We start from the raw sequence: 55209 nt of genomic DNA on the forward strand, positions 1-55209 counted from the left end.
GCCCACCAGCCGGTCCACAGCACGCAGCGGCTTGATCCGCACGGCGCCGCGGATTTTGCGCCCGATCATGGTCCCGAGGCCATGGCCCAGGGCCATCAGAACGACGGCGGCGGCCACGATGGCGGTCAGCCTCCAGCCGGAGTCTTCCACGAAGTTGCTGACCAGTGGAACGGCAAAGAAGGCAGCCATGGCGCCCGCGGCAAAGCCGGCGATACCCCCGAGGGTTACCAGGAAGCCGTTGCGCAGGCCATAGATCAGGTAAGACAGCAGGGCCAGGATCAGCGCCAGGTCCAGAACAGTCAAGCCAAACACTGAGCGCTCCTCTAATACGGTTGAGACCCAATTCTAGTGGCGCAGGCTGACATTATTCTGTGGGCGCCAGTCTCCCGCCTATGGGGGCCAGGTTCGCCTCACGTTCAGTCGTCAAACTCACACCCCGGGCGCGGCCGGGCACCGGATCGGGCCCGCATTACACAGTGTTTGCGGCGTTTCCGCTGCCAAGTACGTCACAGAACCTTGAAAATTCTGAAACAATGGCAAAAGCGCCACAGCCGACACTTTTTATTCAGGAGATTTCATGGACATCGAGGTACTTCGCCGAGCACCCCTATTTGCCACGCTCGACGACGAAGCATTCCGCCTGCTGACGGACGAGCTGACCGAGGTGGACCTCTCCCGCGGTGCATCGGTATTCCGCGAGGGCGACCAGGGCGACCAGCTCTACTTCATTGTCTCCGGCAAGGTGAAACTGGGCCGCACGTCCCCCGATGGCAGGGAGTCCCTGCTCGCCATCCTGGGCCCGGGTGAACTGTTCGGCGAAATGGCACTCTTTGACCCCAGCCCCCGCACGGCAACGGCCACGGCTGTCTCCGAAACCCGCCTTGCTGGCCTGAAGAACGAAAGCCTCAACGCCCTGCTGCGGACACGCCCCGAGGTTTCGGCGCAGCTGCTGCAGGCCCTGGCCCGTCGCCTGCGCCGCACCAACGATTCACTCTCGGACCTGGTGTTCTCCGACGTCCCCGGCCGCGTGGCCAAGGCCCTGCTCGACCTCGCCGACCGATTCGGCCGCCCGGCAACCGACGGTGTCCTGGTAGCCCACGAGCTCACGCAGGAAGAGCTGGCCCAGCTGGTAGGCGCCTCCCGCGAGACGGTCAACAAGGCCCTGGCAGAGTTCGTCCAGCGCGGCTGGCTCCGCCTCGAAGCCCGTGCCGTAGTGATCCTCGACATGCAGCGCCTCCGCCAGCGCTCCCGCTAACGTTCAACAGCTCCGTATGCAGAAGGCCGGCCCCGAGGAATCGGAGTCGGCCTTTCTGCTTGCGTGCCGAAAGCGGATCGAAAATGGGGATCCGCAGACAGGCTAGCGTTCGCGCTGGGGGTCTCCGGCTACGGTTTTGGCGGCCTCGACTTCGAGCATGAGCGTGCCCTCTTCATCGACCAGCCGTGCCTGGTACACGTGGGGTTTGCGCTTGTAGCTGAGGTAGGCGATGCAGCCGTTCGCTGCGGCCATCTTCTCCAGCATGATCTCCGACCCCGGCACCAGGAGCTGGCCGAGGGTAAGGCCAACGGTGTTCTCGTGGCCCACTTCATCGCCCAGGGCGGTGGTGCTGCGCGCGGCGATGGCCTTGGTGGCGCACACCCAGCGGCCCCAGACGCCCTTGCTCTCCAGCAGGCTCGGCTGCTGGTTCATGGGGACGGTGGCGGCGAAATAGCGGGTGTCGAAGCGGCGGTGCGCGAAGTCGGGGCTGCGCCAGTTGACGAGCGGCTTCAGCAGGTCGGTCCGCAGCGAGAGTCCCCGCTTGGCGAGGAGCTCCGTGAAGGTCTTCTCCTGGTCGGCAACGGCCACGCGGGCCCGCATCCAGTCCTGCGTTGACGTGTTTTCCACGGTGGTGGACATGTCCGGCCCGGCAAGGAGCACGCCGGCTTCCTCAAAGAGTTCGCGGATGGCGCCCACCACGTGGCGCCGCGCCAGCCCGACGTCGTCCGTCCCCATCTGCTCGGCCCAATGCTGGGGTGAGGGGCCCAGCCAACCGACGGCGTCGTCGTCGGACGCCTCCAGGGAACCTCCGGGGAACGCGAGGACGCCCAGCGGCGAGGAGCCGGGCCGGTACCCCAGCCACGTCTCCAGGCCGGTGGGCGAATCCCGCAGAAGCACCACGGACGATGCGTAGCGGGCGGCACGCGGGGTCCGCTCGCCGTGTTCGAGCCAGCTTTGGGCAGCCCCTTCAAGATCCGGAGGAAGGGCAAACAAGCGTCGGGCGAGCTGAGGCAATTGAGTGAACCGGGTCCTTAGCTGAATTCAGCGATCAGTTCGACCTCTACGGGAGAGTCGAGCGGAAGAACGGACACGCCGACGGCGGAGCGGGCGTGCTGGCCTGCGTCACCAAAGACCTGGCCGAGGAGCTCGGACGCACCGTTGATGACGCCCGGCTGTCCGGTGAAGGCCGGATCGGAGGACACGAAGCCCACCACCTTGACGATGCGGGTGATGCGGTCCAGGTCGCCGATGACGCTCTTAATGGCCGCCAGCGCGTTGATGGCGCAGACAGCGGCGTAGGCCTTGGCGTCCTCCGGGGACACGGTGGGCTCGTCGGAGGCGCCCTCTGTGCCGGTGGAGACCTTGCCGGTTGCTTCGAGTTTGCCGTTAATAAACGGCAGCTGGCCGGAGGTGTAAACATGGCTGCCGGTGATGACGGCCGGCACGTAGGCGGCGACGGGGGCGGCCACCTCGGGCAGGGTCAGTCCCAGCTCGGCGAGGCGCTGCTCGACGGCGGAAATCGGCGCGGTTTCCGCGCCGGACGTGGTCTCTGCGGGGGTGCTCATCGCTACTGCTTCTCCCTCTTGAGGTAGGCAACCAGGCCGTTGCCGTCCGGTCCTGTGATTACCTGGACGAGCTCCCAGCCGTCCTCTCCCCACTGGTCCAGAATCTGCTTCGTAGCGTGAATAATGAGCGGAATCGTCGCGTACTCCCATTTGGTCATGAGCTAAAGACTAGTCCTTGCCGGTAAAGTGGAAAACATGGTGACTCGTAAGAACCCCATTTTCGACACAGCCACTACCCTCGGAAAGATATTTGGTTTCCTCGGTGTGAGCGCGATTTGTGGTGTCCTGGTGGCGGGCCTGCTGGTCCCGGCTGCGGCCGTTTCCGGCAGCGCTGCAAGCGGTTCCATCGAGTTCTTCGATACCCTCCCGGCAGAGCTGCAGGTGGACCCGCCCAGCCAGTCCACCCGGATCCTCGCCGCGGACGGCAGCCTGATCGCGAACCTCTACGAGGAAAACCGGACCAAGGTTGCACTCGACCAGATTTCGCCGTTCATGAAGGAAGCGATCATCGCTGTCGAGGACAGCCGGTTCTACGACCATGGCGGTGTGGACACCACCGGCATCCTCCGCGCCATGGTCAGCACGGCCCGCGGCAACAAACAGGGTGCCTCCACCATCACCCAGCAGTACGTGAACAACGTACTCAACGCCAACCTCGCCGCCGAGGGAAACACTGATGACATCAAGCTCAACGGTGTTAACAAGGGCGTAGGAGACAAGCTTCGCGAAATGAAGCTCGCGATCGCCCTGGAGAAGAAATTCTCCAAGGAGCAGATCCTCGAGGGCTACCTCAACATCGTCTTCTTCAACCGCGACGCTTACGGCATCGAGGCCGCGTCCAAATTCTTCTTCAGCAACACCGCGAAGGATCTGACCCTCCCGCAGGCAGCACTCCTTGCGGGGCTCGTCAACAGCCCGTCAGCGTTTGATCCCATCACCAACCCGGAGAACGCCAAGGAGCGTCGCGACCTGGTCCTGGGCCTGATGCTGAACCAGGGAAAGATCACGCAGGTTGATCACGACGCCGCCGTGGCCACCCCGGTGGAGCCGAAAATCACTCAGTCGCGCCAGGGCTGCGCCTACGCCAGCACGGCACCATACTTCTGCGACTACGTGTTGCACCTGCTGCTGAACAACCCGGCCTATGGCGCCACTCCCAAAGAGCGTGAGCAGATGGTGTTCCGCGGCGGCCTGACCATCACCACCACGCTGGACGTCAACGCCCAGAACGTGGCACAGGCCGAGTCGGATGCGGCCGCCGGCGTCAACCCTGACAACTGGGGTGCGTCCATCGTTTCCGTGCAGCCCACCACCGGCAAGATCCTGAACATGGCGCAGAACACGTCGTTCCTGCCCACCGAAGGCAAGTTCAACCAGACCCAGAACTTCAACGTGGACAAGCTGGACAAGGACGGCAACGACCTCAACGGCCTGGGCGGATTCCAGCCCGGTTCCACCATGAAGCCCTTCACATTCGCCCAGTGGGTGAACGAAGGCAAGTCGATGAATACCAACCTCAACGCCGCCACACGCAAGTACCCTCAGGCCTTCCCCTGGAGGAACACCTGTCCGGAACCCACAGTGGGCTGGTATGACGCCAGGATTCCCGGCAGCTTCGACCTGCAGAACTCCGACGACGGCTACTACCGGAACATGACCGTCCTGTACGGCCTGCAGAACTCGATCAATACGGCCACCTTCGCATCGGCGGCGCAGGTTGACCTCTGCGGCATCCAGAAGATCGTGGACGCCGTCGGTATCCACGGTGGCCTGCCGGTGGGTGACGATCCCAACCCGCCGGTCAAGATGACCACTTTGGCCAACCTGATCGGCTCCACGCAGACCGCCCCGCTGACCATGGCCTCCGCGTTTGCCACGTTCGCCAACGACGGCAAGTACTGCGAGCCCATCGCCATCACGTCTGTCACGGACCAGACCGGCGCACAGCTCCCGGCCCAGGCTACGAGCTGCCGTGATGCCGTCAAACCGGAGGTCGCCCGGGGCGTTGCGTATGCCTTGCAGAAGGTTCTGGATGAGGGGTCCGGATCCCTCATCAAACCCCGGATCTCCACCAAAACCAACTTCCCGGTGGCTGCCAAGACCGGTACCAACGACACCAACGGCTCCACCTGGGTGGTCGGTTTCACCACCGGTGTGGCCACTGCAGCATGGTTCGGCGACCCGCTGGGTGACCAGCTCCGGCCCGGCCGGAACCTGACCATCAACGGGAAACGCTATGAGGCGATCGACGGTTACATGATCGCCGGTCCCATGTTCTCCAAGTACATGGCCCAGGTCGCTCCGGCGTATGGCACCAACGCTTTCACGGCCCCGCCCACCAACATGGTGAGCGGAACGCCTGCCCGGACCACGCCGTCAACGCAGGCCACCGCGCCTGCCACGGCTCCAGCCACGCAGCCGTCCACGGACCCTGCACCGGGCAACAGCGACAAGAAGAACTAGCCTCCCATGGCAGTCAGCCCTGCATTGGCCAGCCGCGTCCGGAACATCGGGCGCGGCTTTGCCGTCACCGCCGGCGCGGGCACCGCAGCGGGTCTCGCCGCCTTCGGATACGGGCTGTGGGAGAAGAACCAGTTTGTCCTCCGCGAGGAGACATTGCCCATCCTGCCGGCAGGCCACGCGCCCTTCCGCGTCCTGCACCTGAGCGACATCCACTTCGTCCCGGGCCAGGACACCAAGGCCCGCTGGCTCGAGTCGCTGGCGTCGCTGGAGCCGGACCTGGTGGTCAACACCGGGGACAACCTCAGCCACGTCAAGGCCGTGGAGCCCCTGCTCAAGGCGCTGCGCCCGCTCCTGGAATTTCCCGGCGTTTTCGTCCCGGGGTCCAACGACTACTTCGGCCCGAGCTTCAAAAACCCCGCGTCCTACCTGCTGGGCCCGTCCAAGATCAAGCCCAAAGCCACTGAGCTGGACTGGCCGCGGCTGCGGTCGGGCTTCGGCATGGGCGGCTGGGTGGACCTCACCAACCGGCACCAATCGGTGGTACTGAAGGGCATCCGTTTCGACTTTTCCGGCGTGGACGATCCGCACTTGGGCCGGGAGCGCTATGCGGGCTGGCCCCGCGGCACCCGTGACCAGGACGAGAACGCGCACCTCCGGGTTGCGGTCATCCATGCCCCGTACCAGCGGGTCCTGGACCACTTCACGCAGGACGGCGCGGACCTGCTGCTGGCGGGCCACACCCATGGCGGCCAGCTGTGCATCCCCGGCTACGGCGCCCTGGTGTCCAACTGCGACCTCCCCACGTGGCGGGCCAAGGGACTCAATGACTGGGAAAGCAACGGACGTACGACGCCGGTCAACGTCTCGGGCGGCATCGGCAGCTCCCGGTTCGCTCCCATCCGCATCGCCTGCAAACCCGAGGCCGTCCTGCTGACGCTCACCTCCCCCGAATAACGAAGGTGTGAACCTGCTCACGCCATGGCATAGGGTAGTTGCTAAGGGAAACTACATTCGATTTAGAGCTTGAGAAGCGGGCATGGCCAAGCAGACCTCATTTTTCAGATCCATCAGCCGTCTTTACCCTCACGTGAGGCCGATCATCCCCCGGCTGGTGATGGGGCTACTCTGCGCACTCCTGGCCAGTGTCGTGGCGCTGACCATCCCGCAGGTGCTGCGGGTCCTCGTCAATGAGTCCCTCAAACCAGGTGGCGCGTCGGACGCCGTCTGGACTGCCGCCGTCGTCATCCTGGTCCTGGGCATCGCCGAGGCGGGACTCGTGGCCCTCCGCCGGCAGTTTGTGATCAACCCGGCCACCACCGTGGAAACCCGGATGCGGGTCTCGCTCTACGGGCACCTGCAGGACCTGCCTGTGTCCTTCCACGACCGCTGGGGCTCCGGCCAGCTGCTGTCGCGTGCCATGACGGACCTGAACTTCCTGCGCCGCTGGATGGCTTTCGGTGCCATCATGCTGGTGGTCACCACGCTCACGGTGGTCATCGGCATTGTGGTTATGTTTTCCATGAGCTGGCAGCTGGCCCTGATCTTCCTGGCCGCCGCGGTGCCCATCATGGCCTACGGGTTCCGGTTCCGGACGCGCTTCAGCAAGGTGGCGCGGCGGAGCCAGGACCAGGCCGGCGACCTCGCCACCACGGTGGAGGAGTCCGTCCACGGCATCCGCGTCCTGAAGGCCTTCGGCCGCAGCCGCGAGGCCCTGGAAAACTTCAACGGGCAGGCCGAGGAACTCCGCCAGACCGAGATCGTGAAGGCGAAGCACCAGGCGACGTTCACCATGGTGGTTACCCTGCTGCCGGAACTCGCGCTCGGCGCCGGGCTGGTGGTGGGGGTGATGCTCTGCGCCAGCGGCCAGCTGAGCATCGGCGCCCTGGTGGCTTTCTTCGCCACCGCCGCCGTCATTGCGACGCCGGTGGAGTTCTCCGGCATGCTGCTGGCCATGGCACTCACTGCCAAGTCCGCCGTTGACCGCCACTTCGAGGTCATGGATTCGGTCAACACCATCACCAGTCCCCCGGCGCCGCGCACCCCCTCGCAGCTGAAGGGCGCGCTCAGCTTCAAGAACGCCACATTCGCGTTCGAGGACGCACCGGACAAGCCCATCCTCAAAGAGATCAACCTGGACGTCCGGCCGGGCGAGACCATGGCTCTGGTGGGCATCACGGGAAGCGGCAAGAGCGCGCTGATCCAGCTGGTCCCGCGCCTGTTCGACGTCACCGACGGCTCCATCACCATCGACGGGGTGGACCTGCGCGAGTTCGACGTCGACGGGCTCCGGCGCGTGGTGGGCGTCGCGTTCGAGGACACCACGCTGTTCTCCAATTCCGTCCGCGACAACGTCCTCCTCGGAGCGCCGGACCGGACCGAGGCAGCCCTGGACGAAGCCCTGGATGTGGCGCAGGCGCACTTCGCGTACTCACTCCCGGAGGGCGTGGAAACGCTCATCGGTGAGGAGGGACTGAGCCTCTCCGGCGGGCAGCGGCAGCGGATCGCCCTGGCCCGGGCCATCGCGGCGCGGCCCAGGGTCCTCGTGCTGGACGATCCGCTCTCGGCCCTGGACGTGCACACCGAGGAGCTCGTGGAAACCCGGCTCCGCGCGGTCCTGAAGGACACCACCACACTGATCGTTGCGCACCGCCCGTCTACCGTGGCGCTGGCTGACCGGGTGGCGCTGCTCGAAGAAGGCCGGATCGCCGCCGTCGGAACCCACACGGAACTTCTGGCGCACAACCCCCATTACCGCTACGTCATCGCCAGCCTGGACCAGGAACCACGGGACCTGGATTCGGAACTGTCGGAGCTTGAGGACGAGTCAGAGGACAGCATCCGATGAGTAACGCAACCTTCGGCACCGCCAACGAGGACAACACCCACCTCAGCAAGTCGGACAGTAAAACCGTACGACGGCGGTCGCTCGCCCTTTTGGCAACCCTGATCCGTCCGGTGCGGCTCAGGTTCTGGCTGACCATCGCCACCGTGGTCCTGTCCCAGGCCGCGCGCGTGGCCGGGCCTGCACTGATCGCGTTCGGCATCGACCACGCGCTCCCGTCGTTGCAGGCGGGCGACAACCTCCCGCTGGTGCTTACCGGCGTCGCGTACCTGCTCGCAGCGATCGCGACGGCGGGACTCACGGCCCTCTACGTCACTTCCACCGCACGGCTCAGCCAGGCGATGCTGCTGGACCTGCGCGTCCGGGTCTTCCGGCACACGCAGCGACTGAGCCTGGAGTTCCACGAAAAGTACACGTCGGGACGGATCATCGCCCGGCAGACCTCGGACCTGGAGGCACTGCGGGAACTCCTCGACTCCGGTGTCAGCTCCCTGGCCTCGGGCCTGCTGTTCATGGTCTTCACGGCAGTGACGGTGTTTGCTCTGGACTGGCGCAGCGGGCTGATTGTGCTGGCCGCCGGCGTCCCGATGTACTTCCTGTCGCGCTGGTACCAGAAGCACTCCCAGATCGTGTTCCGCGAATCCCGGGTGGTGTCCGCCCGGCTGATTGTGCATTTTGTGGAGACCATGACCGGGATCCGCGCCGTGAAGGCCTTCCGCAAGGAGGCTGAAAACGCCGAGACGTACGGCCAACTGTCCGAGGACTACCGGCTGGTCACCGTGCGCTCCATCAACCTCAACGGCGTTTTCCAGCCCGGCCTGGTGCTGATCGGTAACGTCTGCGTGGCCGTGGTGCTCCTGTTCGGCGGGTTCCGTGTGCTGGGCGGGGACCTTGCCGTGGGCGTGCTGCTGGCACTGATCCTTTCCACCAAACGCTTCTTCCAGCCGGTGGACCAGATGGCCATGTTCTACAACTCCTTCCAGAGCGCCCAGGCTGCCCTGGAGAAGGTGTCCGGCCTGCTGGAGGAGGTTCCCACGGTCCGTCCGCCCAAGAACCCTGTTGCGCTCCGCGATGCCAGGGGCGCCGTCGATTTCAAGGGTGTGGAGTTCCGCTACGGCGACGGCCCGGTGGTCATCCCCACCATGGACCTGCACATCCCCGCCGGCCAGACCGTGGCCCTGGTGGGGCAGACCGGCGCCGGGAAATCCACGCTTGCCAAGCTGATCGCCCGCTTCTACGACGTCTCCTCCGGCTCCCTGACCCTGGACGGGGTGGACCTGCGCAGCCTCACCACCACGGACCTACGCCGGAACATCGTGATGGTCACGCAGGAGGCGTTCCTGTTCAGCGGTTCCGTGGCGGACAACATCGCGCTGGGCCGGCCGGAGGCTTCGCGGGCGGACATCGAGGATGCTGCCCGGGCCGTGGGCGCCCACGAGTTCATAACCGAACTCCCCGAAGGCTATGACACGGATGTCAACAAGCGCGGCGGCCGGGTGTCCTCCGGGCAACGGCAGCTGATCAGCTTCGCCCGGGCGTTCCTGGCCCGGCCGGCGGTGCTGATCCTGGACGAGGCCACCTCGTCGCTGGACATCCCCTCTGAGCGGCTCGTCCAGAGCGGCCTGGCGCGCCTCCTGCGGGCAACGTCCGACGCCGGCAGTCCGGCAGGTGCCCCGGGCTCGTCTGATGCGGGGTCTGCGGCCGAGGGCTCAGCTGCTGCGGGCGGCGGCCGGACGGCGCTGATCATCGCGCACCGCCTCTCCACCGTTGAAACTGCCGATCGCGTCCTGGTGGTCCACGACGGCCGCGTGGTTGAGGACGGCACCCCCGCGGAACTCATCGGCGGCGGCGGACGCTTCGCAGACCTCCACGGCGCCTGGAAGGACTCCCTGGTCTAGGGATCTGGCCTGGCCCGCGCCGCCGATTTCGCATCCGGGCCCGGCGTCGGCTATTCTTGTAAAGTTGCTTTTGCAGCGGATCGGGATGTGGCGCAGCTTGGTAGCGCGCGTCGTTCGGGACGACGAGGTCGCAGGTTCAAATCCTGTCATCCCGACCAATTGAAAGAGGGTCTCCCCCAGGGGAGGCCCTCTTTTGTGTTTCCCGGCTGTCAAGCGCCCCGGCCAGGAAGGGTCAACTGCCCGGGCCAAGAAACAGCCCCGGGGCATGATTACCATGCCCCGGGGCCGCGCCTCCTGAGAGGATTTCTTACATCGGGTCGGTCCAGTTGCCAACGTTGGTGGTTTAGGTGCCGCTCTTGTCCTTGACGGGCTTGGACATGGGATCGGGCCAGTTGCCAACAGCCACGGACACGCCGGTGGTGTCGGCGATGGAACCTGCCGACAGGACAGCCGGGGCCGCCGCAGAAAATGCCAGGGCAGCAGCGAGTACGCCAGCGGCCGCAATCTTCTTCAACATATAAGTTCCTCAATACGAGTCGGATTCGTTACAAAGTCAGCACTGTCCTTGTTGACATACATTGTAAAATGTTTTCCACAGGGGCTGTCAAGCATTGAGTACAAAGACTGTCCAGAATTAGGAGGAAATCCCGTGGGCAACGGATTCGGGGAGAAGCTCCGTGCGGAGCGTCTCGAACGTGGGCTGACACAGGCTGAACTGGGCAAGGACCTGTATTCCCCCAGTTATATCTCCCTCCTCGAAACCGGCCGCCGTGAGCCGACGGCCGAAGTGATCGGGGAGCTCGCCCGCAGGCTGGAGCTGGCGCCCAAGGCGCTGGAAGCCTGGAGCCAGCCCATCACGGTCAGCGACGCCGAGTACGTCCTGGCCGGCCTCTACGCGCGCCAGGCCTGGGACCTCAGGGACTATCCGCTGGCCGCCACCCACGCTGCCAACGCGGCCCAGATAGCCTTGGAAGGCAAGAACACCAGCGCGTGGTGGAACATGACCTACATGCAGGCCGAATGCCTGATCAAGCAGGGCAACTGGCAGGAATGCCAAAAGATCATGCAGCACCTCCTGGAGCACCCCATGGCCACGGAGTCTGCCGGCCTCGCCGTCCGTGCCCGCCAGATGCTCGCGGCGATCTGCCAGGGGCAGGGACAGCTGAGCACTGCCGTGGAACACGCATTGGCGGCCGTCCAACTCTCCGGCCAGCTGCCCAACGGTTCCACGCTGATCATCGGCGCCTACCGCGCGCTGATTGGGGCACTGGCGGAGAGCGGCCGCCTGGACGAGGCCTGGAAATACTGCCAGGCTATGAATGACCAAATGGACGAGCACTCCATGTCCCAGCTCGCCGGTGAGGTTGCCTGGGTGATCGGCAACGTCGCCTTTATGCGGCACGACTACCCCGAGGGCATCAAGTACCACGAGCGCGCCGCCCGCATGCTGTCCCCTGCCAACGACATTGATCTGTGGGCCCGCTTCAACAAGGCCTCGGCCGCCGTGCGGCTGTCCTCCGGAATCGTAGAACCGGAAACACTTTCCAGCATCGAGCGCGCCGAACTGGCGCTGTCCATTGTGGGCGGCAACAAGAGCGACGAGCTCGAAGTTGCGTTTATCCGCGCGCGCTGGCTGTATCTCACGGGCGACATCGTGGCTGCCATCAACAAGCTCCGGGAAATCCACGCCGAATCCGGCGCGCTGGCCAAGCACACGGCCGGGGAAGTCTCACTCTTGCTGGGCAAGTCGCTGAAGGCCGCCGGCGAGTCCGACGAAGCCCTGGTCTACCTCGAAGAAGCGCAGAAGGCCTTCAGCGCCGCGGGAGCCTCGGACCGCGTCCAGCAGGCACTTGACGCGGTCCTTGAGATAAGGCTCGCCCAGCAGCGGGCCGCCGCAGCAGCGAAAAACTCCAAGGCAAGCTAGGACCGGGCCCGGCCGGAAGCCGGGCCCGTCAAAGGTGTTCTAGGCGAACGTCCTGCCGGTGATCTTCTCGTAGGCCTCGACGTAGCGGCTGCGCGTCCGGGCCACGACGTCCGCCGGCAGGGCGGGCGGTGCCTCGTCGGAGTTCTTGTCCCAGCCGGATTCGGCCGACGTGAGCCAGTCGCGCACATACTGCTTGTCATAGGAAGGATGCGCCTTGCCCGGCTCATACGTGGCCGCATCCCAGAAACGGGAGGAATCCGGCGTCAGGACCTCATCGCCCAGGGTGATGGCCCCGGACACGGCGTCGTAGCCGAACTCCACCTTGGTGTCGGCCAGGATGATGCCGCGTTCGCGGGCGATCTTCTCGGCGCCGGTGTAGATCTTCAGGGTCAGCTCGCTCAGGCGTGCGGCGATGTCGTCCCCCACCATGGCCACAACATCGTTGTAGGAGATGTTCTCGTCGTGCTCGCCCACCTCGGCCTTGGCAGACGGTGTGAAGATGGCCTGTTCCAGCCGGGACCCGTCCACCAGGCCCGGCGGCAGCGGAATCTCGCAGACGGTCCCCCTGGCCTTGTACTCCAGCAGCCCGGTGCCGGTGAGGTAGCCGCGGGCGATGCATTCCACGGGGAACATGTCCAGCTTCCGGCAGATCATCGCGCGGCCTTCCACGGCCGCGGGAACGCCGTCCTCCACGGTGGATGCCAGCACGTGGTGGACCACGTCAAGCTGGTCGAACCACCACAGGCTCAACTGTGTGAGGATGCGGCCCTTGTCCGGGATTTCGCTGGCCAGCACGTGGTCGAAGGCGCTGATGCGGTCGCTTGCCACCACCAGGACGCAGTCCTGGCCCACCTGCTGGCGGATGGCTTCGTCCGCCGGCTCGTAGAGGTCGCGGACCTTGCCGGAGTAAACGTGCGTCCAGCCCGGCAGGTCCAGGGTTTCGGTGCTGAAGCCGCGGGGCTGCTGTGGTTCCTGGGCGGAGTTCTCAGTCATGTTATGCCTTCGCCTTCGTGACAGGAGCCGATCCGGTGGCCTTGGATGCAACCTTGATTTCACCGCGGGCGGCCTTGCGGCCGATGTCCGTCCGGAACTGGGAGCCTTCCAGGTGAACCAGCTCCACGCCGTCGTACGCCCGTTCCCGGGCCTCCACCAGGTCGCTGCCGAGGGCAACGACGGCGAGCACCCGGCCGCCGGCGGAGATCACCTTGCCGTCGTCGTCGAGCGCGGTGCCTGCGTGGATCACGTGCACGCCGTCGAGCTCATCAACCTTCTTGAGTCCGCGGATGCGGTCACCGGTGCGCGGGGTGTCCGGGTAGTTTTCGGACGCGACGACGACGGCGACTGCCGTCTCCTTGGACCAGCGCAGCTCGTCTGCCTTGTCCAGTTCGCCCTTGGCGGCTGCCAGCAGCAGCGCACCGAGGGGGGTTTTGAGCCGCGCCAGTACGGCCTGCGTCTCGGGGTCGCCGAAGCGGACGTTGAATTCGATGACGCGGGTGCCGCGCGTGGTCAGCGCCAGGCCCACAAACAGCACACCCACAAACGGAGTGCCGCGGTTGGCCATCTCGTTGACCGTGGGCTGCGCGACGCGGTCGATGACTTCCTGGACCAGCCCGGCGGGGGCCCATTCCAGCGGCGTGTAGGCACCCATGCCGCCGGTGTTGGGGCCTTCGTCGTTGTCGAAGATGCGTTTGAAGTCCTGCGCGGGGGACAGTGCCACGGTGTTGCGGCCGTCGCAGAGGACAAAAACGGAAACCTCGGGGCCGTCGAGGAATTCCTCGATCACCACGGTGCCGGCGGCGTCGAAGCACGTCTGCGCGTGGGCCAGGGCTTCGTCGCGGTTGTTGGTGACCACCACGCCCTTGCCGGCTGCGAGGCCGTCGTCCTTCACCACGTAGGGTGCGCCGAAGGTGTCCAGGGCCGCGGCGGCTTCCTCGGCGTTTGTGGCCACCATCGCCATGGCCGTGGGGACTCCCGCTTCGGCCATAACTTCCTTGGCGAACGCTTTGGAGGCTTCCAGCTGGGCTGCGGCCTTGCTGGGGCCAAAGACCGGGATGCCGGCGTCGCGGACGGCGTCGGACACCCCGGCAGCCAGCGGCGCCTCGGGGCCCACCACGACGAGGTCCACGCCGAGCTTGGTGGCCAGCGCCGCGACGGCGTCGGGATCATTCCCGTCAATCTTGTGGGTGGGGACCAGCTTGCTGATGCCGGCGTTGCCGGGAGCCGCATGGACCTCGGAAACGTTGGGGTCGGCGAGCAGGGAGCGGACAATGGCGTGTTCGCGGCCTCCAGGGCCAATGACGAGTACCTTCACAGTCTCCAAGGGTACTTTGTGCACCCTGCCCTTTCCTAAGGGGGATGTTCCTAAGCTGTGTCCTCGCCCGGCCATCCCTGCGGCCCGCCGCAACGAATCCAAGGCATGAAGAAGCTTCTGAAGTGGCTCAAGGACCCCGCCGCAATGGCCGCGCTGGCAGGCGTGGCGGCTGCCGCCGTCGTACTTTCCGTTGCGGAGCTGACCGGAGCGTTCTTTACCGCCCGGGCAACTCCGGTGATCGCGTTGGGGTCCACGTTCATCGACTTCACACCGCCGTGGATGAAGGACTTTGCCATCGCCACGTTCGGCACGAATGACAAAGCCGCGCTGTTTGTGGGGATGGGCCTGACCATTTTCCTGCTGGCCTGCGTGCTGGGTGTGGTGGCCTTCCGCAAGTGGGCGCTGGGCGTTGCCGGCGTGCTGCTGATGGGCACGGTGATCGTGGCCAGCGTGGTGACTCGGGCCAGCGTAAAGCCGCTGGATGCCATCCCCACCGTGCTGGGCACAATTGCCGGGCTGGTGGTGCTGCGGCTGCTGATCGCCCCGCTCTGGCGGCTGAAATCCTGGCCTGAGGCCCCTGCCGACACGGGCGCCGAGGAACCTGACCGTCCCGCCACCAGCCGCCGCCGTTTCTTCGCCGCCGCCGGGATCACCGTGGTCGGCGCCGGGATCGCGGCCACGGGCGGCCGCCTGCTCAGTGCCGCGCGCAGCAACATCTCCAAGGCCCGCGAGGCCCTGCAGCTGCCCGCCCCGGCAAAGGCCGCCGCCGCTGTGCCCGCCGGCGTCCAGTCCTCGGCAGCCGGCGTCGGCCCCTGGCTGACCCCCAACGGGGACTTCTACCGGATCGATACCGCCCTGAGCGTGCCCGAAATCAACGCCGACGACTGGGAGCTCCGCGTCCATGGGCTCGTGGAGGAAGAGGTCCGACTCACGTTCCAGGACCTGCTCGACGCCGACCTCATCGAATCGCACGTGACCCTCACCTGTGTCTCCAATCCCGTGGGCGGCAACCTCGCCGGGAACGCCCGCTGGCTCGGCCTGCCCATCCGCGAGGTCCTCAAGCGGGCACGTCCCAAGGACGGCGCGGACATGGTGCTGTCGACGTCGATCGATGGCTTCAGCGCCTCCACGCCGCTGGAGGTCCTGCAGGATGACCGCGACGCCATGCTGGCGATCGGCATGAACGGCGAGCCCCTGCCGCTGGAGCACGGCTATCCGGTGCGCATGGTGGTGCCCGGGCTGTACGGTTTTGTCTCCGCCACCAAGTGGGTGGTGGACCTGGAGGTCACACGGTTCGCGGACAGCAAGGCCTACTGGACCCAGCGCGGCTGGTCCGAGCGCGGCCCCATCAAGACCATGGCCCGGGTGGAAGTCCCGAAGTCCTTCGCCAAGGTCCCCGCCGGCCGCGTGGCGATCGGCGGCACCGCATGGGCGCAGACCCGCGGCATCACCAAAGTGGAAGTCCAGATCGACAACGACCCCTGGGCCGAGGCCGTCCTGTCCACCGAGGCGTCCCTCATCACGTGGCGCCAGTGGTCCTTCGACTGGGAAGCCACGCCCGGACCGCACTACATCAAGGTCCGCGCCACCGACGGAACAGGCGAGGTCCAGACCGATCAGCGGGCCGATCCGGTGCCCGACGGCGCCTCCGGCTGGCAGTCCGTCATGGTCACCGTGGAGTAGCCCGGCATTCGACGAGTCCGCCCCTAGACTGGCATTATGCCGCACAACCCGCATGCCACGTTCACTGTGGACTCCGCCGTCGAACTCGCCGTTATTGAACGAAGCGGTTTTGTGGAGTCCCGGCACATCGGCTCCGCCGTCGTCCTGTCCGGCGACGGGTCCGTCGTCACCGAACTCGGCGACATCCGGACTCCCCTGTACCCACGGTCCGCGCTCAAACCGCTGCAAGCCTTGGCGGCGATGCAGTCCGGGGTCCCCCTGCGCGGCGCGCAGGTGGCGCTGGCCTGCGGCAGCCACGTCGGTTCACTGGACCACATGGATGTGGTGGAGGGGATGCTCAAGGCCGCCGGCGTCCGGGAGGACCAGCTCCAGTGCCCCGCCGCCTGGCCCCAGGACGAGACGGCCCGCAACTGGCTGATCCGTTCCGAAAAGGGCAAGTCAAAGCTTGCCTTCAATTGCTCCGGAAAGCACGCCGCCTTCCTCTGGGCCTGCACGGAAAACGGCTGGGACACCCACAGCTACCTCGAGCCCAACCATCCCCTGCAGCAGCGCATCCGCAGCGTGATCGAGGAATACAGCGGCGAGCACATCGCCCATCTGGGCATTGACGGCTGCGGTGCCCCAGTTGCTGCTATTTCGCTGACCGGGCTGGCCCGCGCCTATTCGATGCTGGCCAAGGCCCCTGGCGACAAGAACTCCAACGCCCGCGCTGCCACCATCACCACCTCCATGCTCGACTACCCGTGGGCCGTCCAGGGCCGCGGCGAGGCCAACACCATCGTGATGGACGAGCTGGGCATCATCGCCAAGATCGGCGCCGAGGGAGTCCTGGCCATGGCCACACCCCAGGGTGTCTCAGTGGCCATCAAGATGCTGGACGGGAATCTGCGGGCCACGTCCCTGGTGGGCCTGACCCTCCTCGCCGCGGTCGGCGCCGTGGATATCCCCGGCGTCTCCAGCGTCCTCGAAAAAGTGGTGGCCCCGGTGATGGGCGGCAGCCACGAGGTGGGCAAGATCCGCCTGGGCCCGGCCGTGTCAGCTCTCCTGGACTGACGTGGCTGTAGCGCGCCGCCGGATCGGCATTGAAGAAGGCACAGCGGCACTGGCCGCATGGCAGGAAGCCGCCGCGTCGCCGTCGGACGTTCCGCTCCCCCGCAACGTCACGGCCACGGCCGTGCGGTACACGCTGGAGGAGGTGACCGCGCGGGCGCCGGGGAATTCGGTGGAGGTGCGGGTGCCGCCGTTCGGCGTCACCCAGTGCGTGGAGGGGCCGCGGCACACCCGCGGGACCCCGCCCAACGTGATCGAGTGCGACGCCGCCACCTGGCTGGGCATGGTGACCGGCCAGTTGAGCTGGGCGGACGCTGTCGCGGCGCACAAGGTGTCCGCCTCCGGTCTGCGCGCTGACCTCTCAGCCCTGCTCCCCCTCTAACCTGCCCCACCCTCCCAAGCGTCCCGGCACCAGCGCGAACGGACAGTTAAGCCCCCGCGGGCAGGGCCGCAAGTGTCCCCTCGCGCTATTAGGCGCTGGCGGGGTTCGATTCCAGCGTCAGCAGCATGCCGATGGCGCTTGCCTGCAGGTTGTCCAGAAGGTCCCGGGGGCCGTTGTAGACCTCGGCCGCGCCTGCCTCGCGGAGTTCGGCGGCGCTGGTCCCGCCGCAGGTGACGCCGATGGCAGGAATTCCCAGCGCGGCAGCAGCTTGCATGTCCCACACCGCATCCCCCACATAGACTGCTCCGGCTGCGGCCACACCAACAGCTTCAAGCGCGGCCACGAGGATGTCCGGGGCCGGCTTGCTTGCCTTCGCATCGTCCGCGCTGGTGGCGGCATGGATGAACGCGTCCGCACCGAGGGCTTTGCGGGTGGCCGTCAGATCCTGCGTTCGCGCCGATGATGCCAGGGCGACGGCGAGTCCCCCGGCGTGGCACTGCGCAAGCAACTCCTTGGCGCCGTCGAACGGACGCAGCGACGGCCAGCTCTGCGCGAAGACTGCCGCATGGCTGGCCAGGATTTCGGCGTCGGCCTCTCGGTCCCGGCCAGCAGGAAGAAGCGTGTCCACCAAACGGTCGCCACCCATCCCGACGCACCGGTGAATGGCGGCCATGGGGACGTCATACTGGTGCTGGCGGAACGCCTGCCACCACGCGAGCGTGTGGATGTAGGCGGAATCCACCAAGGTTCCATCAACGTCAAAAAGGACGCCGAACCGCCGCCCGCGGACCAAGGCGTGGCTTTGGGTGATCACCCGGCTACAACGCGAGCGGCCCCGGACATTTTCTTGGCGCGGGCAGCCGCATTGTCTTTCGGGGAGGACACAGGACCAACCCGGTCCCGGATGACGGCTCCGGCACCGTTGCTGCTGAAGTCCCTGATCAGGCCTGTGCCGGCAATCTCGCGGGCCATCGCAATGCCGGCCACCGCTGCGCGCTTCGTTGGGAAAGTCACGGAGATAGCCATCAGGCTTCCTGAACCATCCAACATCCGCACGCGATAGCCGCCGTCAGGCGCATCCACCAGCTCAAAATGTCCGGCCATTACAACCACCCCTCGTTCAGTCGCGGCGCTGTGCCTTGTAGGAGCGCTTCGCGAGTCTAGTAAGTATACTTACCTATCCCGCGGAGGTGAAGAGCGGGCGGACCCTCAGGCCCTCATTGCCCTACCCGTTCTGTCTCCGGGGGAATAGGTGTGTCACTTCGGCGAACTGTATCCTGATGAAGCTCAAGAGCGCTTGTCACAAGCGCGAAGTGGCTGAAAGCCTGGGGTGTATTGCCCAGCTGCCGCCGCGCCCTGACGCCCCATTCCTCACTGAGCAGACCCACATCGTTGCGGAGTTCCAGCAACCGTTCGAAGAGTTCGGTGGACTCTTCGGTGCGTCCCGCGCCCAGCAGGGCCTCCACCAACCAGAAGGAGCAGGCCAGGAACACCCCTTCGTCTCCCGGGAGGCCGTCGTCGCTGTCGGCGGGACGGTAGCGCAGCACAAAACCGTCTTCGGTCAGCTCCCGCTGGATCGCGTCGATGGTCCCCAGCACGCGGGGATCATCCGGCGGCAGGAAGCCCACCCGCGGGATCAACAGCAGGCTGGCATCCAGTTCGGGCCGGCCATACGCCTGCACAAAGGTGTTGCGGACGGGGTCGAAGCCGTTGGCCATGACGTCCTGGTGGATGGTGTCGCGAAGGGCCTCCCAGCGTTCCACGGGGCCGGGCAGGCCGAAATCGCGGACGCCCTTAACCATCCGGTCTGCGGCCACCCAGGCCATCACCTTGGAATGCGTGAAATGGCGCCGCGGCCCGCGCATCTCCCAGAGTCCGTTGTCCGGCTGGTCCCAGATGGTCTCCAGGTGCTGCATCAGGGCCACCTGCACGTCCCAAGACTCGTCCGTGTGTTTCAGCAGGGAGTTCCTGGTCAGCGCCAGGCAGTCCAGGACCTCGCCCCAGACGTCCAGCTGAAGCTGATCGGCGGCACCGTTGCCGGTCCGTACCGGTTTTGAATTCTCGTACCCGGCAAGCCACGGCAGTTCCATTTCCGGAAGCCGGCGTTCGCCGTGGATTCCGTACATGATCTGCAGGTCGGCCGGATCGCCCGCCACAGCGCGGAGCAGCCAGTCACGCCAGGCGGCAGCCTCGGTGGTGTAGCCGGCGGCCAGGAGCGCCTGCAGCGTCATGGTGGCGTCCCGCAACCAGCAGAAGCGGTAATCCCAGTTGCGGGGACCGCCCAGCTGTTCCGGCAGGGACGTGGTGACCGCAGCGACGATGCCGCCCGTGGGAGCGTAGGTCAACGCCTTCAGGGTCACGAGCGAACGGACCACGGCATCCTGGTACTTGCCCTGCACGGTGCACTGCGATGCCCAGCCGCGCCAGAAGGCCAGGGTGGTGCCCAGCACTACCTCTGCGTCCACTGTGTGCGGGCGGGGAACGTGGCTGGGGGCCCACGTCAGGACAAAGGGGATGCGCTCCCCTGCCTGGACTGTGAAGTCACTGACGGACTGCATGTCCTCGCCGTGAAGCGGCGCCTTGGTAACGAAGTAGACGGAGTCTGGGCCGGCGATGGCATGCAGGCCGTGCTTGTCGCGCCGCACCCAGGGAACGATATGCCCGTAGTCGAACCTCAGCGCCAGTTCACCGTGCATCCTGACGCTTCCGCTCACGCCCTCGACGATCCGCACGATGTCCGCCACCGCGTCGCGTGGCGGCATGAAGTCAATAACCCTGACGGTACCCTCCGGGGATTCCCATTCTGTTTCAAGGATCAGGGTCCCCTCCCGGTAGCCGCGCCTGGTGCAGGTGCCGCCGCTCTCGGGTGCCAGTAGCCAGCGTCCGGCCTCCGGCGTATCCAGGAGCGCGTTGAAACATGCCGGCGAGTCGAAGCGCGGCAGGCAAAGCCAGTCGATGGAACCCTCGGTGCTGACCAGGGCGCCGGTGTGGAGGTCGCCAACAACTGCATAATCTTCAATGCGCGCCATGCCCATACCCTGCCACAAGGATGGGCCCCTCAGGGGAACAACGGTGAACGATAGCGGCAAAGCCCGGCGGTGTAGCCTGAGTTGACGGCCGGTCCACGAACACCGGAGGCATCATGGTTCACCCTTCATCCCTGCGGGTCAGCTGACCGTGGCTGTACATATCGGCACCTCCGGCTGGAGCTATGACCACTGGGAGAACGTGCTCTACCCGCCAGGCCTCCCGGCCCGGGACAGGCTCCAGCACTACGTTTCCCGGTTTGGCACCGTTGAGTTGAACGCCAGCTTTTACCGGTGGCCCCGGGACACGTCCTTCGCCAGCTGGCGGCGCAGGCTCCCGGACGGGTTCGTGATGTCCGTCAAAGCTCCGCGCGGCCTGACGCACGGCAAGAAACTCTACGGACCCGAAGTCTGGCTGGAACGCATCGCCCGCTGCTGGCACGAACTGGGCGACAAACGCGCTGTCCTGCTGGTCCAACTGCCACCGCAGCTGCAGCGCGATGATGCCCGGCTGGATCACTTCCTCGCCGCGGTCCCGTGGTGGATCCGGGTGACCGTGGAGTTCCGGCACCCCAGCTGGGACCATCCGGACGTGTACGCCTTGCTGGAACGGCACCAGGCCGCCTACTGCATCATGAGCGGCGCCCAACTGCCGTGCATCCTCCGCGCCACAGCGCCCTTCGTCTACATCCGGCTCCACGGGCCTGACCATCAGCACCTGTATGGCGGTTCCTACTCCGATACGGACCTGCAGTGGTGGGCGGACCGGATCCGCGAATGGTCCGCGGCAGGCAAGGATGTCTATGCCTATTTCAACAACGACGGCGGCGGGAACGCCGTGCGGAACGCCGACACCCTCCGCTGGCTCCTTGGTGGAGGCTGACGTCCCGCACGACGGCGGGACCGCCGAACGTGCCGGCGAGCGGCTGCGCTGTGGCAGAGTGGAGACATGGACAGTGCTCCTCAGAATTCACCGCAGAACACTGCGCACCCCGCACCGCTGTCCGGGACCCAGCTTTTACGCCTGGCGCACCGGATCTCCGCCGTCGTCAACGCCGTCCGCATCCAGCTTGCCAAGGGCTGGAATTTCGCACCTCAGACCATCGCGTACCAGGGCTACGGTTCGACCGGCTGGGTACGCGTGCTCGGCCGCGTCCTGTTGACCAAGAATCCGGCCCCGGGCAGCCGGGCCGAGCACGCAGCACGCAACGGCACACAAAACGTCCGCGGCTGGCGGGCCTTCACCAGCGTCCCGCTGCAGTTCGTCGAGGTGGAAATTACTATCGGCGGCGTCACCACCCGTGTCCGGGCGGACCGCGGTGGGCTCATCGATACAGTGGTGGACGTGCAGCTCCCGCCGGGCTGGCACACCGCCGTCCTGAGGGCTGACGGGACCGAACCCGTGGAGACGCGGATCCAGGTGATAGGTGCCGACGCGAAGTTCGGCATCGTGTCCGACATCGACGACACCGTGATGGTCACCGCCCTGCCGAGGCCATTCCTGGCCCTGTGGAACACGTTTGTCCTCAGCGAACGGGCACGGATGGCAACGCCGGGGATGGCGGTCCTGCTGGAACGGCTCACCATTGAACACCCGGACGCGCCCGTCATCTACCTGTCCACGGGCCCGTGGAATGCTGCCCCCACCCTGGCGCGGTTCCTGGGCCGAAACATGTATCCCTCCGGCGCCCTCCTGCTCACCGACTGGGGCCTGACACAGGACCGTTGGTTCCGCAGCGGGCAGGAGCACAAGCACCGAAATCTGGAGCGCCTCGCCAAGGAATTCCCGGACATGCGGTGGCTCCTGATCGGCGACAACGGCCAGCACGACGAACAGATTTACTCAGGCTTCGCCCAGGAAAACGCCGACAGGGTGGCCGCCATCGCCATCCGGCAGCTCTCCGTCAGCGAGTCCGTCTTCGCCGGCGGGCACTCCGAGGACGGTGACCACACCACCTCCGCGGTGCCCTGGATCTATTCGCCCGACGGCGCGGGGATGGCCAAACAGCTCAAGGTCCTGGACCTGCTTTAGATGAATCACCACACACTTTCAGGCGGATAGGCGACACGCATGAGCGACACCGACGGCGATGCACGGCGGCGGGAACTTGGCGACAATTCAGGCCCGGTTGAGGAGGAGGTGGAGGAATCCTTCGACCGCACGGTTGAGGAAGGCGCGCAGCGGCTGAACCGCTCCTTTCGGGACGTGCTCATCACCGGGTTGTTCGGCGGGTTTGAAATAGGCGTTGGCATCATGGCCTACCTCGGCGTTCTCTATGAGACCGGGAACCACCTTCTCGCGGGACTGGCCTTCAGTGCAGGCCTCATCGCCCTCCTGCTGGCCAAGAGCGAACTGTTCACGGAAGGCTTCCTGGTACCCATTGCCGCCGTCGTCGCACGGGAGGCAAGCTACGCGCAGCTCGGGAAGCTCTGGGGCGGCACACTCATTGCCAACCTGATGGGCGGTTGGCTGTTTATGGCATTGATCATGACAGCGTTCCCGCAGTGGAGCGAGACCATCACGAAGGAAGCCAACCACTATCTGGACGCCGGGTTTAACTGGAAAACCGTGTGTCTTGCCGTGTTGGCCGGGAGCACCATCACGTTGATGACCCGCATGCAGCACGGGACTGACAGCGTCACCGGCAAGATCGCGGCAGCCGTCGTTGGCGCTTTCCTGCTCTACGGGCTGCAGCTCTTCCACTCGATCCTGGACTCGCTGCTGATCTTCGGCGCCATCCACACGGGTGCTGACATCAACTACCTTGAATGGCTCGGCTGGTTTTCCTATGTAGTGGTCTTCAATGTGCTTGGCGGGATCCTGCTGGTGACCGCGCTACGGCTGGTGAGTGCCAGCAAGCTGGTGAAGGAACGGCGCGATGACTCACCCGAGGACCCGGAGGACGCACACCACGCCGGCTAGGTTCCGGTGAACGTGCCCAAGTCCGAGCAACATATCCCCACGAGGCTAGGCGGTGGCACCCGAGGTGGTCACGCCGTCGTCGGGAGATACCGCCGTTTCGGGATCAACGGCAGTGTCCGGTTCCTCACTGGCAGCCTGCGCGACGGCGGCACTCGCCGCCGCGGCAAGGTTCCGCTCCTCGATGAGCTCCTGAAGCCAGAAGTAGGATGCCTTCGGCGTGCGCTCCAGGGTCTCGAAATCAACATGCAGCAGGCCAAACGGCTGGTTGTAGCCTGCCGACCATTCGAAATTGTCCATGAGCGACCACACGTAGTAGCCCCGCAGGTCAATGCCCTCGGCGTCACCGCCGGGAGCCGTGGCCTTCAGCGCTGACTCGATGTGGTCCGACAGGTATTTCAGCCGCCGCTCGTCCGGAATGAAAGTGGTGTTGGTGGACTTGTCGCGGACGATGATGTCCTCAAAACTGGCCCCGCCCTCGGTGATGATCACCGGCGGCAGATGCGGGTACCGTTCCGCCATCTCCTTCAGCGCCACCGCCATGTACTCGGGCTTCACCGGCCAGCCGTAGGAGGTGATGTCCGCTTCGGGCCAGGCCTCCACGTGGAACGGCGTGGAACCATTGCCGGCCGCACTCAGGTCACTGCCCATGGCCTCCGCCATGCTCGCCGGCACAGCCCCTTCACCGGGGCCGAAAGCCACCTTCGTGGGCATGTAGTAGTTCAGGCCATAGAAATCCAGCGGCTGGGAGATGATCTCCATGTCCTCGTCCGGGTGGTCGAACGAGCCGAAGAACTTCGCGGCGCGGATGAGATCCGGATATTGGCCCGTCAGGACGGGGTCCGCGTACAGCCGGTTCTGTGCAATGTCCATCAGGCCCGCACTCATCCAGTCCAGGGGGTTGATGGAGTTCGGGACCATGGGCGAGTACACGTTGGTCATCCCGATCTCGCCGGGGACCCCCGCCGCCCGCAATGCCTGCATCGCGAGCCCATGGCCCAGTAACTGGTGGTGCACGGTGGGCAACGCGTTGAGCATCAGTGCCTCGCCCGGCGAATGCAGGCCCATGGTGTAGCCGTTGGTGCTGACCGTGGCGGGCTCATTGACGGTGACCCAGCGGGCAACCCGGTCGCCGTACGCAGCAGCGGCGATCGCGGCGAACTCCCCCAGGCGGTAGGCGGTATCGCGATTCATCCAGCCGCCGGCGTCGTCCAGTCCCAGCGGAGTGTCCCAGTGATAAAGGCTGACCATGGGCGAAATCCCGTTGGCCAGGAGCTCGTCCAGGAGCCGGTCGTAGAAGTCCAGACCGGCAGGATTCACCGGGCCACTGCCGTTGGGCTGGATCCGCGGCCAGGACAGCGAGAACCGGTACGAGTCGACGCCCAACTGCTTCATGAGGGCCACGTCGCCGGGCATGCGGTGGTAGTGGTCGCAGGCTACGGCCGGGCTGTGGCCGTCCACGATGGCTCCCTCCTTGGCCGAAAACACGTCCCAGCCCGCCGGGCCCCTGCCGTCCTCGGTGAGCGCGCCCTCTATCTGGAAGGCTGCGGTGGCCACCCCCAGCGTGAAGTCCGCAGGGATGAGGGCGGCCAGGTCCTTGGCGGAAATGTGCATAGAGTCAGCCCTTCATGACGGAGAAAGCGTGGAACGGATAATTCCCAGAATGGCACACCGGAGCGTGGCTGACGAGCGTCACTGCTAGGGTCTGTGGATGGATGAAAAACTGGGGAAGTTCATCGACGATTTTTCCGCGCTGGTTCAGCTGGCGCAGGCCGGAAACCACCGGCAGCAGGCGGGCAAACAGCTGCTTGAGGCGTTAACAGAGCACGTGGGAGAGCCTGCTGAAGGCCTCTCCGTGGTGGTGGAAAACATCCCGCCGCACCGGTTTGTGGACGCGGACATCCTGATGGCGGAGTTCGCCGGTTAGGATCCGGACAGCCGGCTGGTGGGCATCGGCGGCGCCCAGCGGCACCACCAGTCACTCAGCGACATGGTGCAGCAGTCGCAGCTGTTCCCCAGTTTCCGCTGTCCCAGCCCGACTACACCAACCTTGCCAGCAAAAATAGCTGAGGCACCGAAACGATTTTCGCGAGCATCTTGACTTGAGGCACTACTCGGACCCAAAGTGGTGGCCATCAGACCCACGCGTCATCTTCAGAATTGGATGTCCCTGGTGTTCAGAAGTCGCAGTCGGCGGAAGCCCCGTGACTCCCCGGCAAGGGCATAGTCGTACGAATCGCCTTTCGACCCTACGGAGGCAACGGCGTCTGCTTCTTCCAGTCGCTGGGTGTAGCGGAGCGCCCGGTGCTGCACTCCGCGATGGGCGTGATGGACCATAGACCCAACCGGCGAACGTGCGGACATAGCTTATGTCAGCGACCCACAGCCAGCTCGGCGCCGGCGCGGTGAACCGGCGCTCGATCAGGTCCTCAGGCTTGCCGGCCGGCGAGACTCAACCTCGTTGCTCGTCAGCTCTGCCTGCTGCATTGGCATCGCACCGCACTGGTCGAGCCTGGATCCGAACAGGGTGGATCGACGGTTCCCGCCCGAGAGTCTGACCTGCCAGCTTTCATATCACCGCTTGGCGTAGTCAGCGAATCCCTGCCAGTCGATCACGACACACGGCTCGTCGCCAAGAATCCAGGCGTCGTGCCCAGGAGGCATGATGCCGAAGTCCCCAGGCCCGTACTCCATTTCTTCGCCGTCGTCCATGACAACCTTCATCCGTCCGGAGATGAAGTAGCCCATGTGGGAGGCTTGGCAACTGTCCGTCTTAGCGATCGGCTTTACGTGCTCGGACCACCTCCACCCCGGCAGGAATGTGGCGCGGCCGACGCCGCCCGCTTCCATGTTTACCAGTTGGAGCTGACCCGTCCCACCCTCGAACGGCCTGGTCTCCTCAGGCGAATCGAGGCTCTTGCGAATTAAACCTGCCATCTTGACCTCCTGTTGTCGGTATGCATTTTCTTGTGGATACGGCCAACGGTTCAGCCCCGCTGTCACGCCAAGCCCGCAGTCGCCTCGGACGACCTTGGCCGTCGCCGGTAGTTCCACACTGTACGCCGCTGTTCGCCATTCTGATACGGACGCACCGTCGTCTTGATTCCCGGATGGATCCTGACCTCGGTCGGCATCGTCTGCATCGTCGCCGGCTGCCTGCTGCCTGCTGCCTGCTGCCTGCTGCCTGCTGCCTGCTGCCTGCTGCCTGCTGATGATGCTCTGACGTGAAGGCTATCGAGGGCCGTCGGACTGTTTCAGCGGCGGGACGCTTGCACGTGCCGATCCGGCACCGTGCGTTTGGGACAGCGGAAGAGGGTCTCCGCGGCCCCCCGGCCCGTGACGTCCGGCAGCACAGAGAGCGTGGCGAAGAAAACAGACATGGCAACGGGAACTGTGAAATGGTTCAACTCCGAAAATCCTGCCCGACGGCCTGCTGCAGAAGGTCGCGGACCACACCGTGGGCATCGCCACGCACAGGGTGTCCCTCAAGCAGCACGGCCAGCACCTCAAACGCGGCATCCTGCTGTACGGCCGGCCTGGGACCGGCAAGACGCACACCGTGCGCCACCTGCTGAGCCAGAGTGAAGGCTCGACGGCGATCCTCCTCTCGGGCGGGTCACTCGCCAGGATCTCGGAGGCGGCCCGCATGGCGCGGGCGCTGCAGCCCTCGATTGTGGTGCTGGAGGACTGCGACCTCATTGCCGAGGACCGGAGTTTCGGGCACGGGCCACAGCCGCTGCTCTTTGAGGTGCTGGACGCCATGGACGGCCTGGATAACGACGCCGACGTCGCGTTCGTCCTCACCACCAACCGGCCGGACATGTTGGAACGCGCCCTGGCGCAGCGCCCGGGCCGCGTGGACCTGGCGGTGGAGATCCCGCTTCCGGCCCATGCCGAGCGGGTCCGGCTGCTGGAACTGTACGGCCGACTGGTGGCGTTCAGCCCGGCGGCGCTCGATGCCGCCGCGGAACGGACGGCGGGAACCACCGCCTCCTTCGCCCGGGAACTGGTCCGGCGGGCGGTTGTGGCGGCGGCGCTGGATAACACGCCGGTGTCCGATTCGCACCTGGCGGCCGCAGTGGAGGACCTGATGGCCGACGCCGAAACCCTCACCCGCAGCCTGCTGGGCAGCGGCACGGACGCGGCCGGTTCATTGTGAGCCGAAGAGGAACTCCTTGGCGTGCGCCACGGCCTTCCGGAAGGCATCGTTCCGGAGCGTGACGAGTTGCTCCGCGTCGCCGTCTGCGGGCTCCAGATAGCCGGTGTAACCGGGCCGCAGCACCCAGACGTCGCCGGCGGGCGGAAGATAGAACACCCCAAAGGACCGCTGCTGCTCGTCCTCGGCGGTCCATACGGGAACCACTGCCAAGGCCGCGCCGGTGGCAGGGTGGATCCACTGCGCGCGGGGAAGGGGCTCTTCGTGGGCTTCGGGGTCCAGGAACGGTGCAGTACCCTCGCCCCAGCGCTGTTCGAAGCGTTCGTGGAAGGCAGGAATCAGGTGGGAGTCGTAGCGGCGCCAGTCGCTCATTGTTTTGTCCGCCTCCTAGCGGTGGTGGCTGTCGTTTTTCGGGTTTACGTCCACGGTCCGCTTTCCCAGTGCACCGGCGTGATCCTGATGGTGTTGCCGGCCGGGGCGTACCGGTTGCTGACCTTCCGGACGGGGATGACTGTCGGGGCGCCCCCCGGCGCCCTTGTTCCGTTGCGGCTCCGGTCGTAGGCTGCGCGCCGCGCCGGGTCACGGAGGACAGCGAACGCCTGCATGATCCGCAGCAACTCTCCATCCTGCACGGCGCGGTCACCCGTTGCGCCGCCGTCGACATCGGGGTGGTGGGTGCGCATCAGCGCCCGGTAGGCACGGGAGATCTCCTGCTGGCTGGCAGCGGCTTTCACCCTCAGGGCGGCGTAGTAGTCCGGCTGGCTGGTCATGGAGGGTACGTCTCGGGGATCTTACGGGGACGGCGTGGGGGCACCGACTGCAGCCGGTGCCCCCGCGGTCCGGACCTATTTACCGATCTCGTGCAAGGAACCCTGCTTGGTTTCGATCTCGATCCTGCGCGGCTTGGCCTGCTCCGCCACTGGGATCCGCAGGGTCAGGACGCCCTGGTCGTAGCTGGCCTTGATGTTGTCCGCATTGAGCGTGTCGCCCAGGATGAGCTGGCGACTGAAGACACCGCGCGGACGCTCTGAGGCCACCAGCTCCACATTGGGCTGTGTGGGGTCCTGGCGCTCCGCCCGAACGGTCAGTACGTTGCGTTCAACGTTGAGGTCCACCGAATCGATTTTGACGCCCGGGAGGTCGAACGCCACCACGAACTCGCCGTCTTCCTGCCAGGCGTCCATGGGCATGGCCGCCGGCCGGGCCGCGGTTCCGAAGACCTGCTGGGTGAGCCGGTCCAGCTCACGGAACGGGTCCGTACGCATCAACATCATTTCCCACTCCTTCAGTTTCTAGAAGTTACTTCCAGTTGCTATATCCACCATCGTTTATCTGTGGTGGTGGATATAGATTTTTTATAGCACTCGTGCGAGACTGATGCAACATCACGGGGAGGGAATTTTGGAGTGGACGCGGTCAGTGGAACACCAGGACAAAAACCGGGACCTCGGGCCGGGCAGGCACTGTATGCCATCTCCGTGGCGGCAAAGCTGGCAGGGACCGGGCAGCAGAACATCAGGCTCTACGAGACAAAAGGGCTGATCCTCCCGGAGCGAACGGCCGGGGGCACGCGTCAGTACAGTGATGCCGATGTCGCTCTGCTCCTGCACATCGGCGAACTCCTGGACCAGGGGCTCAATCTTGCCGGCATCGCCAAAGTTTTGGAGCTCGAGGTAGCCAATGCCGAACTGCGTCGCGCCCTCGGACGGGCCAGGTCACGCCCGGACAGGTAACGGCCAGAGTCCCCGGCCAGTCAGGATCCGCGGCCGCCCGCCAGCCGGTAGGACTCCTCCAGCAGTTCTCCGAGTTCCTCAGTGCCGATGCGGGCCAGCCGGACCAGCACCAGCTGCGGCGAACGCTCATGGTGCGGGGTCCAGAAATACGTGTCGGGCTCCGTGCCCGCCAAGGCCTCCCGCTCGGTGGTCTTCACCGTCAGCACGCCGTCCTCCCATATGCGTGCCATCAGCGTCTTCGCGAACCAGGCGGGCTGGTCCCAGCTGCTGCGTTCGGTGACACCGGGCAGCGCCAGGCACATCCTCCGCACGTCGTCCTCGGTTGCCATCGCGGCTAGTCGCCTGGTGCGTCGGCCTTGGACAGTTCGCCCGTGATCCGTTCGCCGGGGATCCGGGCGGTCCGCCACGTATCCAGGGCGATGACGGCACCGAGAATCAGGAGCGAGAGCGTAATCGAGGCCAGCGCGTCGCTGAGCCAGTGGTAGCCGAGGTACAGGCGGCTCAGCGCGGCCAGGACAACGCCGATGCCCGCACCAACGAAGCCGAAGACGGCCGACCTCGGATTTTTCCGCCGCGAGAACACCAGGAAGGTGGTCACCAGCAGGAAGTCACAGGCACCCAGCACATGGCCGGACGGAAATGAGTAGGTGTGGTCGGCGCCAAACAGCATCAGTTCCACCGGCGGCCGCGAGCGCTGGACGATCGCCAGGATGATCTGCGATATCACGACGCCGGTGAGCATCGCGGCGGCGAGCACAATGGGCCGCCAGGCGTGCCTGGCCACGAACCCCCAGACCACCGTCACCACTAGCACGATGATGGGCAGGGCAACAGGGCCGAAGATCACCGCGAGGAAGATCATCACGGCCGTGAGGGTCTCGGACCGGAGCGAGAGCAGCCAGTCGCGGATGGACTCGTCGGGACCCCAGGGGCCGGTGCTGCTCTGCAGAACGCCCACCAGGGTGGCGATGAACAGCAAGGCGCCCACGCCAATGAGCACCACAGCCGTCCGGTACAGAGCCTTCCGCGCGGCCGGTTCCATAAAGCGTTCCTCCACCACGAACTTGTTATGGAAGGTCCGCCAAAGACTGGTCTTGCCTGCCTGCTCTGCCACTGTGTTTCCGTCCGTGCGCCGTTGAGGAGTGCCTAAGATGAAGATTATCCCTTCTGTCCGTTGTTGGCCCTTCTCTGCGCATGGTTGGCCCTGCCGCCTGGCATGTCAGCCGGCCGGGGTAGCCTGACTGAATGGGCGTGATGAATGAGCTGATCAACCGGCAGGGCGTGGAAACCCTGGCCCGGATTCTGGCTGAGGCCGCTCCCGGATCGGACTGGCCGCACGTCACCGCAGCCGCCGCACAGTTGGACGAGCTGAGCCTGCGCGGCCGGACGGACGTGGTGAGCAGTGCGCTGCTGGCGGACATGCGGCAGCTTCCGGAACCGGGATATCCGACGGCGGCGCGCATCTTCCGGAGCGCCCTCGCCGGCGCCGGTTTCACGGGGTGGATCCTCTGGCCGGTATCCGAGGCCGCCGTCACGCTGGCCCTCGAATCTGGCGCTGCACCTGACTTTGACGACTGCCTGGCCCTCCTGGCCGAACTGACCCCGAGGCTCACCGGCGAGTTCGCCATCCGCCGGCTGCTGGCCGCGGACCTGGAGCGTTCCCTCGAGATCATCCAGGGCTGGACCGCGCATCCGGACGAGCATGTCCGCCGCCTGGCCTCCGAGGGCACCCGCGCGTATCTCCCCTGGGCGGTGCGGGTTCCCGCCGTCGTGCTTCATCCGGAGGCGTCCCTCCCCGTTCTGGACGCCCTGTACCGGGACCCTTCGGAGTACGTGCGGCGCTCGGTGGCAAACCACCTCAACGACGTGGCGCGGCACGCGCCCGCTCTGGTGGTGGCAACGGCGGCTCGCTGGCTGGCCGCCCCGGACGCCAACACCGCATGGGTGGTCAGGCATGGCCTGCGGACCCTGATCAAGAAGGCCCACCCCGGTGCGCTCGCGCTGCAGGGGTTCACGCCGGCGTCGGTGGCTGTCACGGGGCCCACGCTGGACCGGAACTCGGTGGCCATACCGGGTGAACTGGCTTTCGACTTCGCGATCGCCAACACCGGGAACTACGATGCCAAGCTCGCCGTGGACTACGTGGTCCACTACGTCAAAGCCAACGGCACGCAATCGGCGAAGGTCTTCAAGATCGCGGCGCTCACCCTCGCCGCCGGTGAGACCCGCACCTTGTCGAAGCGTCATGCCTTCCGGCAGATGACCACCCGGGTGCACCACCCGGGGGTCCACGCCCTGGAGCTGCAGATCAACGGGATCCGGCACGGGCACACAGAGTTTGAGCTGCACGTCTGAGGTGGGAGGCACTGCGGGTACCTGTATCAACAGCCACTCCCACACATGCGGAATGTGCGGTTGGCTAATAAAGGAAGACCCGGGCTCCAGCCCCTGACGAAGTGATGAGGAAACGAAAATGCGAGCAACCATGATGTATGGCGCCGGCGACGTGCGCGTGGAGAACGTGCCCGATCCCGTCATCCAGAATCCGACCGACGCCATCGTGCGGATCGTCAATTCCTGTATCTGCGGCTCCGACCTGCACCCCTACCACGGCATGCCCTCGTCCAGGCAGGGCAGCCCCATGGGCCACGAGTTCATCGGCGTCGTCGAGGAAACGGGCAAGGACGTGTCCACCCTGAAGAAGGGGGACTTCGTCATCGCCCCGTTCGCCTGGTCCGACGGGACCTGCGTCTTTTGCCGCGAAGGCCTGCAGACGTCCTGCCGCCACGGCGGGTTCTGGGCCTCGAACGGAATCGGCGGCGCCCAGGCCGAGGCCGTCCGCGTCCCGTTCGCCGACGGCACGCTGGTCCAGGTCCCGGTTGGTGAGGACAGCGAGCTGCTGCCCTCGCTCCTGACCCTCTCCGACGTCTATGGCACCGGCTACCACGCCGCCATCAAGGCGGGCGTGAACGCCCGGACCACTGTCACGGTCATCGGTGACGGCGCCGTCGGGCTGATGGCGGTGCTGTCCGCCAAGCAGCTGGGTGCCGAGCAGATCATCCTGATGGGCCGGCACAAGGCCCGCACCGACCTGGGCCTTGAATACGGTGCCACCGACGTCGTCGCCGAGCGCGGTGAGGCCGGCATCGAGAAGGTACGCGAACTCAGCGGCGGCGACGGAACGCACACCGTCCTGGAGTGTGTGGGGCACCGCCCAGCGTACGACCAGGCACTCGGCGTGATCCGCCCCGGCGGCGTCATCAGCCGGGTGGGCGTGCCCCAGTACGAGGACGCTCCGATCGGCTTCGGCTCCATGTTCGGCCCGAACATCACGCTCACCGGCGGCCCGGCCCCTGTGCGCGCCTACATCGAGACGCTGCTGCCCGGCGTCCTGGACGGCACCGTGAACCCGGGCAAGGTGTTCGACCGCACTATCAGCCTGAACGAGGTCCCCGACGGCTACCGCGCCATGGATTCCCGCGAAGCCCTGAAGGTCCTGGTCCGTCCGTAGCGCCACCCCCGAAAGGAAACACACCATGACTACCTGGCTCATCACAGGCTGCTCCACCGGACTCGGCCGCGCACTCGCCCAGGCCGTGCTCGCCAACGGCCACAACGCCGTCGTCACCGCCCGCAACGTCACCACGGTCGAAGACATCGCAGCCGCCTACCCGGACATCGCCCTCCCCCTTCAGCTCGACGTCACCAACACCGCCGAGATCGGCGCTGTTGTCGAGCAGGCCAGGGCACGCTTCGGTAGCATCGACGTGCTGGTCAACAACGCCGGCTACGGTTACCGTGCCGCGGTTGAAGAAGCGGACGACGCCGACATCCGGCAATTGTTCGACACTAACTTTTTCGGCGCCGTCAGCATGATCAAAGCCGTTCTCCCCGGAATGCGCGCCAACAGGGCCGGGTCCATCCTGAACATCTCCTCCATCGGGGCGCGCATCTCACCGGCCGGATCCGGATACTACTCCGCCAGCAAGGCAGCCTTGGAGGGCCTGTCCGGCTCCCTCCACAAGGAACTGAAGCCACTCGGGATCAGCGTCACGGTCATCGAGCCCGGCGCGTTCCGCACCGACTTCGCCGGCCGCTCGCTGACCCAGTCAGCGACGCCGATCGGGGACTACGCGGAGACAGCCGGGAAGCGCCGCAAGGAAAATGACACGATGCACGGCACGCAACCGGGCGACCCTGCCAAGGCGGCGGAAGCCATCCTGGCGGTCGCCGAAAGCCCCAACCCGCCAGCCCTGATGGTGCTGGGCAACGACGCGTTTGACCTGTTCGCCGCCGTCGCGCAGGCCGAGCGCACCCAGCTGGACCAATGGCGGGACGTCAGCATCAGCACCGGCATCGGAGCAAACCAACGATGAGCACACAAAGGCAACCGAAAACCGCCACCGTCAAGGGACCCGCTGACTGGTTTACCGGCGACGTCTACTTCAACGCTTACTACTCCGGCCAGCAACCGTCCCGCGCCCGGCTGAATCTCGTGCGCTTCACCCCCGGCGCGCACACCGCCTGGCACAAGCACGCCATCGGGCAGACCCTGCACGTCACGGAAGGCATCGGGTACGTGCAATCGCGCGGGGAAGAGCTAATCGAGCTGCAGCCCGGCGATACCATCCACACGCCCGCGGGTGAGTGGCACTGGCACGGCGCGGCGGCAGACAACTTCATGTGCCACCTGGCACTGTGGGAAGCGCCCGTGGACAGCGACGAGCCCGAAACAGTCTGGGGTGCCAAGCTCACGGCCGACGAATACCCCTCGACGAAGTAGGAAACGACAGGCACGCGCAGTAGGGCCGCAGCGCGGCGTTACTGCGGGTGCTTGGCCGTTGGTGCTGGTTCGGCGAACTCGTCATCGTGCGTGGCAGCCCAGGAGGCCAAAAGCTGCAAGGCATCAGCCGTCGGGGAGCCCGCAGGTGCGGTGTACACGTTCAGCACCAGGCCCGGCTCGCTGGGCAGCTCCATGGACTGGTAGTTCAAGTCGAGGTCACCCACCACCGGGTGATGCAGCCGTTTGAGCCCGCTGCGATGGAAGACCACGTCCCGGGAAGCCCACCGGTCCCTGAACAGCTCGCTCTGCGTGGACAGCTCGCCGACCAGCCGGATCAGGTCGGGGTCGTGCGGGTGGCGGCCTGCTTCAAGCCGGAGCATCGCCGCGGCATCGTTGGCGATCTGATCGTAATCGCGCCAGAACTCCCGGGCCGCCGGGTCAAGGTACGTAAACCGGGTGGTGTTCACGGGCCGGTGCGCACTTTTGAACACAGGTGAGTAAAGGGCCCGCCCCATCCGGTTTGCGGCCAGGATGTCGTGGCGGCCGTTGCGGACCCACGCCGGCGCGTCAGCCATTGCATCGAGGACCTGCTGAACTTCAGGGCGGACAGTACCGGACGGCTTGCTCCGGCTCCTGCGAGCCGGCCCGGCGGCGCGGGCGAGGTCAAAAAGATGCTCCCGCTCGGCTTCGTCCAGCTTCAGCGTGCGTGCGAGGGCATCCAGCACGCTTTCGGACGCCCCGGCGAGGTTGCCACGTTCCAGGCGCACGTAGTAGTCCACGGACACACCGGCCAGCATCGCCACTTCCTCACGCCGCAGGCCGGCGACCCGCCGATTCCCGCCGTACGCAGGCAACCCGGCTTCCTCGGGCGAAATCCGCGCCCGCCTGGAACTTAGAAACTCCTTTATGTCCGCGCGCACGTCTCCCATACCCCTACGGTAGGCGCCAGCGGTCCCGGGCGGCAGGCACTGTCAGTACCTGCCTGCCCCACGCCCGGGGAATGCAAGTCCAAGGAATGCAATCCCAGGCAAGACAAGCCCAGGTAAGACAAGCCCAGCCACGACCAGGCCGCTACCGCTGGGTGGTTCCGCTGGCGGTGGCGCCCAGCATGGCGAGCTCGGCACGGCCGGGCAGGCCCTCCCAGTCGCCGGCGGTGCTGACGGCGAAGGCTCCCATAACGGCGCCGCGTTGCAGGCGGCCGGCAACATCCTCGCCGTCGAGCAGGGCAGAGAGGTAGCCGGCGGTGAAGGCGTCCCCCGCGCCCACGGTATCGATGCTTGTCACCGCGACGGCGGGCGCCTCGAACCGCCCGGAGGCAGTGTGGACGCCGGCGCCGGCGGCCCCCCGCTTGACCACGACTTCCCCAACCCCCTGCTCCAGCAACGAGGCAGCGAGCGCGGTTTCGGCGTCGTCGTACCCCAGGGAACCGGAGCCGCCCAAGCCGGCGGACGCAACCAGGTCCAGCTCGTCGTCGGACGCTATCAGGATGTCGGCGTGCCGCGCCATGGGGCCCAGCACGGCGCGGGCCTCGTCCCGGGTCCAGAGCCGGCTGCGGTAATTGACGTCGAGGGAGACCACCACTCCGTCGGCTGCGGCCCGCTCGGCAGCGTATTCAAACGCCGTCCGGGCTTCCGGGCTGAGCGCGGGGGTGATGCCGGTCAGGTGCAGCACGCGCGGGCCGGTACCGAAGGCACTGTCCACGTCGTCCCGGCTGACGGTGGAACCGGCCGAACCGGCGCGGTAGTAGAAGGCCCGGGTGACGTCCGCGGTCCGCTGTTCGAGGAACATCACGCCCGTGCTGCGGGAGGGATCCACCCGGCACTGCGTCCCGATGCCCTCGGAGCGGAGCTGCCGCAGGATGAATTCGCCGTGCGGATCGGCGCCAACTGCACCGGCCCACGTGACTGTGTGTCCTAGCCGCGCAACCCCCACGGCGACGTTCGATTCGGCACCGGCCACGTGCATGGCCAAGCTTCCGCCCGCGGACAGCGGCCCGGCGGACCGCAGCGACACCATGGATTCGCCGAAGGTCAGAAGGTCGACGGCGGCGCTCACCGCACGCCCGCGGCGGCGGTCACTGCGGCGGCCGCTGCGGCCGACCGGCGGGCAAAGGAGTCCGCCAGGTCCACAAACGCGCGGGCACGCCCCCGCATCGGGCCAAGGTCACCGCCGGAGCCGGCACCACCGAACAATGGACCGCCGAGCCCGACGGCGATCGCGCCGGCTTCCCAGTAACCCGCGGCCTCGTCCAGGCCCACGCCGCCCACCGCGATGAACGGGATCCCGGGGAAGGGATCGCGCAGCGCCTTGAGGTAGCCGGGGCCGCCGATGGAAGCGGGGAACAGCTTGATGGCGGTGGCCCCCCGGCTCATCGCTTCGTACGCCTCGCTGGGCGTCAGGGCGCCGGCCAGGACGGGGATTCCCTGCCGCGCCGATTCGTGGATGGATGCGGCCAGGGACGGCGTGACCATAAACTGGCCGCCGGCCTCGGCGACGTTGTCCACGTCCTGCCCGGTCAGCACGGTTCCGCCGCCGACGTAGCAGCCCGCCGGTGCGGCGGCGCGGACCTCGCGGATGGCATCCAGCGCCCCCGGCGTGGTCAGTGCGATCTCGACGAACCTGAACCCTTCCGCCATCGCGGCGAGGGCGGCCTGCGCCGCGGCCTTGCCGTCGGTGCCGCGCACGATTCCCACGAGCCGCGACTCCCGGATTCCGGCCAGCAGGCTTTCGGGCGTGATGTCCGTGCTGTCAGAAACGTCAGTGCTGTCAGTCATGTTGTTTACCATTCTGCAAATGCTCCGTCCGAGTGGCGCCAGACCGGCCCGCGCCAGGCGTGGCCGCGCTTGTCCGCCGCGCGGACCACGGCCTCGTCGATTTCAATGCCGAGGCCGGGACCGGTCAGCCGTTCAATGTGGCCGTCCACGAACTTCAGCGGGGACTTGTCCACCACGTAGTCCAGGACTTCGGCACCCTTGTTGTAGTGGATTCCGATGCTCTGTTCCTGGATCAGGAAGTTGGGCGTCGCGAAGCCCACCTGCAGGCACGCTGCCAGGGCGAGCGGCCCCAGCGGGCAGTGCGGGGCCAGTTGGACGTCGTAGATTTCAGCCAGCGAGGCGATTTTGCGGACCTCGGTGATGCCGCCGGCGTGCGAGAGGTCCGGCTGGGCCACGGCGATGCCGGCCTGCAGGGCGGGCAGGAATTCCTGCCGGCTGTAGAGCCGCTCACCGGTGGAAACCGGCGTCGTGGTTGAAGAGGTGAATTCGCGCAGCAGGTGCGTGTTTTCCGGAACCACCGGTTCTTCGAGGAAGAACGGCCGGTACGGTTCCAGCAGCGGCGCCACCCGGCGGGCGTTGGCCAGGCTGAAGCGGCCATGGAAGTCCACCGCGACGTCGCGGTGGTCCCCCAGCACTTCGCGGGCCGCGGCAACACGGCGGACGACGCCGTCGATCTCGGCCACCGAGGCGACGGGGCTCATCCGGCCGCTGGCATTCATCTTGACGGCGGTCAGGCCCACTTCCAGCTGGGCGCTGATCTGGTCCGCCACCTCGTTCGGCTCGTCCCCGCCCACCCAGCCGTACATCCGGATCCTGTCGCGGACGTGGCCGCCCAGGAGCTGGTGTACGGGGGTGTTGAAGTGCTTGCCCGCGATGTCCCAGAGTGCCTGGTCCAGTCCCGAGACGGCACTGGCCAGGATGGGTCCGCCGCGGTAGAAGGAGCCCTTGGTCATGACCTGCCAGTGGTCTTCGATCCGGAGGGCGTCGTTGCCGATCAGCAGCTCCGAGAGCTGGCCGACGGCGGTGCGGACCGTTTCGCTGCGCCCCTCGCAGGTTGCCTCGCCCCAGCCGACAATCCCGCTCTCGGTCTCGATCCGGACAAACAGCCACCGCGGCGCAACGAGGAAGGTTTCAATTCTGCTGATGAGTGTCATGCCGGACCTAGCCCTTGGTAGCTCCGGCGGTCATGCCGGAGACGATGTACTTCTGCGTGAAGAGCGCAATGATCATGATGGGGATGGTCACCACGGTGGCGGCCGCCATGAGTCCGCCCCAGTCGATGCTGGCGTAGGAGACGAAGTCGAAGATGGCCACAGGCAGCGTCTTGGTCTTGGACCCGGAGAGCACCAGGGCGAACATGAAGTTGTTCCAGGAAAAGATGAAGGACAGGATGCCTGCGGTGGCCATGCCGGCCACGGACAGCGGCAGCGTGATGCGCTGGAACGCGCCGATGGGGGTGAGTCCGTCCACCTGCGCCGATTCCTCCAGTTCCAGCGGGAGCGAATCGAAGTAGCTCATCATGATGTAGACGATCAGCGGCAGGGCAACGAACATGTGGCTGAGGATCAGTACCTCGAACCCGCCCACCATTTTCAGGTTGGAGAACACGTAGTACCAGGGCACCAGCAGGGAAACACCCGGGATGACGCGGGCCATCAGGACCACCAGGGCTGAGCGGTGCATGGTGAACCGGCTCATGGCGTACGCGGCCGGGACGCCCAGCACCAGCGAGAGGGCCGTGGAGACAAAGGCCACCCAGAAGCTGTTGAAGATGAAGACGAAGTAGTTGTTGCGCTGCAGCACGTTTGCGTAGTTCTCGAACGTGGGGCTGAAGATGAACGATTTAGCGGTGTCGTAGATGTCCACGTTGGTCTTCAGCGAGGCCAGCAGCATCCAGAACAGCGGTGCCACCAGGAACAGCACCACGGCGATCAGGGCGGCGACGCGGAAGACCTTGTAGGCGCGGGTGCCGAGGGGCTTCTTCGGGCGGCGGACCGGCCGGGGCTGCCTGGCGGACGTTTGGGTTTCGATGTTTTCGTTCAGGACGGTCATTTGCTTACCGCTTTCTTGCGCATGGTCAGCAGCCACATGGAGCCGATGATGATCATGAAGAACAGGATCAGCACCGCGGAGGACAGCCCGTACTGGTTGTAGTCGAAGCTCAGGCCGTAGGCGTACACGTTCAGGGTCTCCACCTCGTGGAAGGACCCGCCGCCCTTGCCCTTGGTGGCGTACAGGATGTCGAAGGTCTTCAGGGCGTCGATGCCCCGGAGCAGGATGGCCACGATCACGGTGGGCATCATCAGGGGCAGCGTGATGAAGAAGAAACGCTGGAACGCGTTGGCTCCGTCCATGCGTGCCGCTTCGTCGGGCTCCTCGGAGAGGGAGGTCAGGCCGGCGAGCAGGATCAGGACCACCATGGGGGTCCACTGCCACACGTCCATGAAGATGGTGGTGCCGAGCGCGGTGTCCTGGCCGGAGAGCCAGGGCTGGGCGGGGATGCCCACAGCGGCGAGCAGCTGGTTCGCGAACCCGATGTTGGGGTCGAAGATCAGCCGCCACATCATGCCGACGGCTACCGGGGTTGCCACGAGCGGCAGCAGGATGGCCACGCGGACCCACTTTTCGCCGCGGAAGGGCCGCCACAGCAGCAGGGCGATGCCCATGCCGAGCGCCACTTCGCACACCAGGGCAATGCCGGTGAAGGTGAGTGTGCGGCCCACAGCGGGCCAGAAGCGTTCGACGTCGGACAGGACCGTCAGGTAGTTTTCCAGGCCGATGAATTCGGTGGCTGCCCGGACGGAGCCCTGCGAATCGGTGAGGCTCAGGTACAGCGTCCAGGCCAGCGGAAAGATGATCAGGACGCCGACGAAGGCCATCGCCGGGGCTGCGAAGAGCCATTTGCGGTGCCGGTTGGCCCAGTCAGAGAATTTTTCGCGGGCACCGGGAGCACGGCCTGTGTTCCGGGCTGCGCTGCGGGGAGGAGTCATTACAGACATGGTTCACCTAAGGAGTTGGGGGGTGAAGAATGGCCGGGGCGGGACGGCAGCGTCACTGCCGTCCCGCCGGGGCTGTTGCGTGCACCGGGCCTCATTGGCTGAGGCCCCGTGCACCGCGTGCGTTACTTCTTTTCGCTGTCCAGGAACTTCTGGAAGGCCACGTGGGCCGAGTCTGCTGCGGCGGAAGCGTCGGCGCCGGTGATGCTGGCGACGATCGGCTCGCCCACGATTTCGCGGGCCTTGCCAACGGTGACTACCTCGGGACGGTCGTGGCCCACACCGTTTTTGGCGCTGGCGGCAATGGCTTCGGCCAGGTCCTTCGGGTAGGTGGAGGTTCCCGCGGAGTCAGCCCAGACGGAGGCGCGGGGTCCGGGGACGCCGGCCTTCTGTGCGGCCAGGGTGCGTTCCTTGCTCGTGGCCCACTGGATGAACTTCCAGCCGTTGTCCTGGTTGCCCGAGGCCTCGTTCACTGCCAGGCCCCAGGACGGGATGTTGTACGGCTTGGAGCCAGCGGGACCGGCCGGCAGGGCGGCGAACCCGACAGTCTCGGCCACCTTGGACTTGGCCGGATCGGTGGCGTTCTTGTAGAGCGAGTCTGCCTCGGTATAGAAGGCGGCCTTGCCCTGTGTGAAGATTGCCATCGCCTCGGGCCAGCTCATATCCGTGCTGACGTTGGCGGGGCCGTAGTTCTTGATCAGGCCGCCGTAGTACGCGTAGGCCTCTTTGGCAGCGTCCGAGTTGACGGTGGACTTGCCGCTGGAATCGGTGAAGTCGCCGCCGAAGCTGTAGAGGAAGCTGGAGAACTGGGTGACGGCGGCGGACTTGCCGGTGCGGGCCACAAAGCCGGCCGTGTCCGGGTTGGATTCCTTGATGGCCTTGGCGGCCGCTTCAAGCTCCTGCATGGTCTTGGGGACCTCAAGACCGGCGGCCTTCAGCAGGTCCTTGCGGTAGTAGAGGACTTCGCGCTCGGTGATGATGGGGACGCCCACAACCTTGCCGTCAGCTGTGGTGGCCTTGACCGGGCCCTCCTGGTAGTCCTTCCAGTCCCAGCCGGAATCCGAGGAGACCTTGTTGGTCAGGTCCGCGAGGTAGCCGTTCTTCGCGAACGCCCTGCCTTCCTGGAGCGGGCGGTACATCATCACGTCGATCTCGTCGCTGCCTGCGTTGAGCTTGACGTTGTACTGGTCCGAGAGCTGGTCTTCGCCGAGCTGGGTCAGTTCCACCTTGAGCCCGGAGGACTTCTCAAATTCCGGGATGGCGGCCTTGATGCCTTCGGTCCAGACGTGGTTTGCGAGAGTTACCCGGACGATGCCGGATTCCTTGGCGTCGCTGCTGCCGCTGCCGCCGCCGCAGGCGGTGAGCCCCATGGAAAGTGCCGCGGCGACTGCCGCGTACTTCATTACTGAACGTCGCTTCATGACGACTCCCTTGCTTCGAGGCTGACGTCACTGTCCAGCCATCTACAAATGCATCTTTACATCTGCTCTGGAAGAGAGCATAGGTAAATAAGGCAGACTTAAACAACCCCTTTCGGCGACCAGTATGATTTATCTATGAAAACCCCAAAGGCGGAGTCCCCTACAGACCGGCATACTGCGTTGGTCCAGAGTTTGGGACTCGCGATCGCCGAGGGGTCCCTGGCTCCGAACTCGGTGGTGCGGCTGGATGAGCTGGAGGCGCAGCACAAGGTATCCCGCTCGGTTGTCCGGGAAGCGGCCCGGGTTCTGTCATCCAAGGGCATGCTCGCATCCCGCAGGCGGTTCGGCACCGTGGTGCAGCCCGAAGAGGCCTGGAACCTTTACGATCCCCAGGTGATCCGCTGGCGGCTGGCCTCGTCCCGCCGGCTGGAGCAGCTGCAGGCACTCAACGAGCTCCGTGGCGCGATCGAACCGCAGGCCGCCCGGCTCGCCGCCGAACGGGCGTCCTGGGATGCCGGCAGCGATCTGGTCTCCCTCGCAGCGCGGCTCTGGGCGGCCGGCCAGCGCGGCGAACAAGAGGAATTCCTCCGGCTGGACGTGGAGTTCCATGCCGCCGTGCTCAACGCATCAGGCAACGCCATGTTTGCCCAGCTCCAGAACCTTGTGGCCGAGGTCCTCACCGGCCGGACCGAACACGGCCTGATGCCGGACCTCCCGCATCACGAAGCGCTGCAGCTGCACGTTGACGTGGCCAGCGCCATCCAGCGCGGTGAGGCCGGCGCCGCGCATGCCGCCATGAGCAGGATCGTGGAACAGTTCGCTGAAGAGGTGGGCCATATCTGGTCCGAGCACCACCAGGGCGTGACGCCGGATGCGTCCCCGCGGCACACAACCCCGCAGCACACAACAGAGGCCGACGGCGCCCCCCAATTGCCGCCGTCGGCCTCCCCTTCCCTCGCGGACGGCTAGAACGAACCCGTAGTGAACTGCCACGTCTTCGTGGCCAACTGATTGCCTGCGAGGTCGCGGATGGACGTCCCGCCGCCGGTCACGGTCACCGTGTATTTCGTCTTCGCTGCCAGGGTGTTCTGCGGGTCCAGGATCCACTGATTGGTGGTTCCGTTGCGGAAGACGGCGGCCGGGACCACAGCCCCGGTGGCGGCGTTCTTCACCGTGAACGTGGCGGCGCCGACGCCCTGGACCGGCTCGCTGAAGGTCACCGACAGGTTGTTGTTCCGCCGGACCAGGACGGAGTTGCTGCCCGGCGTGAACCCCGTGACCGTGGGCGCGGGGCCGGTGGTGAACGTCCAGCTCGTGCTGGCCAAGGGCGTGCCTGCGGTGTCGCGGATGGCGGTGGCGCCGCCCACCAGCGTGGCAGTGAAAGTGACATCCGCGGCCAGGTTGGCGGACGGATCGAGGGTGGCAGTTTTGGTTGTGGCGTTGTAGCTGACCGTTGCCGGGATGGCGGTGCCGGCGGCGTTCCGGAGCACAAATGTTCCGGCACCAACACCCTGGACAGCCTTGCTGAACGTGGCCGTCACGTTGCCGGCAACGGGCACCGCCGTCGACTGCGGTGCGGGTGATTTGGCCGTAACGGTGGGGGCAGGCGCCACGGGAGCCGGTGCGGGCGCAGGTGCCGGAGCCGCCGCGGCGGCGTACAGCAGGCGGTTCGGCGTTCCGGTTCCGATGCCCGTGATGGCTCCGGCTGTGGCGTTCGAGGTCAACGACGCAGCGACCTGGGCCGGTGTGAGCGCCGGGTTCTGGGACAGCAACACGGCCGCGGCGCCGGCCGTGTGGGGCGCTGCCATGGAGGTGCCGGACATGGACGCGGTTGCGGTGGCCGAGCTGTACGAGGCGGACATAATGCCGACGCCGGGTGCATACAGATCCACGCAGGAACCGAAGTTGGAGAAGGAGGCCTGACGGTCGGCGGAATCGCTGGCTGCCACCGTGACCGCTGCGGCGAGCCGCGCCGGCGAGCTCCCGCAGGCGTCCGCGGCAGAGTTGCCGGCGGCAACCACGGCAGTAACGCCGTCGTTAATGACACCCTGGAGCGCCGAATCCACGGCCGTGCTGGCCACTCCGCCCAGGCTCATGTTCACCACAGCGGGAGTTCCCGCGGCGTGGTTGGCGGCGATCCAGTCCAGGCCGGCAACGACGTCGGAGTTGAAGCCGGAGCCGGAGCAGTCCAGCACCCGGACGGGGACAATCGTCGCCGCCTTGGCCACGCCGTAGGTGGTCCCGGCCACCGTTCCGGCCACGTGGGTGCCGTGGCCGTTGCAGTCGCCGGATCCGCGGCCATCGGCCACTGCTGTCCAGCCTGCTGCCACGCGGCCGGCAAACTCTGAGTGGGAGGCGAGCACGCCGGTGTCCACCACGTACGCGTTGACTCCGGCGCCGGCGGCGGTCCAGGTGTAGGAACCGGAGAGCGGCAGGGGACGCTGGTCCACGCGGTCCAACCCCCACGGTGCCGGCTGCTGCGTCGCGGAGAGTGTGATGGGCGCATCCACCTCAACCGAGGCGACGCCCGCCGAGCGGGACAATGCCGCGGCTTGCGCCGGCGTCGCCGTGACCACGGCGCCGCGCAGGGCGTGCGAAAAGGAGCGTCCGACGCCGAGGCCCTGGGACTTGAGTCGCGCCGCCTCGGCCGGGACGTCCGTTCCGGCGGCGTAGCGGACCAGGTAGCGGACGCTTGCGTCGTTGCCGGAAGGGGCAAGGGGCGGTGCAACGGCGGAGGCGGGCAGGCCAGAGGCGGTCAGTGCCACCGCAGATATCACCATGGCGGCAGCGGTCAGCACAAAACGGTGGGTGCGCATGGCGGGGTCCTAGTGTGACGTTCTGGATTGATGCTGGCGGCAACAAATCCCCGCCTATCACCAGATTAGAAGCCCGCCACGCGCCGCGGCCGGGAATTGAGCCGATCTTGCGCCAACCCTTCGGCGCCGGCGGAAATCTTGAGGGACCGCCCTCCTCAGTGGCCTGCTTTCGGGTTCAGCCTTCCGCGATTCAGTCTTCCGTGGGCGTCGTCCTGTTGGAGTGGTAGGTCCGCCAACTGTGTTCAGGCTCGAAGCCCAACAGGCGCCGGGCCTTGTCGATGGACAGCATGGTCTCGTGTTCGCCCAGTTCCTTGGTCACCGTGACGTTGGGGAACACCTCCGCGGCCAGGCTGGCGCTCGAACGGGTCATGACGGTGTCCGCGTTCGCGATGATGAATGCCTGGAATCCGGGCTGGCCGTTTTCCAGCGCACGCGCCACAGCCTGCGCGCCGTCGCGCCCGTCGATGTAGCCCCAGAGGTTCCACTTGCGAAGCGTGGCGTCGGAATCGAACGATGGGAACCGTTCGTAGTCCTCAACGTCCATAACGTTGGAGAACCGCAGGCCCGTGATGCTTAGCTCAGGGTCCCAGCGCGTCAGCTGGATCGCCATCTGCTCCTCAAGGTGCTTCACGAGGGAGTACGTGCTTTCCGGCCGGGCGGGGTATTCCTCGTCCACCGGGATGTAGGGAGGGTCGACGTCGAACGGCAGTCCCAGCACCGTCTCGCTCGAGGCGTACACCACCTTCTTGATGCCGGCACGCCGGCACGCCTGGAAGACGTTGTACGTGGACAGCATGTTGTTCTCGAACGTGGCCGCGTCCGGCATGAGACCCGGTGCGGGTACGGCTCCCAAGTGGACAACGGCGTCGAACCCGGTGAGCCTGCTGTCAAGGCTGAAAAGCACATCCAGGACCTGCCCGTAGTTGCGCAGGTCCACGATGGCAAGCCCCGGGCTCCGTTCCCCAGTCCTGTCCAGGTTCATCACCTGGTGGCCCTCCTCGGTGAGCCTGCGGACCACGTGCCGTCCCAGTTTTCCGCTTCCGCCGGTCACTGCAATTCTCATGGGGACACCCGGGCGGCGAGGAACTTTTCGACGGCGGCAATGGCACGTGTGGTGATGGCGCCAGGGTCACCGCTGCCGTCCACCGAAACCACCATGCCCCGGCCGGCGTAGACCGCCACGACTTCGTGGGTTTCGCGGTGGTAGAGGTCCAGCCGGCGCCGGAACACCTCGATGGTGTCGTCCTTCCTACCCTGTTCCTTGGCCCGCTGCAGCATCCGTTGCTCGAGTTCGGAATCGGGGGCGCGGAGTTCCACCACGGCGTCGAGACGGTGGCCCTGCGAAGCCAGTATGTTGTCCAGCTCCATGATCTGGGGAGCTGTGCGGGGGTACCCGTCCAGCAGGAAACCGGGCTGCAGATCGGCGTCGAGGAGCCGGTCCTTGACCAGGGCGTTGGTGAGATGGTCCGGCACAAAAGCACCGTCGTCGAGATACTTGGCGGCCTCTACGCCCAGCGGCGTCTCGTGGCTGACGTTGATCCGGAAGATTTCGCCCGTGGATACGGTAGGAATGCGGAAGTGCTTGGCGATCTGCACCGCTTGGGTGCCTTTCCCTGAGCCCGGCGGCCCGATGATGAGCAGTCTGGTCATTTTCCTGTCCCTCCACGGCGTCCTTGCCGGCTGGTCTCGGGTCCACTGTCGGCAGCGCCAACGTGTGCTTCATTCTGCCCACAAGTCGCAGCACAACGCCAGCCTCCGGGAAGGGAGCCGGAGGCTGGCGCTGGATTTTGGGGCTACAACTTGGAGTTCGTCCCGGCAATTTGCGCGGCGGACAATGGATTGCCAGCGATGTCCGCGATCCCGGTGTCGGGGGTGTAGTTGGGTCTCACGTTGCCATTCACGTCCAGGGGCGAGCCGGTACCGGTACCGAGCGTAATAGTGAGTTGATTCGCTGTTACGTTCCATGAAAGGGATGATCCCGCGAAGGTCAACCCGCCTGTCCCCGCATAGTTGCCGACAAGCCCAACTTTCCCGACCCTCATAGTTGTACAGCCGTCCGCTGTCAGGCGGAGGACGTCATCGGAACCCACGGTAACAAGCACTTGGTTCACCGTCTGGCTGCCGCCGGCCGCGGACCAGCCGCTGCAGATTGTTGACGGGTCAAGCGCCTCGTTGAACTTGAGGAAAATCTTGTCCCCCAGATCCATGATGCCGCTCGTTCCGCCGTTTTCGAGGCTAACCGTGGAAGCAATTGGCACGGAGACGTCCTTGGTACGCGTCACTATTCGGGGATCACTCACATTACCTGCCGCATCCTTGGCGGTGGCAGTGTAGGTGACGGCTCCGGGGCTGAAGGCCGTGAGGTTGAAATCGGCTGTGGTCCAGTCTCCGCTCTCGTTGGTAGTGACCGTCTTAGAGACAGGAAGCGAACCGGACCCCGAAACAGTAACTGTCACCGATGAACTTGGCTCGGCGGTGCCACGTACTGGGACGCCTGAAACGTTGAGACTGTTGACGTATGCGGGTGCGATGATCACCGGCGGGTCCGGCTTCGTGGTGTCAGCAACGAAGACTCCCAAACTGCGGGCAGACTCCAGCCCCGCCCATGAGCCGAGCACTGGTGTAACCGTGTAGTACCAAGTGCCGCTGGGCAATGCGGTCTCGCTGCAGCTCGGGGCGATTACTGTTCCCGCGCAGGCGCCTCCGGCGGCAACCTTTTCCCCGCCGGCCAACGAGTATCGGGCCACGGTGTAGCCGGAGACGGCCCGGCCGCCCGCCGTCGTGCCTAGTGCCCAACTGACCGACGCAGAACCTGCCGCAGGCGCCGTCGCGATGGGCGCAGTCATGGCGAGGATGGAATCAGCTTTGGCTGTGGCGGGGTTGCTGCCAAGGGTCTGCCAGTAGGCGTTGGCCGCCGGTGCGCCGCAGGAAATCACGAGTGCCGCAGCCATAACGCTGGCAATGCGGGCCTTCCGGCGCGCCCGCGGCGGCTGCACGTGCGGCGGGGTCTGGATGGGGCGGCTCATTTCCGTGCCTCCAAAGTAACGGGCAGGCTGAACGTGGCGCCCTGGCAGCCTGACACTGATGCCGTGGACATGGCGGCGGCGCCCGGCAGGGTGATCAGCACGGACGAATTTGCCGGAATACTCCCTGTGGGGGCCAGCGGAGCGGCGGGTTCAACGAAGGTCACGCCCGTGGTGGTGCAGCCAGGGTGGCCGGCGTCCGCCGTCGCGGCCCCGTTGCCGCGGATGGCGTAGACCTGCACGGCGTGGCCGTTGGGGTTGAGCACCCGGACGGCAACATCGGCGGTGCCGCCCGGGGCAAGGGTGTTCTGCGGGCTGTCGCCCGCCACGAGGGCCTCTACGGTGACGGTGGCCATGGTGCCGTTGGTGGCAGCGCCGGATCCGGCACCCACCGTGGCCCAGTAGGCGTACGCTCCGCCCACTCCCGTGACGAGGCAGAGAGTGACGGTTGTTGCCGCAGTCCTGGCAGCCAGCCGTCGGGAGGTGGTTTTCGTTGTGCGTGTCATCTCAGTTCCCCTCTCCTGCTCCCGAGTAGGAGAACTGCAGGGTGGCACCCTTACAGCCGTCCTGGTTCAGCGCCGTGTCCAGCATGGCGATTTTGGGCCACAGTGCCGGAGCGATGCCGAGTGATTGGAGCGAGCTGGAGCCCACAGGAACCGTGAACGGATAGGAGCCGGCGTAGTTGGTCACCACGTAGTCCGACGCCGTGCAGGGAAGCGCTGCTGCCGCTGCCGCCTGCGTCCGGGTGATGCCGGTGATGGCGACGGACAGGCTGGTCAGCGCCAGGCTCTTGTTGTTGGGATTGGCAAAGGAAAGATTCAGCGGCAGCGTGGCACCCGGCGTGAGCTGCGTGCCCAGATTCCCGGAAATGGTGAAGGACTTTTTGGACGAAAGGACGTGCAGTTGGACCACGACGGCGGCGGCCTGGCTTGCGCCGGAGGCCGTGGCGATGGTCAGGTCCGCTTTGCCGTCCGGAGTGGTTGCCGACGTCGCCACCGTGAGCGTGACGGTGGCCGTCTTGCCCGAAGCGAGCGTGACCGACGCCGGTGCGAAGGCCGCCGTCGTACTGGCCGGCAGGCCCGAAACAGTGGGGGTGACGCTGCCGCTGAACCCGTTGGTGGAGGTCAGGGACACCGAATAGCTGACCGGGTCGCCCCGGTCAACCGTCCGGCTGGAGGGATTCAACTGGATGGTGACGCCCTTTGTGTTGTTGCCCTGGCTCCCGCCCTGGCTGGCCGCGAAGATGGTGCCCGCTGAAACGAGCATCACTACAAGACCCACCAGCAGCACCTTCGCTACGGTGGTGGTTCTTCGCATGACTGTGCGGAAGTACCCAGAATATTTCTGCACGTTCAGCCCTTCTGGCCTGTTCCTAATTGAGTGGGAGGAGGTGGAATTCGCCGGCGGGGAGGTTCTGCTCCTCCCCGCCGGCGAAGACTATTGTTAGAGGCTGCCAACGGTGATGGTGACGATGGCGCCCTTGCAGGCCTCCTGATCGGTGTCGGGAAGATCAGTGAAGTCCAGCCGTCCGGTGCCCACTGTGGTCCCGGACGAGTGGGCTGCCACGAGCGCGTCGTCAGTTACGGCGGTGACGGGGAACCAGACGGCAAGGCAGCCTTCTTTGTCCGTGGTCACGGTAGCGGTCAGCTCCCCCACCCGGGTGCTGGTGTTCGGGTCGGCATTGTCCGCCGTGTACGTCACCGTGCGGAAGTCTCCGGGCGTCAGTCCGACGTCGAACGCAGCGTGCAGGGTGACCGTGCCGTTGCCGTCAGAGTTCGCGGCCGTGCCGTAGCCCTCGCCCGTGGTGGTCCAGTAGGCGTAGGCGGCACCGCCGCCGCCGGCCACCAGTGCCAGGGCACCGGCTGCTGCCAGGACCTTGTTCTTCTTGGTCATTTTGCGCATGAGAGAGACTCCTTTGGGCTGGGGGTAAGACAGATGCTGAGACGCACAGCCATCGGGAACCACTAAGGGACCTTGCTTCCGGCTGATCGATGACGCCCATACTTCCCGGCGCTGGTGATCCCAACAACGCGTAGCAGTACTGGACTTTTGCGGGTCTCCCCGGCCGCGACCTCTTGGATGACGGGCAGGGTACTCAGTTTTCGTCGACGAGGAGTGAGGTGTCCGATGTGCAAGGACTCTCGTGCGGGCGCTCGGGAACCCGCCGCACTCCTTGTAGTTTCAAGCCCAGAGGCCTCACTGCCGGATCCCCGGCGGTGCCACCCGCACGGTAAGCAGGTAGTCCTTGAGTCCCCCTGGCCTGGCCGCCTTGTGGCGCTTCCCAAGGCTCTGGCCTGTATATACTTCTGGATATCGGTTTAGCAGCAGGCCGTTGGACAGTTCGTCGATCCAGCGACCGTCGCCACCCTTTTGCCACTACGGCAGGGTTATGCGGAGGGTTACCGGTTCGTTTGACCTGAGCGAATGGCACTAAGAACCGTGGCCAGCGAGTCAACAGCAAAAACAGCTTCATCAATCACCGAGCACCTCCACGAAGAACTTCTCAACAGCTCCGACGTGGAGGAGTTCCTGGATGAGCTTGCCCGGGTGTCGGCCAGCACCCTTTCCGAACCTGGCGACGAAGTGCTGTGCGGCATCACTCTCCTGCGTAAGCGCAAGGCGGCCACCATTGCCAGCAGCGGCGCCGCTGCCCGCGCTGTCAGCCAGATTGAATGCCGGTCCGAGCAAAGCCCGGGCATGGCTGCCTCGCTGGAGCAGGTGACGGTTCATGTTGCTGACGTGAAAGACGAAGCTCGCTGGCCCGAATACTGCGAAGCCGTCCTGGACCAAGGCATCCGGTCAGTCCTGGCCATCCCGTTCCGGCTGGAGGGGGAAACCAAGGCCACCCTGCTCCTCTACTCCCACCGGACCTCCCGCTTCGAAGGCCGCGTCCTTAAAGCTGCGGAGGATTTCGTCCGCCAGACCTCCCTGGCCCTGCGGCTTGCGGTGCGTTTCGCGCATTACAGCGAGACTGCGGCGCATCTGCGTGCCACCCTCGAATCACGCACGGTGATCGACATGGCGGTCGGCATCATCATGGCCCAGAACCGGTGCAGCCAGCAGGACGCGTTCGAGCTCCTCAAAGCGGCGTCCAGCACCCGTAATTCCAAGCTGCATATCGTCGCCGCGGCCGTGGTGAATGCGCTGGACCAGGGGCCGGCCCGGACCCACTACGACGGCTGAACCCGGCCGCCCGGCCGGCGGCCAGCGAAGTGACCCCTGCGATGACCGGGGGCGGTTTGCGGAATATCTCATTGTGACGTCTTCCACCCCACCGGCACCGTAAACTGGTGGCAAAGTTGGCTGAGGGGCTTTCATGGAAACAAAACGCATCTGTCTTGTCATCGAGGACAACGATGACATCCGCGGTCTCATCGCGGTGGTCCTGACCCGCGCCGGTTTTTCCGTGCGTTCGGTTGCCAACGGCGCCGAAGGAATTGCCGCGGCCGCTGAACCATCGGTTTCGCTGATCACCCTGGACCTTGGCCTGCCGGACATGGACGGGCACGTCGTTGCCCGGGCAATCCGTGCCTTGAGCACCGCTCCCCTGCTGTTCCTCACGGCCAGGTCCGAGGAGGACGACGTCCTGGCTGGAATGGCCTCTGGCGCTGCGGCCTACCTGACCAAGCCGTTCCACCCCAAGGAACTGCAGGAGCTCGCACTGCGGCTCTGCCCGGCGGACGCCCCGGCCCGCCAGAAGTCGACGCCGCAACGGCAGCAGTAAGCCGCCCGCTCGCGCCTGCCCACCCCCTGCGCGAATTCGCCGGAGAGCTTCCCGTTCGCCTGACACACAGGGGCGTTCCGGTGTGCGGGACGCTGACCGGCGCGAATTCGGCGCCGTCGGCCAACACTGCGTACCCTTTCACAGGCGCAGCACAACTTCGGCAAATCGAAGCGATAGCTTGGCTGCCTACAAATGAGGCATGACTCCTCACAAGAACAATCCACGCAAGGGCAGCCGCGTCCGGCGCGCCGTCGTCGCCGGGGCCGTGGCCCTGACGCTTTCGGCAGGAGGTGCCACGGCCTGGGCGCTGGACCGGTTTGTGGTCCAGCACGTGGAAATCTCGGACGTCTCCGCGTACCAAGCCAGCCAAACGGGAACGTCCACCAGCACGACGGCGGACACCACCACTGATTCCACCGCCAGCGCCGTCACCACGGACACCTCCTACATGTCGGACAGCTCGAACATCACCATCTCCACGGTGACCACCGGCAGCGGCGACAGCACCGTCACCTACTACGTTGCCGACGTCGTGCTTGGCGATGCCACCACCCTCCAGTCAGCCTTCGCCGAGGACAGCTTCGGCGAAAACATCACCGAAACCACCTCGGAAATCGCGGCGGCAAACAGTGCCGTCTTCGCCATCAACGGCGACTACTACGGCTTCCGCGACACCGGCATCGTGATCCGCAACGGCGTGGTGTTCCGCGACGACGGCGCCCGCCAGGGCCTGGCTTTTTACCGCGACGGCACCGTGAAGGTGTACGACGAAACCGCCACCACCGCCGAGCAGCTGCTGGCCGACGGCGTCTGGAACACCCTCTCCTTCGGCCCGTCCCTGCTGGACAACGGCGAAGTGGCCGACGGCATCGAGTACGTGGAAGTGGACACCAACTTCGGCAACCACTCCATCCAGGGCGAACAGCCGCGCACCGCCGTCGGCATCATCGACGAGAACCACCTGGTGTTTGTGGTGGTGGACGGCCGCAGTGCCGGCTACAGCGCCGGCGTCACCATGACCGGGCTGGCGGAAATCATGCAGGGCCTCGGCGCCACCACCGCGTACAACCTCGACGGCGGCGGCTCGTCCACCATGTACTTCAACGGCGAACTGGTCAACAACCCGCTGGGCGAGAACAAGGAACGCGGCACCTCCGACATCCTCTACATCGCGGAGTAGGGCCCGCCATGATCATCCTGATCCCGGCGTACGAGCCGGACCAGCAGCTGCCTGCCCTGATCCGTTCCATCCGCGACGCCGAGCCGTGGGCCACCGTGGTGGTGGTTGATGACGGCAGCGGGCCTGGGTACAAGGCCGTGTTCGACGGCGTTAAGGCACTCGGGTGCCACGTCATCGGGTATTCCCGCAACCGGGGAAAGGGCTTCGCGCTGAAGACCGGGTTCGGGTTCATCGCCGACTACCTGCCAGGCCGGAACGTGGTGTGTGCCGACAGCGACGGGCAGCACACCATCGTGGATATTCTCCGCGTAGGTGCCGCGGTAACGGCCGGCTCACCGACCATGGTGCTGGGAACCCGGAACTTCACCGGCAACGTCCCCGCCCGCAGCAGATTCGGCAACAGCGCCACCCGGCTGCTGTTCACCCTGGCCACCGGCGAGCGCATCTCCGACACCCAGACCGGCCTCCGCGGCTACCCGGCGTCCATGCTCCCGTGGCTGCCGTCCGTCCGTGGTGAGCGTTACGAATACGAACTGAACCTCCTGCTGGAAGCCAAACCGGCCGGCTATGCGATTACCACCGTGGACATCGCCACGGTCTATTTGGACCACAATTCGGCGTCCCATTTCCGGCCGGTGGCGGACTCGGTCCGCATCTACGCGCCGCTGCTGAAGTTCCTGGCGTCCTCCTTCGCCGCGTTCCCAGTGGACGCCGTGGTGTTCCTGCTCCTGACCCTCGTGACCGACTCCCTGCTGCTGGCCGTGGTGGGAGCCCGGACCGTGAGCTCGGCGGTGAACTTCCTCGTTAACCGCCGGGTGGTGTTCGAGCACGGCAGGGACAGGGCTGCCACCGCTGCCGGCGTGCGGTACTTCGGCCTGGTGATCGTCCTGCTCGCCGTCAACTACGGCCTTATCTCTGCCCTGGACGCGCTCTCCGTGGCCGCCTTGCCAGCGAAGATCCTGGCTGAAGTCGCACTCCTGGCCGTCAGCTACGTGGTGCAGCAGCGGTTTCTTTTTTCCCGGCGCACGGCCAGGAGCGCCGCACGGGAGGCAGCGAATAAGACTCTGGACCCGAGCCGCGGCCACCACCCCGGGACGTTGCGCCGGTAGCCGGAGTAATGCTCGCCTTATCCGGTGGTGCCCGTCTTCTCGGCGTAGGAGGTGGCCTGGCGGCGCACCTGGTCCACGTAGGAATCGGACTGGTTGTAGGAGTAGATGGCCTCGGTCCATCCGTTCGCGGCGGTGAGGTCGGGGCCATGGGCGCATAAGTAACCGGCAGCGCTGAGGGCGGCATCGTCGATGTTGAAGGGATCCGCTTCTCCGTCACCGTTCCCGTCTCGTCCCGCAAGCTCCCAGGTGGAGGGGATGAACTGCATGGGTCCTACGGCGCGGTCCCAGCGAGCGTCGCCATCCAGGACGCCGTCGTCGGTATCAGCGATGGCGGCGAATCCGTTGCCGTCCAGGCTCGGGCCGACAATTGGTCCACTCGCCTGCCCTGCGGGCGTCAGGCTTCCGCCGCCGTACGCTCCGTGGGCGGATTCGATGAAGCCGATCGCCGCCACCGTATTCCAGCCGATCCCACACCCCGGAGCGGAATGATTGGCCGCGCTGGCCGCACCCACGTAGGCCCGAAGCGCGCGGGCGGGAATACCGGTTTGTGCGGCAGCCAGGTTGAGCCACTCGGCGTCCGCGTTCCGAGTGACATTCACGGCAGTTGTAAGGCCGGTGGCGGGCGTTTCGAGTTTCGCCTCCGACCGTGGCGGAGGAGGAAGAGCCCCGCGGGCGTCCGCGCCGAACTGCCCGAGCGCCCAGAATGACACCGCGGTGATGACGCAAATCGCGAACACGCAGAAAACCGCAAGGCGTTTGAGTTGGAGCACGGGTTTGATCCTATCGATCGAAGTCCGCTAGGAGGAACGGCGGCTGCCCCGGAAAACCGCGCCTCGGGAAACCGCAGACGAACTCCCGGAAAACACTCATATTCGGGCCTAGGTTCCGTCACAGCACCCGCACAGTATCGCCCGGGATCGTAGAGAACAGCCCACCAACAGATTCCGGAGAATCCCGATGACTTCCCTCATTTTCATCGCCGCAGACCTCGCGGCCATCAGCATCCTCACGTTCGTCCTCTACCTTCGCCGCCACCGGCGCCGCGACCTGGTGGTCTCGTACCTGGGCATGAACGTGGGCGTCCTGGCGGTAGCCACCGCGCTGTCAGGCTCCGCGGCCGGGCTCGGCCTGGGACTTGGCCTCTTCGGCGTCCTGTCCATCATCCGGCTCCGGTCCACCGAGCTGGCCCAGCATGAGGTGGCCTACTACTTCTCGGCCCTGGCACTTGGCCTGATTGCCGGACTCGGCATTGAACCCGTCTGGCTCACTGCCTCGCTGATGGGCCTGATCCTGCTGGTGATGTTCATCGGGGACCACCCTCGCGTGCTGCCCGCCCACCGGCACCAGACGGTGATTCTGGACCGGGCCCTGGCCGAAGACGGCGAACTGTACGCCCGGCTCGAGGAAGTCCTGCACGGCAAGGTCCACTCCGCCACCGTCCAGGAACTGGACCTGGTCAACGACAAAACCATCGTGGACGTCCGCTACGCCTACACCCCCGCGGCCGCCCCGGCAGCCGTGGCGTACCTTCCGGCCATGACGACGGCGGCGCCCCGGCACGCAGTACCGGCACCTCCGGTGCCGTTCCCCGCAGAGGAACCGGTGCCGACGTCGTCCGCTCCCGTCCGTGCGGCAGAAACCGACCGTGCGGCCGCTCCCGTCCACGCCTCGGCAGTTGCGGCATGAACGCCCCCGCAGGCGCCGGCGTCGTCAGCATCCTCAGCGGAATGCCCGCCGTGGGCTTGGACGAACTGAACGCCGAAGCCGCGCTCCAGACCCGCGTGGACCGCAAGTACGTGGTCCCCGAGAACCTGGCAAAGCAGATCCTGGCCGCGTTCGACGCCGAGGTCCGGGTCCTGGAAATGGACGGCTCCCGCTGCTTCGCCTACGACTCCGTGTACTTCGACACCGCCCAGCTGGACAGCTACCTCCTCGCCGCCCACGGCCGCCGCCGCCGGTACAAGGTCCGCACCCGGACCTACGTGGACAGCGCCATCAGCTTCCTGGAGGTCAAAACCGAAGGCGCCCGCGAAGCCACCGTCAAGGAACGCATCCCGTACGAGCTCACCGACCGCGCCCGAATGACCGCGGAAGGCCTGGACTACGTCCACGAAACCCTCGCCGCGGCGGTGGGCGGAGCGCCCGACGGACCCCTCGGGCCGGTCCTCGAAACCC

The 55209-nt window shown here is 66.0% G+C and carries 57 protein-coding genes, 1 tRNA gene and 1 pseudogene (2 of these 59 cut by a window edge); 27 read left to right on the forward strand and 32 right to left on the reverse strand.

The features are described from left to right. Positions 1-312: the start of a MarP family serine protease gene (locus ACX80V_RS15375; RefSeq protein ID WP_485843880.1), read on the reverse strand. 873 nt of this gene lie to the left of the window's left edge; the window shows 312 of its 1185 coding nt (coding positions 1-312); it begins with the start codon at positions 310-312; its stop codon lies off the left edge, out of view. Between the two features lie 265 nt (positions 313-577). On the opposite strand from ACX80V_RS15375, the gene ACX80V_RS15380 reads away from it, so the two are divergent. Continuing rightward, complete coding sequence (locus ACX80V_RS15380; RefSeq protein ID WP_011693220.1) at positions 578-1255, forward strand: Crp/Fnr family transcriptional regulator; 678 nt, start codon at positions 578-580, stop codon at positions 1253-1255. Between the two features lie 102 nt (positions 1256-1357). Here ACX80V_RS15380 and ACX80V_RS15385 read toward each other — a convergent pair whose 3' ends face one another. Genes ACX80V_RS15385 through sp36 form a run of 3 tightly spaced genes read right to left on the reverse strand, consistent with a single transcriptional unit; the run spans position 1358 to position 2978 of the window. Beyond that, positions 1358-2269, reverse strand: a complete 912-nt coding sequence (locus ACX80V_RS15385; protein WP_485843881.1) for an NUDIX hydrolase — start codon at positions 2267-2269, stop codon at positions 1358-1360. Between the two features lie 17 nt (positions 2270-2286). Beyond that, complete coding sequence (locus ACX80V_RS15390) at positions 2287-2820, reverse strand: RidA family protein (protein WP_058931305.1); 534 nt, start codon at positions 2818-2820, stop codon at positions 2287-2289. 2 nt (positions 2821-2822) lie between these two features. Next, on the reverse strand, positions 2823-2978 hold the full coding sequence (sp36, locus tag ACX80V_RS15395) for a Sp36 family protein (protein ID WP_099093395.1): 156 nt from the start codon (positions 2976-2978) through the stop codon (positions 2823-2825). A gap of 37 nt (positions 2979-3015) precedes the next feature. Here sp36 and ACX80V_RS15400 point away from each other — a divergent pair, with 37 nt between their 5' ends. The 5 genes from ACX80V_RS15400 to ACX80V_RS15420 all read left to right on the forward strand — a co-directional run bounded on the left by ACX80V_RS15400 (position 3016) and on the right by ACX80V_RS15420 (position 10181). Continuing rightward, complete coding sequence (locus ACX80V_RS15400) at positions 3016-5283, forward strand: transglycosylase domain-containing protein (RefSeq protein WP_485843882.1); 2268 nt, start codon at positions 3016-3018, stop codon at positions 5281-5283. A gap of 6 nt (positions 5284-5289) precedes the next feature. Beyond that, the gene (locus ACX80V_RS15405; protein WP_485843883.1) at positions 5290-6237 is read left to right on the forward strand and encodes a metallophosphoesterase; all 948 of its coding nucleotides are present in this window, start codon (positions 5290-5292) and stop codon (positions 6235-6237) included. 82 nt (positions 6238-6319) lie between these two features. Continuing rightward, positions 6320-8128, forward strand: coding sequence for an ABC transporter ATP-binding protein (locus ACX80V_RS15410; RefSeq protein ID WP_485843884.1), 1809 nt, complete (start codon positions 6320-6322; stop codon positions 8126-8128). After that, positions 8125-10023, forward strand: a complete 1899-nt coding sequence (locus tag ACX80V_RS15415) for an ABC transporter ATP-binding protein (protein WP_485843885.1) — start codon at positions 8125-8127, stop codon at positions 10021-10023. Before ACX80V_RS15410 ends, ACX80V_RS15415 begins: the two co-directional genes overlap by 4 nt. Before the next feature lie 81 nt (positions 10024-10104). Then, positions 10105-10181, forward strand: a tRNA-Pro gene (locus ACX80V_RS15420). Positions 10182-10366: 185 nt separating this feature from the next. On the opposite strand, the gene ACX80V_RS15425 is transcribed toward ACX80V_RS15420, so the two are convergent. After that, positions 10367-10540 carry a hypothetical protein gene (locus ACX80V_RS15425; protein ID WP_200950766.1) on the reverse strand — a complete coding sequence of 58 codons (174 nt, stop codon included), beginning with the start codon at positions 10538-10540 and terminating at the stop codon, positions 10367-10369. 132 nt (positions 10541-10672) lie between these two features. Here ACX80V_RS15425 and ACX80V_RS15430 point away from each other — a divergent pair, with 132 nt between their 5' ends. Next, positions 10673-11947, forward strand: coding sequence for a helix-turn-helix domain-containing protein (locus ACX80V_RS15430; protein ID WP_485843886.1), 1275 nt, complete (start codon positions 10673-10675; stop codon positions 11945-11947). A 39-nt stretch (positions 11948-11986) separates the two neighbouring features. Here the strand turns inward: ACX80V_RS15430 and ACX80V_RS15435 are convergent, their stop codons facing one another. Beyond that, entirely contained in the window at positions 11987-12940 is a 954-nt protein-coding gene (locus tag ACX80V_RS15435; protein ID WP_485843887.1) for a phosphoribosylaminoimidazolesuccinocarboxamide synthase, read from the reverse strand. Between the two features lies 1 nt (position 12941). Continuing rightward, positions 12942-14258: a phosphoribosylamine--glycine ligase gene (gene purD, locus ACX80V_RS15440; protein WP_485843965.1), complete on the reverse strand. Its 1317-nt coding sequence runs from the start codon at positions 14256-14258 to the stop codon at positions 12942-12944. Positions 14259-14363: 105 nt separating this feature from the next. Between purD and ACX80V_RS15445 the strand changes: the two genes are divergently transcribed. Genes ACX80V_RS15445 through ACX80V_RS15455 form a run of 3 tightly spaced genes read left to right on the forward strand, consistent with a single transcriptional unit; the run spans position 14364 to position 17373 of the window. Next, the gene (locus ACX80V_RS15445) at positions 14364-15941 is read left to right on the forward strand and encodes a molybdopterin-dependent oxidoreductase (protein WP_485843888.1); all 1578 of its coding nucleotides are present in this window, start codon (positions 14364-14366) and stop codon (positions 15939-15941) included. Positions 15942-15977: 36 nt separating this feature from the next. Beyond that, the gene (locus tag ACX80V_RS15450; RefSeq protein WP_485843889.1) at positions 15978-16994 is read left to right on the forward strand and encodes an asparaginase; all 1017 of its coding nucleotides are present in this window, start codon (positions 15978-15980) and stop codon (positions 16992-16994) included. A 1-nt stretch (position 16995) separates the two neighbouring features. Beyond that, positions 16996-17373 (forward strand): sterol carrier family protein, encoded by a 378-nt coding sequence (locus ACX80V_RS15455; RefSeq protein WP_104060550.1) that lies wholly within the window; start codon positions 16996-16998, stop codon positions 17371-17373. Between the two features lie 88 nt (positions 17374-17461). On the opposite strand, the gene ACX80V_RS15460 is transcribed toward ACX80V_RS15455, so the two are convergent. The 3 genes from ACX80V_RS15460 to ACX80V_RS15470 all read right to left on the reverse strand — a co-directional run bounded on the left by ACX80V_RS15460 (position 17462) and on the right by ACX80V_RS15470 (position 20402). Then, a complete protein-coding gene (locus tag ACX80V_RS15460; RefSeq protein WP_485843890.1) occupies positions 17462-18187 on the reverse strand; it encodes an HAD family hydrolase in 726 nt (241 codons plus the stop codon). Further along, entirely contained in the window at positions 18184-18477 is a 294-nt protein-coding gene (locus ACX80V_RS15465) for a YegP family protein (RefSeq protein ID WP_104060551.1), read from the reverse strand. Before ACX80V_RS15465 ends, ACX80V_RS15460 begins: the two co-directional genes overlap by 4 nt. A 113-nt stretch (positions 18478-18590) precedes the next feature. Continuing rightward, entirely contained in the window at positions 18591-20402 is a 1812-nt protein-coding gene (locus ACX80V_RS15470; protein ID WP_485843891.1) for a glycoside hydrolase family 15 protein, read from the reverse strand. Between the two features lie 148 nt (positions 20403-20550). Here ACX80V_RS15470 and ACX80V_RS15475 point away from each other — a divergent pair, with 148 nt between their 5' ends. The 3 genes from ACX80V_RS15475 to ACX80V_RS15485 all read left to right on the forward strand — a co-directional run bounded on the left by ACX80V_RS15475 (position 20551) and on the right by ACX80V_RS15485 (position 23322). Then, positions 20551-21282, forward strand: a complete 732-nt coding sequence (locus ACX80V_RS15475; protein ID WP_485843892.1) for a DUF72 domain-containing protein — start codon at positions 20551-20553, stop codon at positions 21280-21282. Between the two features lie 66 nt (positions 21283-21348). After that, a complete protein-coding gene (locus ACX80V_RS15480; protein ID WP_485843893.1) occupies positions 21349-22431 on the forward strand; it encodes an App1 family protein phosphatidate phosphatase in 1083 nt (360 codons plus the stop codon). A gap of 39 nt (positions 22432-22470) precedes the next feature. Further along, positions 22471-23322 carry a formate/nitrite transporter family protein gene (locus ACX80V_RS15485; RefSeq protein WP_485843894.1) on the forward strand — a complete coding sequence of 284 codons (852 nt, stop codon included), beginning with the start codon at positions 22471-22473 and terminating at the stop codon, positions 23320-23322. A gap of 45 nt (positions 23323-23367) precedes the next feature. On the opposite strand, the gene ACX80V_RS15490 is transcribed toward ACX80V_RS15485, so the two are convergent. Beyond that, positions 23368-24933, reverse strand: a complete 1566-nt coding sequence (locus tag ACX80V_RS15490; protein ID WP_485843895.1) for a glycoside hydrolase family 1 protein — start codon at positions 24931-24933, stop codon at positions 23368-23370. Positions 24934-25030: 97 nt separating this feature from the next. On the opposite strand from ACX80V_RS15490, the gene ACX80V_RS15495 reads away from it, so the two are divergent. After that, positions 25031-25246 (forward strand): hypothetical protein, encoded by a 216-nt coding sequence (locus tag ACX80V_RS15495; RefSeq protein ID WP_485843896.1) that lies wholly within the window; start codon positions 25031-25033, stop codon positions 25244-25246. 647 nt (positions 25247-25893) lie between these two features. On the opposite strand, the gene ACX80V_RS15500 is transcribed toward ACX80V_RS15495, so the two are convergent. Then, positions 25894-26256 carry a cupin domain-containing protein gene (locus ACX80V_RS15500; protein ID WP_058931289.1) on the reverse strand — a complete coding sequence of 121 codons (363 nt, stop codon included), beginning with the start codon at positions 26254-26256 and terminating at the stop codon, positions 25894-25896. Positions 26257-26734: 478 nt separating this feature from the next. Here ACX80V_RS15500 and ACX80V_RS15505 point away from each other — a divergent pair. Then, a pseudogene (locus tag ACX80V_RS15505) lies at positions 26735-27478 on the forward strand (AAA family ATPase); the annotation flags it as partial. Here the strand turns inward: ACX80V_RS15505 and ACX80V_RS15510 are convergent. The 3 genes from ACX80V_RS15510 to ACX80V_RS15520 all read right to left on the reverse strand — a co-directional run bounded on the left by ACX80V_RS15510 (position 27470) and on the right by ACX80V_RS15520 (position 28746). Beyond that, the gene (locus ACX80V_RS15510; protein WP_485843897.1) at positions 27470-27847 is read right to left on the reverse strand and encodes a hypothetical protein; all 378 of its coding nucleotides are present in this window, start codon (positions 27845-27847) and stop codon (positions 27470-27472) included. The pseudogene ACX80V_RS15505 and the gene ACX80V_RS15510 overlap by 9 nt on opposite strands. Positions 27848-27891: 44 nt before the next feature. Beyond that, on the reverse strand, positions 27892-28245 hold the full coding sequence (locus tag ACX80V_RS15515) for a J domain-containing protein (protein ID WP_485843898.1): 354 nt from the start codon (positions 28243-28245) through the stop codon (positions 27892-27894). 75 nt (positions 28246-28320) lie between these two features. Next, positions 28321-28746: an Hsp20/alpha crystallin family protein gene (locus ACX80V_RS15520; RefSeq protein ID WP_058932957.1), complete on the reverse strand. Its 426-nt coding sequence runs from the start codon at positions 28744-28746 to the stop codon at positions 28321-28323. Positions 28747-28953: 207 nt separating this feature from the next. Between ACX80V_RS15520 and ACX80V_RS15525 the strand changes: the two genes are divergently transcribed. Further along, entirely contained in the window at positions 28954-29208 is a 255-nt protein-coding gene (locus ACX80V_RS15525; RefSeq protein WP_485843899.1) for a MerR family transcriptional regulator, read from the forward strand. Positions 29209-29228: 20 nt separating this feature from the next. Here ACX80V_RS15525 and ACX80V_RS15530 read toward each other — a convergent pair whose 3' ends face one another. Together ACX80V_RS15530 and ACX80V_RS15535 are read right to left on the reverse strand one after the other, a co-directional pair. Next, positions 29229-29537 carry an MmcQ/YjbR family DNA-binding protein gene (locus tag ACX80V_RS15530; RefSeq protein ID WP_485843900.1) on the reverse strand — a complete coding sequence of 103 codons (309 nt, stop codon included), beginning with the start codon at positions 29535-29537 and terminating at the stop codon, positions 29229-29231. Between the two features lie 5 nt (positions 29538-29542). Beyond that, positions 29543-30322 (reverse strand): phosphatase PAP2 family protein, encoded by a 780-nt coding sequence (locus ACX80V_RS15535; RefSeq protein WP_485843901.1) that lies wholly within the window; start codon positions 30320-30322, stop codon positions 29543-29545. 131 nt (positions 30323-30453) lie between these two features. Between ACX80V_RS15535 and ACX80V_RS15540 the strand changes: the two genes are divergently transcribed. From ACX80V_RS15540 to ACX80V_RS15555, 4 genes are all read left to right on the forward strand, one after another. After that, entirely contained in the window at positions 30454-31563 is a 1110-nt protein-coding gene (locus ACX80V_RS15540; RefSeq protein WP_485843902.1) for a DNA alkylation repair protein, read from the forward strand. 118 nt (positions 31564-31681) lie between these two features. Then, on the forward strand, positions 31682-32719 hold the full coding sequence (locus ACX80V_RS15545) for a zinc-dependent alcohol dehydrogenase family protein (protein WP_485843903.1): 1038 nt from the start codon (positions 31682-31684) through the stop codon (positions 32717-32719). A gap of 25 nt (positions 32720-32744) precedes the next feature. Then, positions 32745-33584 carry an oxidoreductase gene (locus tag ACX80V_RS15550; protein ID WP_485843904.1) on the forward strand — a complete coding sequence of 280 codons (840 nt, stop codon included), beginning with the start codon at positions 32745-32747 and terminating at the stop codon, positions 33582-33584. Then, the gene (locus ACX80V_RS15555; RefSeq protein WP_485843905.1) at positions 33581-33991 is read left to right on the forward strand and encodes a (R)-mandelonitrile lyase; all 411 of its coding nucleotides are present in this window, start codon (positions 33581-33583) and stop codon (positions 33989-33991) included. The genes ACX80V_RS15550 and ACX80V_RS15555 overlap by 4 nt, the downstream gene beginning before the upstream one ends. A gap of 38 nt (positions 33992-34029) precedes the next feature. Here ACX80V_RS15555 and ACX80V_RS15560 read toward each other — a convergent pair whose 3' ends face one another. The 7 genes from ACX80V_RS15560 to ACX80V_RS15590 all read right to left on the reverse strand — a co-directional run bounded on the left by ACX80V_RS15560 (position 34030) and on the right by ACX80V_RS15590 (position 41182). Next, positions 34030-34920, reverse strand: a complete 891-nt coding sequence (locus ACX80V_RS15560; protein WP_485843906.1) for a helix-turn-helix transcriptional regulator — start codon at positions 34918-34920, stop codon at positions 34030-34032. 142 nt (positions 34921-35062) lie between these two features. Beyond that, the gene (locus ACX80V_RS15565) at positions 35063-36046 is read right to left on the reverse strand and encodes a sugar kinase (protein ID WP_485843907.1); all 984 of its coding nucleotides are present in this window, start codon (positions 36044-36046) and stop codon (positions 35063-35065) included. After that, the gene (locus ACX80V_RS15570; RefSeq protein WP_485843908.1) at positions 36043-36765 is read right to left on the reverse strand and encodes a bifunctional 4-hydroxy-2-oxoglutarate aldolase/2-dehydro-3-deoxy-phosphogluconate aldolase; all 723 of its coding nucleotides are present in this window, start codon (positions 36763-36765) and stop codon (positions 36043-36045) included. Before ACX80V_RS15570 ends, ACX80V_RS15565 begins: the two co-directional genes overlap by 4 nt. A gap of 5 nt (positions 36766-36770) precedes the next feature. Then, the gene (gene dgoD / locus ACX80V_RS15575) at positions 36771-37919 is read right to left on the reverse strand and encodes a galactonate dehydratase (RefSeq protein ID WP_058931277.1); all 1149 of its coding nucleotides are present in this window, start codon (positions 37917-37919) and stop codon (positions 36771-36773) included. Positions 37920-37926: 7 nt separating this feature from the next. Then, on the reverse strand, positions 37927-38817 hold the full coding sequence (locus ACX80V_RS15580) for a carbohydrate ABC transporter permease (protein WP_485843909.1): 891 nt from the start codon (positions 38815-38817) through the stop codon (positions 37927-37929). Further along, positions 38814-39755: a carbohydrate ABC transporter permease gene (locus tag ACX80V_RS15585; RefSeq protein WP_485843910.1), complete on the reverse strand. Its 942-nt coding sequence runs from the start codon at positions 39753-39755 to the stop codon at positions 38814-38816. Before ACX80V_RS15585 ends, ACX80V_RS15580 begins: the two co-directional genes overlap by 4 nt. A 131-nt stretch (positions 39756-39886) precedes the next feature. Further along, positions 39887-41182 (reverse strand): ABC transporter substrate-binding protein, encoded by a 1296-nt coding sequence (locus ACX80V_RS15590; RefSeq protein WP_485843911.1) that lies wholly within the window; start codon positions 41180-41182, stop codon positions 39887-39889. 135 nt (positions 41183-41317) lie between these two features. Between ACX80V_RS15590 and ACX80V_RS15595 the strand changes: the two genes are divergently transcribed. After that, a complete protein-coding gene (locus tag ACX80V_RS15595) occupies positions 41318-42151 on the forward strand; it encodes a FadR/GntR family transcriptional regulator (RefSeq protein ID WP_485843912.1) in 834 nt (277 codons plus the stop codon). Here ACX80V_RS15595 and ACX80V_RS15600 read toward each other — a convergent pair. The 7 genes from ACX80V_RS15600 to ACX80V_RS15630 form a co-directional block, all read right to left on the reverse strand. Then, a complete protein-coding gene (locus ACX80V_RS15600) occupies positions 42148-43998 on the reverse strand; it encodes a S8 family serine peptidase (protein ID WP_485843913.1) in 1851 nt (616 codons plus the stop codon). The genes ACX80V_RS15595 and ACX80V_RS15600 overlap by 4 nt on opposite strands. A gap of 190 nt (positions 43999-44188) precedes the next feature. Continuing rightward, on the reverse strand, positions 44189-45061 hold the full coding sequence (locus tag ACX80V_RS15605) for an NAD-dependent epimerase/dehydratase family protein (protein WP_485843914.1): 873 nt from the start codon (positions 45059-45061) through the stop codon (positions 44189-44191). Continuing rightward, positions 45058-45648: an adenylate kinase gene (locus tag ACX80V_RS15610; RefSeq protein ID WP_485843915.1), complete on the reverse strand. Its 591-nt coding sequence runs from the start codon at positions 45646-45648 to the stop codon at positions 45058-45060. The genes ACX80V_RS15605 and ACX80V_RS15610 overlap by 4 nt, the downstream gene beginning before the upstream one ends. Before the next feature lie 143 nt (positions 45649-45791). Then, complete coding sequence (locus tag ACX80V_RS15615) at positions 45792-47024, reverse strand: Ig-like domain-containing protein (protein ID WP_485843916.1); 1233 nt, start codon at positions 47022-47024, stop codon at positions 45792-45794. Further along, positions 47021-47527: a hypothetical protein gene (locus ACX80V_RS15620; RefSeq protein WP_485843917.1), complete on the reverse strand. Its 507-nt coding sequence runs from the start codon at positions 47525-47527 to the stop codon at positions 47021-47023. Before ACX80V_RS15620 ends, ACX80V_RS15615 begins: the two co-directional genes overlap by 4 nt. 1 nt (position 47528) lies before the next feature. Continuing rightward, the gene (locus ACX80V_RS15625) at positions 47529-48371 is read right to left on the reverse strand and encodes a COG1470 family protein (protein ID WP_485843918.1); all 843 of its coding nucleotides are present in this window, start codon (positions 48369-48371) and stop codon (positions 47529-47531) included. A 93-nt stretch (positions 48372-48464) separates the two neighbouring features. Continuing rightward, positions 48465-48923, reverse strand: coding sequence for a hypothetical protein (locus ACX80V_RS15630; RefSeq protein WP_485843919.1), 459 nt, complete (start codon positions 48921-48923; stop codon positions 48465-48467). Positions 48924-49460: 537 nt separating this feature from the next. Between ACX80V_RS15630 and ACX80V_RS15635 the strand changes: the two genes are divergently transcribed. From ACX80V_RS15635 to ACX80V_RS15650, 4 genes are all read left to right on the forward strand, one after another. After that, positions 49461-50204: an ANTAR domain-containing protein gene (locus tag ACX80V_RS15635; RefSeq protein WP_485843966.1), complete on the forward strand. Its 744-nt coding sequence runs from the start codon at positions 49461-49463 to the stop codon at positions 50202-50204. Between the two features lie 133 nt (positions 50205-50337). Next, positions 50338-50745 carry a response regulator transcription factor gene (locus ACX80V_RS15640; protein WP_485843920.1) on the forward strand — a complete coding sequence of 136 codons (408 nt, stop codon included), beginning with the start codon at positions 50338-50340 and terminating at the stop codon, positions 50743-50745. A gap of 199 nt (positions 50746-50944) precedes the next feature. Continuing rightward, positions 50945-51925 (forward strand): phosphodiester glycosidase family protein, encoded by a 981-nt coding sequence (locus tag ACX80V_RS15645; RefSeq protein WP_485843921.1) that lies wholly within the window; start codon positions 50945-50947, stop codon positions 51923-51925. Positions 51926-51933: 8 nt separating this feature from the next. Next, complete coding sequence (locus ACX80V_RS15650) at positions 51934-53034, forward strand: GtrA family protein (RefSeq protein ID WP_485843922.1); 1101 nt, start codon at positions 51934-51936, stop codon at positions 53032-53034. Positions 53035-53051: 17 nt separating this feature from the next. Here the strand turns inward: ACX80V_RS15650 and ACX80V_RS15655 are convergent, their stop codons facing one another. Then, complete coding sequence (locus ACX80V_RS15655; RefSeq protein WP_485843923.1) at positions 53052-53804, reverse strand: lytic transglycosylase domain-containing protein; 753 nt, start codon at positions 53802-53804, stop codon at positions 53052-53054. Positions 53805-53991: 187 nt separating this feature from the next. On the opposite strand from ACX80V_RS15655, the gene ACX80V_RS15660 reads away from it, so the two are divergent. Continuing rightward, a complete protein-coding gene (locus ACX80V_RS15660; RefSeq protein ID WP_485843924.1) occupies positions 53992-54720 on the forward strand; it encodes a DUF4956 domain-containing protein in 729 nt (242 codons plus the stop codon). Continuing rightward, positions 54717-55209, forward strand: the 5' portion of a protein-coding gene (locus ACX80V_RS15665) for a polyphosphate polymerase domain-containing protein (RefSeq protein ID WP_485843925.1). The gene runs 296 nt beyond the window's last position; 493 of the gene's 789 nt are visible here — the first part of the coding sequence; it begins with the start codon at positions 54717-54719; the stop codon falls past the right edge of the window. The genes ACX80V_RS15660 and ACX80V_RS15665 overlap by 4 nt, the downstream gene beginning before the upstream one ends.

The sequence above is a fragment of the Pseudarthrobacter arbutini genome (genome assembly GCF_054510915.1).

Bases quoted from the DNA above. Each gene is read 5' to 3' on its own strand.
- ACX80V_RS15515 (WP_485843898.1), bottom strand. From the start codon at position 28,245: ATGACCAGCCAGCCGGACTACTACGCCGCCCTGAGGGTGAAAGCCGCT.
- ACX80V_RS15485 (WP_485843894.1), top strand. From the start codon at position 22,471: ATGAGCGACACCGACGGCGATGCACGGCGGCGGGAACTTGGCGACAAT.
- ACX80V_RS15520 (WP_058932957.1), bottom strand. From the start codon at position 28,746: ATGTTGATGCGTACGGACCCGTTCCGTGAGCTGGACCGGCTCACCCAG.
- ACX80V_RS15615 (WP_485843916.1), bottom strand. From the start codon at position 47,024: ATGAGCCGCCCCATCCAGACCCCGCCGCACGTGCAGCCGCCGCGGGCG.
- ACX80V_RS15530 (WP_485843900.1), bottom strand. From the start codon at position 29,537: ATGGCAACCGAGGACGACGTGCGGAGGATGTGCCTGGCGCTGCCCGGT.
- ACX80V_RS15555 (WP_485843905.1), top strand. From the start codon at position 33,581: ATGAGCACACAAAGGCAACCGAAAACCGCCACCGTCAAGGGACCCGCT.
- ACX80V_RS15380 (WP_011693220.1), top strand. From the start codon at position 578: ATGGACATCGAGGTACTTCGCCGAGCACCCCTATTTGCCACGCTCGAC.
- ACX80V_RS15605 (WP_485843914.1), bottom strand. From the start codon at position 45,061: ATGAGAATTGCAGTGACCGGCGGAAGCGGAAAACTGGGACGGCACGTG.
- ACX80V_RS15650 (WP_485843922.1), top strand. From the start codon at position 51,934: ATGATCATCCTGATCCCGGCGTACGAGCCGGACCAGCAGCTGCCTGCC.
- ACX80V_RS15590 (WP_485843911.1), bottom strand. From the start codon at position 41,182: ATGAAGCGACGTTCAGTAATGAAGTACGCGGCAGTCGCCGCGGCACTT.
- ACX80V_RS15390 (WP_058931305.1), bottom strand. From the start codon at position 2,820: ATGAGCACCCCCGCAGAGACCACGTCCGGCGCGGAAACCGCGCCGATT.
- ACX80V_RS15595 (WP_485843912.1), top strand. From the start codon at position 41,318: ATGAAAACCCCAAAGGCGGAGTCCCCTACAGACCGGCATACTGCGTTG.
- ACX80V_RS15480 (WP_485843893.1), top strand. From the start codon at position 21,349: ATGGACAGTGCTCCTCAGAATTCACCGCAGAACACTGCGCACCCCGCA.
- dgoD (WP_058931277.1), bottom strand. From the start codon at position 37,919: ATGACACTCATCAGCAGAATTGAAACCTTCCTCGTTGCGCCGCGGTGG.
- ACX80V_RS15630 (WP_485843919.1), bottom strand. From the start codon at position 48,923: ATGCGCAAAATGACCAAGAAGAACAAGGTCCTGGCAGCAGCCGGTGCC.
- ACX80V_RS15435 (WP_485843887.1), bottom strand. From the start codon at position 12,940: ATGACTGAGAACTCCGCCCAGGAACCACAGCAGCCCCGCGGCTTCAGC.
- ACX80V_RS15410 (WP_485843884.1), top strand. From the start codon at position 6,320: ATGGCCAAGCAGACCTCATTTTTCAGATCCATCAGCCGTCTTTACCCT.
- ACX80V_RS15645 (WP_485843921.1), top strand. From the start codon at position 50,945: ATGACTCCTCACAAGAACAATCCACGCAAGGGCAGCCGCGTCCGGCGC.
- ACX80V_RS15400 (WP_485843882.1), top strand. From the start codon at position 3,016: ATGGTGACTCGTAAGAACCCCATTTTCGACACAGCCACTACCCTCGGA.
- ACX80V_RS15660 (WP_485843924.1), top strand. From the start codon at position 53,992: ATGACTTCCCTCATTTTCATCGCCGCAGACCTCGCGGCCATCAGCATC.
- ACX80V_RS15540 (WP_485843902.1), top strand. From the start codon at position 30,454: ATGGGCGTGATGAATGAGCTGATCAACCGGCAGGGCGTGGAAACCCTG.
- ACX80V_RS15610 (WP_485843915.1), bottom strand. From the start codon at position 45,648: ATGACCAGACTGCTCATCATCGGGCCGCCGGGCTCAGGGAAAGGCACC.
- ACX80V_RS15640 (WP_485843920.1), top strand. From the start codon at position 50,338: ATGGAAACAAAACGCATCTGTCTTGTCATCGAGGACAACGATGACATC.
- ACX80V_RS15620 (WP_485843917.1), bottom strand. From the start codon at position 47,527: ATGACACGCACAACGAAAACCACCTCCCGACGGCTGGCTGCCAGGACT.
- ACX80V_RS15445 (WP_485843888.1), top strand. From the start codon at position 14,364: ATGAAGAAGCTTCTGAAGTGGCTCAAGGACCCCGCCGCAATGGCCGCG.
- ACX80V_RS15465 (WP_104060551.1), bottom strand. From the start codon at position 18,477: ATGGCCGGACATTTTGAGCTGGTGGATGCGCCTGACGGCGGCTATCGC.
- ACX80V_RS15570 (WP_485843908.1), bottom strand. From the start codon at position 36,765: ATGACTGACAGCACTGACGTTTCTGACAGCACGGACATCACGCCCGAA.
- ACX80V_RS15425 (WP_200950766.1), bottom strand. From the start codon at position 10,540: ATGTTGAAGAAGATTGCGGCCGCTGGCGTACTCGCTGCTGCCCTGGCA.
- ACX80V_RS15545 (WP_485843903.1), top strand. From the start codon at position 31,682: ATGCGAGCAACCATGATGTATGGCGCCGGCGACGTGCGCGTGGAGAAC.
- ACX80V_RS15470 (WP_485843891.1), bottom strand. From the start codon at position 20,402: ATGGCGCGCATTGAAGATTATGCAGTTGTTGGCGACCTCCACACCGGC.
- ACX80V_RS15580 (WP_485843909.1), bottom strand. From the start codon at position 38,817: ATGACCGTCCTGAACGAAAACATCGAAACCCAAACGTCCGCCAGGCAG.
- ACX80V_RS15405 (WP_485843883.1), top strand. From the start codon at position 5,290: ATGGCAGTCAGCCCTGCATTGGCCAGCCGCGTCCGGAACATCGGGCGC.
- ACX80V_RS15500 (WP_058931289.1), bottom strand. From the start codon at position 26,256: ATGGCAGGTTTAATTCGCAAGAGCCTCGATTCGCCTGAGGAGACCAGG.
- ACX80V_RS15490 (WP_485843895.1), bottom strand. From the start codon at position 24,933: ATGCACATTTCCGCCAAGGACCTGGCCGCCCTCATCCCTGCGGACTTC.
- sp36 (WP_099093395.1), bottom strand. From the start codon at position 2,978: ATGACCAAATGGGAGTACGCGACGATTCCGCTCATTATTCACGCTACG.
- ACX80V_RS15450 (WP_485843889.1), top strand. From the start codon at position 15,978: ATGCCGCACAACCCGCATGCCACGTTCACTGTGGACTCCGCCGTCGAA.
- ACX80V_RS15560 (WP_485843906.1), bottom strand. From the start codon at position 34,920: ATGGGAGACGTGCGCGCGGACATAAAGGAGTTTCTAAGTTCCAGGCGG.
- ACX80V_RS15510 (WP_485843897.1), bottom strand. From the start codon at position 27,847: ATGAGCGACTGGCGCCGCTACGACTCCCACCTGATTCCTGCCTTCCAC.
- ACX80V_RS15585 (WP_485843910.1), bottom strand. From the start codon at position 39,755: ATGACTCCTCCCCGCAGCGCAGCCCGGAACACAGGCCGTGCTCCCGGT.
- ACX80V_RS15600 (WP_485843913.1), bottom strand. From the start codon at position 43,998: ATGCGCACCCACCGTTTTGTGCTGACCGCTGCCGCCATGGTGATATCT.
- ACX80V_RS15495 (WP_485843896.1), top strand. From the start codon at position 25,031: ATGGATGAAAAACTGGGGAAGTTCATCGACGATTTTTCCGCGCTGGTT.
- ACX80V_RS15415 (WP_485843885.1), top strand. From the start codon at position 8,125: ATGAGTAACGCAACCTTCGGCACCGCCAACGAGGACAACACCCACCTC.
- ACX80V_RS15550 (WP_485843904.1), top strand. From the start codon at position 32,745: ATGACTACCTGGCTCATCACAGGCTGCTCCACCGGACTCGGCCGCGCA.